The organism is Pigmentiphaga sp. GD03639 (assembly GCF_029845405.1).
Lineage (GTDB): Bacteria > Pseudomonadota > Gammaproteobacteria > Burkholderiales > Burkholderiaceae_B > Pigmentiphaga > Pigmentiphaga daeguensis.
In genome coordinates this window covers 1-47420 of record NZ_JAOCLR010000037.1, presented here as the reverse complement: position 1 = coordinate 47420, position 47420 = coordinate 1, and the positions used below count along the sequence as shown (strand labels likewise).

The window sequence follows — 47420 nt, the reverse complement described above, 5'->3', positions numbered from 1 at the left end:
TGCACCGCTGGACACGCAGATCCATGGGCGGATCAAGAACCCATTCCTGCAAGTAATCACACTCATCGCATCCTTAGCCATCATGGATGCCATGAATGTCGATTCCCCCTAGTCCATCTGCACGTGCAGCCTGGAGAACACGTCCGACCAGAACCGCTGTTCCTGGTCGGTGTAGGCCTTGATCTGCGCGAGATCCATGTCCACGGTCTCGGCTCCCATTTCCCGTAGCCGTTCGGTGGTCTTGGGCTGGGCGATGGCCTTTCTGATCGACACGTTCAGTTTCTCCAGGATGGGCCTGGGCGTGCTGGCGGGCGCGAAGATCGCCGCCCACGAGTACAGCCCGAAGCCGATACCCGACTCGCGCAAGGTGGGCAAGCCGGGCATCAGGTCAGTGCGTTCCGGGCTGGTAACGGCCAGCGCCCTGACCAGTCCCTGGTCGATGAAGGGCTTGGCCGAAGCCAGCACCGCGAACATCATCTGCACCTGCCCACCCACCAGGTCGTTCAAGGCCGGCGCTTCCCCGCGGTAGGGCACGTGGACGATGTCCACGCCGGCGGCGTTCTTGAATATCTCGCCGTTCAGGTGCAGGCTGGATCCGCGCCCGCCCGAAGCGAAGTTCAGCTTGCCCGGGTGCGCCTTGGCGTACTGCACCAGTTCCTGGGCCGTGCGTATCGGCAGGGACTTGTTGACGATCAGCACGCCCGGGTTGCGGGCGATCATGGCGACGGGAACCAGGTCCTTGAAGAAATCGTAGCTCTGGTTGCGGTAAAGGAAGGAGTTGGTGACGCCCGAGAGTCCGCTGACGCCCAGCGTATAGCCGTCGGGCGGGGACTTGGCGACGAAGCCCGTGCCGATGTTGCCGTTGGCGCCCGGACGGTTGTCGACGATGGCGCCTTGGCCCAGGAAGGGCTCCAGATCGGCCAGTGCCGCGCGTGCGAGGGAATCGCTGCTGCCGCCCGGCGCATAGTTGACGACCACGCGTATCGGCCGCTCCGGGTAGTTCGATGCATCGGCCGCGGCGCAGGGGATGGTGGCCATCGTACCCGCGAGCAAGCCGGCGATTGCGAGGAGTTTCGTGCTGTCCATGCGACCGACCTCAGTGGATGTGTTGGCTGCCTGCCCTCGATACCTGGAACGGATGCTTCATTCGATCAACACGTCCGCCTCGTCGATCAAGGATGCGGGAAGCTGGAGTCCGAGCAGGCCGGCGTTCTTCAGGTTGAGCGTGGTGGGGCCGCGCATGCTGCGGTCGATGGGGATTTCCGCGGGATCCGCCCCATGCAGTATCTGGTCGACGACTTGGGCCATCATCGGCCAGCCCTTCTTCTTGCCCGGGCTGATGGTCGCCAGGCCCCCCGCGCGGGTGATGGACAATTGGTTGCCCACGGCAGGCAGCCGCGCGTCCAGGAAGAGCCTGCCCAGCATTTCGCCGTTCATGTTGAACAAGGCATGGGGCCCCACCAGGACGGCCTGGCAGCCATCGCGCTTCATGGCGTGGACACTGGACTCGAAGTCCTCGATCCGCAGCGTTTCATAGATCGGCATCTCGCAACCCATGGTCCGTGCGGCTTCGCCGAATTCCCGCATCACGGCGGGCGCGGGCGAATAGGTCGGGTTGTACAGGTGGCCGATGCGGGTCAGGCCGGGAACCGCCATCTTCAGCAGCCTGACCTTGGCCCAGTTGTTGTAGGGAATGTAGGAGAAGCCGGTGAAGTTCATGCCCGGCCGCCGGTAGCTTTCCGCAAGCCCCGCCTCGATGTGATTGGTGGCCCAGCAGACGACGGGAATCCTGACGTCCCGCGTGGCTTCCTTGAGCGCTATGTTGGCATTGGTCAGGAAGGAAACGATCACATCCGCGGGCCAGGCCACGAGGGCGTTGGCATGGGCCTGGATGAGATCGGGATCGCGGTTGCCGTACAGCTCCTGGTAGACCACGTCGACGTTTTCCCGATAGCCGATGGTCTCCATGCCCCGCTTGAAATCGACGATGTCCTGCGTGTCGATGACAGGATCGCCTTTCGCCACGACGTGGATCAGGCCGACCCGGTACGGCCTGGCCGGCCCCTTGTGTTCCCCTGGCATGAATGTCTCCCTTCCCTGCTTTGGTCGCGGGTTGTTCTGAAATAGAGAACGGCGTATCGAAATACGAACCTATCATAAGCACCGGCGCGCAAGGCCGTCAATCGGTGAATGCCTGCGCGGGGCAAGGCCGGGCGGCCTCGGTGTCTGACGACGACGCGAGGCGCTCAGGCGGAAACGAAGTGGGATGGGGTCAGGCGGAGGAGCCGAGTTTTTCCGAGACCCGGCGGGCGGCCTCGCACACCCGCTGCGCATGGTCGCGCATCAGCTTGGGCGTGAGGCGGTCGGTCGGCCCCGAAATGCCGATGGCGGCAATGGCCTTGCCATAGCGGTTGAAGACGGGAGCGGCCAGCCCGCCTATGCGTTCCCGCCATTCGCCGCGGTTGATCGCATAGCCGAGCTTGCGTATGCCGGCCAGTTCCTTGCGCAGGGCTGCGTCGTTGGCCAGGGACAGGCCCGTGTGGGGGGCGAGTGCCGCGGCCGCGGCCGCGATGATGGCATCGTCCTGGTAGGCCAGCATCGCCTTGCCCGTCGCGACGGCGCTGGCGGGCGCCCGGCCGCCGACCTCGGTGTACGCCCGGATGGGTTGCGGGCTGTCGATCTTTTCGAGATAGATGACCTCGGTCTTGTCGAGTATCGACAAATGCACCGTTTCACGCGTTTCGAGCGCGAGGCTTTCCATCTCCGGCAAGGCCACGGTGCGCACCGCCAGGCGTCCCACGATCTTCTCGCCCAGGCTCCAGATCTTGGGCGTGGCGAAATACTTGCCTTCGACGGAATCGACATAACCGAGCGCGGCCAGCGTCTGCAACAGGCGGTGCGCGTTGCTCTTGGACAGTTCGAGTTCGCTCGCAATGTTGGTTACCCCGCGCGGCGTATCGCTGTCTGCCAAAGCCTCGAGCAGTTTCAGGCCCTTCGAGAGGGTCTTGTCGATCATAGGAAGAAGAGGATTCGTTGCGGATCACGGGCGAGTTTATCTCGCGCGGATTCGCTTGTCCCGTGGCCTACCGCAAGCGCCGGCCCGGCCCCGCCAGGCTGCGTTCGATCCGCTTCCTTCTTTCTTCCAGTGCCTTGACCAGCGCCGGCACCCGCTCGGGCCGTATGCGGTCCTGTACCGCGCTCAGGCTCAGCGCCGCGGTGGGGGCGCCGCGCGCGTCCGATACCAGCACCGCCAGGCCGCGCACGCCGGTCATGACCAATCCGTCGCTCAAGGCGTAGCCGTCCCGGCGCGCCCGTGAGACCGCCTCGCGCAGCGACGGTTCCGACACGTTGGGGTAGGCCCGCAGCGGTTCGCGTATCGATTCGAACACCAGTTCCGCCTCGTCCTCGGGCAGCGCCGCGATCATGATGATGCCGCCCGCCCCCACGCCCAGCGGCCGGCGCGTGCCGACGTCGACGGTGAAGGCCTTGATGGGATAGGGTCCCATCTTGCGTTCGATGCAGACGGTGTCGTAGCCCGAGCGCACCGCCAGGAAGGCGGTGTCGCCGGTTTCGTCGGCCAGCGCCTGCATCTCGGGCCCGCACAGCTGGCGCAGGTCGGCGCGGCCGCTGGAGACGGACCAGCCCAGCACCGCCATTTCCATGCCCAGGCGGTAGCGCCGGGTGTCCTCGTCCTGTTCCACCAGGCCGTGTTGCAGCAGGGAAGTCAGCAGCCGGTGGACGGTGGGCTTGGACAGGCCCGAGGCATGCTGGAGATCGATCAGGCGCAGGCCGGATTCGCCGGCCGACGCCAGGAGCCGCAGCACCGCGACGGCCCGGTCCACGGTCTGCGCGCCGCTGGTGTCGGGACGGTTCATGGCGCGCATCGTAGCATGCGGGTTGGCCGTCACTCGCCGTCGAGCTTGATGCCGGTCTTGCTGACGATGCCGCTGTACAGGTCGATCTGCTGCTTCCAGAAGGCGGCCAGTTCCGCGGGCGTGGAACCGACGGCGTCGGACCCGGCATCCTTGAACCGCTGGCGCGACTGCGGGTCTTTCGCGGCGGCCGAGACGGCCGCGGCCAGGCGGTCCAGGACGGGCTGGGGCGTGCCGGCGGGCGCGTAGATCGCGACCCAGAACGGGAACGCGTAGCCGGGTACCGCCTCGGCCACGGTGGGCACGTCGGGCAGCATGGCCGAGCGCTCGGTGGTGGTCACTCCCAACGCGCGCACCCGTCCTTCATGGATGTTGCCTATCTGCGGCGGCACGCCGTCCAGCATCATGTGGATGCGCCCGCCCAGCAGGTCCTGCATGGCCGCCGCCGTGCCCTTGTAGGGCACGTGCTGCATGTTGACGCCGGCCAGGGTCTTGAACAGCTCCGAGGCCAGGTGGATGGCGGTGCCGTTGCCGGAAGACCCGTAGTTGTACTTGTCGGGATTCTTCCTGAGCAGTTCGACGAATTCCTTCATGTTCCGCGCCGGCACCTTGGGATTGACGACCATGACCAGCGGGAACTGGGCGACCAGGGACACGGGCGCGAAGTCCTTGACCGGGTCGAAGCCCAGCCGCTCCTTGCCCAGCAGGCCGGTGGCGACGGCGGACGAGGAATTGAAGATCAGGGTGTAGCCGTCCGGCGCCGCGTTGGCCACGGTCTTGGCGGCGATGGCGCCGCCGGCGCCGGCCATGTTTTCCACGACGACCTGCTGCTTGAGGTCCTCGGCCATCTTCACCGCCGCGATACGGGCCAACTGGTCGATGCCTCCCCCCGGGGAGAACGGTACCAGCAGCCGTACGGGGCGGGTGGGGAAGTCGGCCGCGCGGGCCGGCAGGGAGGCGGTGGCGGCCAGCGCGAAGGCGGCCGCCCAGTGGATAAGGGGCTTGAACATGTGTGTCTCCATTGTGCGGGCCTGTCGCGGCCCGTGTCGTGGCGCGTCAGGGTTGGCCGGACAGGTCGAGGCCGCGCGCGTCGTCGATGAGATGGGCCAGGCGTTCGCGGAAGAAGGGCGCCGGCTTGAGGATGCGGCACTCCTGCGCCAGCATCAGCGGCCTGGCCTGGACCAGGAAGGCCTTCCAGTCCGGGTCGGCGAACAGCGCCTCGCGGCAGTCCATGCGCTGCTGCAGGCTGCGGTAGCCCCATTGCGTGACGGTCTGGTTCAGGGCGCCGATCTCGCTCACGTAGTAGCCCAGCAGCGCGGGCAGGTGGCGCATCTGCGCGGCCATCCCTTCCTTCCTATAGAGCGCGACGAAGGCGTCGAGGTTGCCCGGGTGGAAGGTATAGAGGCGTTGTTCGACGATCATGTCGCCTCCCGCTGGTCCTGGCTGAACTTGTAGACGTGGGTGCGCCTGGCCAGTTCGGGAATGGGCATGCCGGCCTGGATATCGTGGTAGCGGCGGGCCTCGCCTTCGCCGATTTCCTGGGCGCGCTTGAGTACCGTCTCGACGGCCTCGCGCGGGATGAAGCAGATGGCGCCTTCGTCGGCCACCACCAGGTCGCCGGGCCGCACCTGCACGCCGCGTATGTGCACGATGCCGTTGATGGCGACGGTCTCCAGCCGCCACTTGCCCGTGATGGAGCTGACGCCGCGCGACCAGATCGGGAAGTCCTGCGAGCGCGACTGCTCGACGTCGCGGATGGCGCCGTCGATGACGGCGCCCGCCTCGCCCTGGCGCTTGGCGATGGCGGCCGACAGCCCGCCCATGTTGGAGATGCCGGGCACGCCTTCGATGACGAGCACGTCGCCGGGTTCGGCCAGGTTGTGGGCCTCGATCTCGGCCATCTTCGAGATGCGGTCCTTGGCGCCCTTGTAGGCGTCATCGCGCTGTTCGACGTTGCGCAGGGTCAGCGCCGGGCCGGCCATGCGCCGCCCGGGCAGGGTGGGAGGCAGGTCGCAGCCCGGGACCACGCCGCACAGGCCCAGTTCGTCCATGGCGTCGGAGACGGTGCCGGTCAGGTCCTCCAGCGCCAGGAAGGCGTCGATGACGGCCTGCGGATAGCGGGGGATGTCGAGGTCGCCGAAGACGGCGGCGGGCAGCTTGCCCAGGGGAGTCTTGCTGGTCATGGGATGTCCTTGTGGTCAGGCGGCGGGCGTGCCCGCCATCACGATGCGGAAGAGCCGCAGGAAGTTGTCGCGGGCGATGGCGTCGATGTCGCGGCGCGCCAGGCCGATGTCCGCCAGGCCGGCCAGCATGTCCTGCTGGGCCTGCAGGTCGTTGATGGGATAGCGCCATGGCCAGGTCCCGTAGACCTCGGGTTTGCGCATGAATTCCTGGTAGCGCTCGGCCGGCTGGTCGGTGATGAAATCCGAGCCTATGCCCACGTGCGCCACGCCGATGCGGTCGACGGCATAGCGGATGTGCGCCACCACGTCCTGCGCGCCCGGGGTTTCGCCCGGCATGCGCACCAGCGGCGGCAGGTAGGTGATGCCCAGCACGCCGCCGTTGGCCTTGAGCGCGTCCAGCAATGCGTCGCTCTTGTTGCGGGCGTTGGGGCACAGGGCGTAGGCATTGGCATGCGTCACCGCCACCGGATGGCGCGAGAGGGCCAGCACGTCCAGGCCGCTGCGGTCGCCCACGTGCGACAGGTCGATGACGATGCCCAGGTCGTTCAGCACGCCCACCAGTTCGCGCCCCAGCGAGGACAGTCCGGCGTCGGCCGGTTCTGCGCAGCCGTCGCCGTACAGGTTGCGGATGTTGTGCGCGACCTGGATCACGCGCACGCCCAGCGCGTGGAAAAGCTCCATCAGCTTCAGGTCACGCGCCACGCCCGGCACGTTCTGGTAGCCCAGCACGATGCCCAGCTTGCCCGCCTGCCTGGCTCGCTCGAAGCCGTCGCCGTCCTCGACCACCTGGACCAGGTCCGACAGGGTGGCGAGGTGCGCGCGGTAGTCCGCCAGCTGGTTCAGCGAATGGCGCAGGTCGGGGATGGGGTTGATGCCGCGAAAATTGTTCAGCGTGATGTGGACGGCTTCCACGCCGTGGGCCAGGCAGGCCTCGGCGTAGGCGGCGGTCATGCGCGCGCCGTTCAGCAAGTCGAATACCTTGATCATGCTCGGTAGTTTTCCTGGTGATTGCTGGTCCGTAATATGGACCGGCGAGAGCAGGATTTTCTGTTTATAGAAATAATGTGTCGATATAGGTAGTCCGATATATGGACCAAAAGGGCAAAACGGGCGGCGCCGGTCCCCATGCCCGGGCCGGGGCCGGGAACGGCAGTTGCTGCGGCGCCGGGGCTTCCGGAGATCGCCATGTGCCCTGCCCCCGCCTCGCAACCCGCCATGTTCCTGTCCACGAAAGTGGGCCTGACCGTCAACGGGGTGCGCCACGAGTTGCGCCTGGACCCTCGCACCACCCTGCTCGATTGCCTGCGCGAACACCTCGCCCTGACCGGGACCAAGAAGGGCTGCGACCATGGGCAGTGCGGCGCCTGTACCGTCCACCTGGATGGCCGGCGGGTCAATGCCTGCCTGGTGCTGGCGGCCACGCTGGACGGCCGCGAGGTGACCACCGTGGAAGGACTGGCCCGGGACGGCGGATTGCATCCGGTGCAGGCGGCCTTCCTGGAGCAGGATGCCTACCAGTGCGGCTACTGCACCGCGGGCCAGATCATGTCGGCGGCGGCGCTGCTGTCCGAACCCTGCGGCGAGACGGATGCCGATATCCGCGAGGCCATGAGCGGCAACCTCTGCCGCTGCGGCGCATACAAGAACATCCTGGCGGCCGTGCGGCAGGCGCGCCGCGGCACCGCGTAGCGGGGCGGCCATGGAAATATTCCAGCTCTGGCGAGCCGAAGACGTCGCCCAGGCGGTGGGTGCCGCCGCCTATGCCGAAGACCGCCAAGGCTCGACGGTCCGGTTCCTGGCGGGCGGCACGACGCTGATCGACCTGATGAAGCTGGACGTGGAACGGCCGGCCATGGTGATCGATATCAGCCATCTGCCGCTCGACCGCATCGAGGCCACGCCCGGCGGCGGCGTGCGCATAGGCGCGATGGTGCGCAATTCGGACCTGGCCCATGATCCGTTGATCCGCGAACGCTATCCGGTGCTGTCGCAGGCGCTGCTGTCCGGAGCCTCGGCGCAGTTGCGCAACATGGCGACGACCGGCGGCAACCTGTTGCAGCGGACCCGCTGCGTGTATTTCCGCGACGTGGCCATGCCCTGCAACAAACGCGAGCCTGGTTCGGGCTGTCCCGCCATCGGCGGCTACAACCGCAACCTGGCGGTGCTGGGGACCAGCGAGGCATGCATCGCCAGCAATCCGTCGGACATGAACGTCGCACTGATGGCGCTGGGCGCCACGATAGACATCCAGGGGCCCGGAGGCGCGCGCACGGTGGCCATCGACGATTTCTTCGTGCTGCCGGGCGATACGCCGCAGCGCGAGACGGTGCTGGAGGAAGGCGAGCTGATCACGCACGTGACGCTGCCCGCGCTGCCAGCCGGCACCCGCTCCCATTACCTGAAGCTGCGGGATCGCGCGTCCTATGAGTTCGCCCTGGCCTCGGCCGCGGTGGTCGTGACCATGGCCAACGGCAGCATCCAGGCCGCGCGGGTCGCCATGGGCGGCGTGGGCACGCGGCCCTGGCGCTCGCCGCCGGCCGAAGTCCTGCTGGCGGGCGGCGCGCCCTCGGCGGCGGTATTCGATGCCGCGGCGCGGGAATTGCTGCGCGAGGCGCGGCCGCAAAGCCAGAACGCGTTCAAGATCGAGCTGGCGCGGCGCTGCCTGGTCCACGCCCTGGATACCGTGACGGCGGCCGGCTGACGGAGAGCGAAATGACCCAGCACACCGAATCCTCCATCGGCGCCGGCCATATCCGCGTGGAAGGGCCGCTCAAGGTGACGGGCCGCGCGCGCTACGCGGCGGACCACGGCTTGCCCGGCATGCTGCACGCCGTACCGGTATGCGCCACCGTGGGAAAGGGGCGCATCCTGGGCATCGAGACGGGCGTCGCCCGCGGCATGCCCGGGGTGCGCAAGGTCTACACCCGCGAGAACATCGGCCGTTTTCCGCGCGTGGACGAGAGCGCGGCCAAGCTGGACGAATACCGTCCGCCGATGGAGGACGACGAGATCCGCTACTACGGCCAGTATGTCGCGCTGGTGGTGGCCGACACGCTGGAGCAGGCGATGGCCGCGGCGGCGGCGGTGGCCGTGCAATACGACGCGCAGACGCCGGACGTATCCATGGATCTGGCGCCCGATGACGAACCGCGGGTGGATACCGAGCGCGGCGATGCGCCGGGCGCATACGCCCAAGCCGGGATCCGCATCGACCATACCTACACCACGCCGCCCGAGACCAACAATCCCCTGGAGATGCACGCCACCGTGGCGGTCTACGACGGCCGCGCGTTCACGCTGTACGAAAGCTCGCAGGGCATCGTGAACCATCGCGTGGCGATGGCGCGCATGCTGGACGTGCCGGAAGATAGCGTCCGCGTCGTTACCGAACACGTAGGGTCGGGTTTCGGCAGCAAGCTCTGGCCCTGGGGACACTCGCTGCTGGCGGCGGCCGCGGCGCGCGACCTGGGAAGTCCGGTCAAGCTGGTGCTGAGCCGCCGGATGATGTTCCACAACGTCGGGCATCGCTCCAACACGAGCCAGCGCGTACGCCTGTCCGCGACCAGGGATGGCCGGCTGACCTCGCTGCGGCACGATTACCTGTTCCATGTGGCGATGGATGAATACCACAAGGAAAACTGCGGCGAGGCGACCGGCTTCCTGTACAGCACACCCAACCTGCGCGCCGCCTACGGATCCGCGCGCCGGAACATCGCGCCCACTACGTCCATGCGCGGGCCGGGCGCCGTTCCCGGCCTGTACGCGATCGAATCGGCCATGGACGAGCTGGCCATCGAGCTGGGCATGGACCCCGTCGAACTGCGGCTGCGCAACGAACCCGAGCAGGACGAAGCGGCCGGCCTGCCCTTCTCGTCCCGCCACCTGCGCGAGTGCCTGCTGCAAGGCGCGGAGCGCTTCGGCTGGGCACGGCGCGATCCGCGCGTCGGATCCATGCGGCGTGACGGCCTGGTCCTGGGATGGGGCATGGCGGCCTGTTCATGGATGGCGGTCAGGCTGAAGGCACAGGCCAGCGTGGCGCTGCGGGCCGACGGTACCGCGCGCGTGGCCAGCGCCACGCAGGACATCGGCACCGGTACCTACACCGTGATGGCGCAGATGGCGGGCTCGGTGCTGGGCCTGCCGCCCGACCGCATCGAGGTGGCGCTGGGAGACACGGCGCTGCCGCCGGGACCCACCTCCGGCGGCTCGATGGCCACCGGTTCGCTCGTGCCCGCGGTGCTGGCGGCCGCCCGCGACGCGGTCCGCCAGCTGGCCGCCTGCGCCGCGCGCGCCGGCCTGCCGCAACTGGCCGGCGTGGCCGCCGACGACTTGCGGTTGACCGGCGGCCGGCTGCATGGCGCGGGGCGCCCGCCATCGTCCGGGGTGCCTTTCCAGGACGTGCTGCGCGCGGCGGGCATCGAGCGGATCGAGGGCCACGGCCAGTCCGAGGGCAGCGACGCCGACCCCCGGGCCAAGCGCCATTCCATGCATTCCTTCGGCGCTCATTTCGTCGAGGTGACCTGGGAGCCGGCCATCGCCCGGCTGCGCGTGGCCCGCGTCGTGACGGTGATCGATGCCGGGCGCATCATCAATCCGCGCACCGGCCGCAACCAGATCGAGGGGGCCGTCGTGATGGGGGTGGGCATGGCGCTGCTGGAAGAAACTTCCTACGATTCGCGCCAGGGCGCACCCGTCAACAACAACCTCGCGGACTACATGGTCGCCACCCATGCCGACGCGCCGGACATCGACGTGCATTTCGTCGAGCATCCGGACACCGTGCTGAACGAACTGGGCGCGCGGGGCATCGGCGAGATCGGCCTGGCCGGGGTGGCGGCTGCCATCACCTCGGCTGTCCACCATGCCACCGGCGTGCGCGTGCGGGACCTGCCGGTGAAGGTCGAGACGCTGCTGCAGGCGCGGTCAGCGGATTGACCCACCCCGTGTCCTGGCCTTCGTCCGGGCCGGATGCGGCCCGCCATGGAACAACTCCACGATCGCCTGCCGCAGCCAGGTGTTGCCCGGTTCCTGGTCATGGCGCTTGTGCCAGTACACCATCACGTCGTAGCCCGGCATCTGCACCGGCGGAGCGAAGTGGCACAGGCCCCAGCGCCGGGCCACCGACAGCGCCAGGTTGCGCGGCATGATGGCCACCACGTCGGTGTCCGACACCAGTTCGGCGATGGCCAGGAAGTGCGTCACCCGCGCCACCACCCTGTCGCTCATGCCGTTGGCCACCAGCATGCGGTCGATCAGTATCGAATGGTTGGTACCCGCCACGTTCGGCACCACGTGTCGCGCCCGCTTGAACTCGGCCAGGCTGAGCGTGCCGCGCGGCACCGTGGATGGCCGCGCCACGCAGGCATAGACGTCCGAGAACAGGATCCGGCTGCGCACGCCGGCGATGTCGGGGTTGATGGCGCCCAGCGCCAGGTCGATGGTCCCCTTCGAGAGTTCCTGGGCCAGCTCCTCCGGGCTCGCGCTGGTGGCGATGGTCTCCACGCACAGCTGCGGCGCATGGTGCTGGAGATGGCGGATCAGCCGGGGCAGGAAGGTGTGCTCGCCGATGTCGGTCATCGCCAGGCGGAACACGCGTCGCGCGGTCGCGGGTACGAACGAACCCTTCTCCAGCGTCTGGGCCAGGATCTGCAAGGCCTGGGACACCGGGCCCACCAGTTCGTCGGCGAAGGGAGTGGGCTCGACGCCCTTGGCCAGCCGCACGAACAGCGGATCGCCATACATGTCGCGCAGGCGGGCCAGCGCGTGGCTCATCGCGGGCTGGTCGGTGGGACTCGCACCCCCGAAGGCACCATCATGCACGGCACCTATGAGGCGCTGGTCCGCGCGGTGCCGAACGCGAGCTTCGTCGAGGCAGGCGAACTGATGCAGGACGTGCGCGAGGTCAAGAGCCAGGAAGAGATCGACGTCCTGCAATGCTCCATCGACCTGGTCGAGCGCGCGCTGGAGGCGCAACTGGCCGCGGCGCAGCCTGGGGTGCCGGACTATGTCGTCTGGGCCGAGACCATGCACGCCATGTTTCGGCGCGGCTCGGAACTGTCGGTTCATTTCAACTGGATCAGCGGCGATAATCCCGGCCGCACGCTCACGCGGCCCACCGCCCGGCCGCTGCGCGAGGGCGACCTGATCCTGGGCGAGATCGAGGCCTCGGTCATCGGCTACCGCGCCCAGCGCCTGCCCGTGGTGGCGGTGAACCGCTGTCCACCCGTCATCCGCGACCTGTCGGTCATCCATGGCGACATGTACGCCGAACTGCTCGAGGTGCTGCGCGCCGGTGCCACCGTACGCGAGGCGATCGCCGCGACGGTGGACATCACGCGCCGCATCGCGCCGCGCAGCGGCCCGCTGGCCGGGCTGAAGGCCTCGCTTATCCTGCACGGACGGGGATTGGGCGACGACCGGCCGCTGGTGCTGACCAAGCTCGGCGGCGATCCCTTCTACGGCGCGACCGAACGCGCCATGGAGGCGGTGTTCCCCGAGGACGGCGTCTATATCTGCAAGCCGGCGATCTCGACCGCCGACGGCGTGTTCCAGTTCGCCTGGGGCGACACCGTGCGTGTCACGGCGCGCGGCGCGCGGCGCATGGGCAGGATGCCCCACGGCGTACAGGTCTCGGAACCCGGGTCGTTCACCGACTGGCCCACCGACGTCACGGTGCTGGGCGGGGGGGCGTAGGCGGGCCCGCCATGCTCCGGAGGGAATGCGCTACGATGGGCGCGGCCAAAAAGACATCCCCCACCGGAGCGGGCATGGACAACGACACGCCGATCGACCCCTACCGCAAGATCAGCGCGCGCATCATTCCGCTGATGATGCTGCTGTACCTGATGGCCTTCCTGGACCGGGTGAACATCAGCTTCGCCGCGCTGACCATGAACCAGGACCTGGGTTTCACGCCGACCATCTTCGGCTGGGGCGCAGGCATCTTCTTCATCGGCTACTTCCTGTTCGAGATTCCCAGCAACGTCATCCTGGAGAAGGTTGGCGCGCGGCTGTGGATCGCGCGGATCATGGTGACCTGGGGCCTGATCTCGGCGGCCATGGCCTTCGTGTCCGGCACCGCGAGCTTCCTTACATTGCGCTTCCTGCTCGGCGTCGCCGAGGCGGGCTTCCTGCCCGGCATGCTGCTCTACCTGACCTACTGGTTCCCGGCCCGTCACCGGGCGAAGTTCATCGCCCTGTTCATGGCGGCGGTGCCGCTGGCCAGCGCGATCGGCTCGCCCATCTCGGGCCTGCTGGTCGGCATGGACGACGTGATGGGGCTCAAGGGCTGGCAATGGCTGTTCATCCTGGAAGGACTGCCCTCGTGCGTGCTCGGCATCGTGGTCCTGTTCGCGCTGCCGGACAGGCCGGCCACCGCCAGGTGGCTGTCGCCGCGCGAGCGCGAGATCGTCGAGGCAGACCTGGCGCGGGACCGGCTGGCCGGTTCGGGGCGCAGCCACCACGCCATGTGGCCGGCCCTGGTGGATCGCCGCGTGCTGGTCCTGTGCGGCGTGTACTTCGGCATCGTCATCGGGCTGTACGGCATCGGCCTGTGGCTGCCGCAGATCGCCAAGGCGATGGGTTACTCGAATGCCGCGGTCGGCTTCATCGTGGCCGCGCCCTATGCCGTCAGCGCGGTGGCCATGCTGGCCTGGGGCCGCCGCAGCGACAAGCGCGGAGAACGCGCCGGCCACGTCGCGGCCGCGGCCCTTCTCAGCGTGGCCGGCCTGCTCGCCAGTCTGTACTTCGGCACGCCGTGGATCGCGTTGTGCTGCCTGGGCCTGGCCTCGGTCGGCATCTATGCCTGCCTGGGGCCGTTCTGGGCAATGCCGCCGCTGTTCCTGCAAGGCACGGCGGCGGCGGGCGGCATCGCGCTGATCAACTCGGTGGGCAACCTGGGCGGCTTTGCCGGCCCCTACCTGATGGGCTGGATCAAGGAAAGCACCGGCAGCTTCTCGCTGGGCATGGCAGCCCTGGCCGGCTGCCTGGGCGCGGCCGCGATATTGGCGCTGTCGCTGGGCCGGGAGATGCGGGCGATGCGCGATGCGCGGCCGGATCATGCGTAGCCGCCCTTGCATGCTTCCAGGGCGGCCGGCCGGACCGGCCGTTCAAGCCGATGCCGAGACCAGCAGCATCATCGGCCGCTCGCGCTCCTCCGCCAGTTCGGGCATGGCCCGCACCTGTTCTTCCGTGGGGCCCCATTCGACCAGGCGCGTCACGGTGAATCCGGCCTCGACCAGGAGCCGGAACAGTGTGCCCAGGGTGCGGTGCTGCTTGACCACGCCCTCGGCCAGCCAGTTCGTGACGCGCGGGCCTTCGAGCTGGTAGTTGTCCACTGGCCAGGTCTTGCGGCCGTCGACACCTGGCAACCATCCCGGATGGCGCGAGGCCATGTAGATCGGATGCTCGATGGAGAAAACCAGGCGGCCTTCCGGCTTCAGCGCGGCGTGGATGGCCGCGAGCAGTTCCGGCAGGCGCTGGATGTAGTGAAAGGTCAGCGAGCTGTACGCGAGATCGAATGCCCGGGCTGGCAGCGCGGGCTGTTCGAGGTCTGCCCGCCGATAGTCTATGCCGCCTTCGGGAGTCAGCTCCCGCGCCCGAGCGAGCATCCGCTCGGAAACGTCGAGCGCCAGCACGCCAGCGGCACCATGCTCCCGCGCCCATCGGCTGAACCAGCCATATCCGCAGCCCAGGTCCACGATGGCCTGGTCCCGGACGTCGCCCACCATGTCCCGCAACGCCGGCCACTCGGGCGCGCCCGCCAGGCCGTGGATGGACCGGCCGAGGCGGCCGTAGCCTTCGAAGAAGGCGGGGTTGTCGTAGATGTTCTGGCTCATGGCGCCGATGCCACCCGATCCACCCGCACCAGGCAGTATGCGGCGGTGTCGTAGGGAACGGTCACGACGTCGCGGCCGCGCAGTTCGGGCTGGGCGTCGATCAAGGTCCGCAGCCGTTCATCCACCCCGGCCCGCTGTTCCGGCGGCAGCGCCGAGATGAAGCTGGTGGAGCGCACCCGGTTCAGGATGACGTCTTCCGGGGATCCGGTGTGGCCGTTGGCATAGTGCCGCTCGTCCATGGGGCCGAAGCCCGGATGGGGAAAGGCCTGGCGCCAGGCACCGGTGTAGTAGCGCGGCGCGTCGCCCTCGAACTCGTTGACGATGCGGTCGATCGCGGCCACCCAGGGCACGCGCGCGTCGCGCATGTTCCAGACCAGTCCCAGCCGGCCGCCGGGCTTGAGCACGCGATGGATCTCGTCCAGGGCCTCGGCCGTGGCGAACCAGTGGAAGGCCTGCGCACACACGACCACATCGACACTGGCATCGGGTAGCGGGATGGCGTCGGCCGTGCCGACCAGCGGGCGGACCTCGGGATGGGACGCGGCCAGCTTGTCCAGCATCGCGGCCACCGGCTCCACGGCGATCACGCTGGCGCCCGTGGCAAGCAGGCGGGGCGTGAACTTGCCGGTGCCCGCGCCCAGGTCCAGCACGGTGGCGCCGGCATGCAGGCCCAGCGTATCGCGCAGCCATCCGGCGATTTCCGGCGGATAGTCGGGACGTCCGCGGACGTAGGTGTCCGCCCCTTTGGTATAGCCGTCGACGGCCGAGTGATGGATGGAGCTCGTGCTGTCCATGTGTTCTCTCCGGTGAAGCGCGGGGGCGATCTGTTTTACCATGCGCGTCTATCGGGGCCAGGAGGTCGCATGCAGGCAATCAATCGCCCGCCGCCTGGCCCTTGCGCCGCGCAAGCCATTCCTCGCGCGTGATCTCCCAGATTTCGCTGGGCAGCCTGCCCGATACGTAGCCGCGCTCCTCGGTGGCGACCATGCGCATGCCGCCGCGCGCCGAGATCCGGCTGGACGCGATGTTGGCCGCGGCCTTGGGCACGCGCAGCCTGGGTTTGCCCAGCACGTCGAACCAGTAGGCGGTGACCGCTTCGGCGGCTTCCGTCATCAGGCCCTGGCCTTGCCATTCCGGCACGATCCAGAAGCCCCGGTTGTTGTCCGGGTCGTCCATCAGGCTCACCACGCCGATCAGCCGGCCGGGCTCCTGCCTGGGCCGCAGGCTCCAGTGCCACTCCCGGCCTTGCGCCATGGCCGGCAGCGCCGCATCGCGCAGGAACACGAGCGCGCCGTCCTCGGGATACGGCCAGGGAACGCGGTCGGCCAGGAAGCGCACGATTTCCCAGCGCGCGAAGGCATGCTGGATGGCCGGGGCATCGGCCAGCGTCAGGGGAGGCAGCAGCAGGCGCGGCGTGGAAAGCGCGGGAATGGGCATGGCCTATTCCGCCGCTGGCTTCCAGCCGATGGAGCGCGATACGCCCTGGGTTTCCTCGACCAGCGCCGCGGCGATCTCGGCGGCGCTGGGCACGATCGCCTGGCCGGGCGGTTCGCGGAAGATCAGCGTGATGACGGTGGACAGCGCGCCCTGGTAGTCGAGGATGGGCGCGGCCAGGGCCGACAGGTTGTTGACGTAGTGGCCGTGGTTCTCGGCATAGCCGCGTGCGCGCACGGCCTGCCTCGTCTGGTCCAGGTCGGCGGCGGCCATGCGTTCGCCCCGCGCCTTGGCGCGCGCGACTTCCTTCTGGATGAAGGGTTTGGTGATGGCCGGCGGGAGGTGGGCCATGAAGACGATGCCCGAGGCCGAGGTCAGGACCGGGAACACCGATCCCAGGCCGAGGTCGGTGCCGATCAGGAAAGTGCTGCGCTTGAGCCGTATGCAGGTCGGCCCCGATTCGCCCCACACGCACAGCAGGCCCGTCAGGTCGAAGCGCGTACAGATGCGGTCCAGCGCCTGCGAGGCCAGTGTGAAGACGTCGGTCTTGGTCATGGCCGATACGCCCCAGCGCAGCGCCTGCGGCCCCAGGCCGTAGTGGCCGGTGGCCGGATCCTGCACGACCAGCCCCGACTTGGCGAAGCTGGTCAGGTAGCGGTGCGCCTGGCTGGCCGAGATGCCGGCGTCCCTGCCGATGTCGCGCAGCGGCAGCGAGCCGGTGGCGGCTGCCAGTGCGTCGATGACCCGCACGCCCACTTCGACGGACTGGATGCCTTTCTTTTCGCGCACGGCGGGCGTTGCGGCACGCTTGGGCTGTTTCGATGCGGGCATGCGGGGCAGCCTGTCAGATGGTGGACGGGATCACGGCGGTCCTCCCAGCGCCCGCTCGACCGCGGCCTCGGCATGCAGCCGGGTGGTGTCGTAGCAGGCGAGAGGCGGCGCGGCGCCGTCCAGCAGCAGCGGCAGTTCGGTGCATCCGACGACGACCGCCTGCAGGCCGGCGAGCCGCATTCCGTCAATGATCGCCAGCACCCGTCGGCGCGAGCCGGGATCGATGCGGCCGCGCGTCAGCTCGTCGACGATGATGGCGTCCAGCGCCGCGCAGTCCTCGGAAGCCGGCGGAACCAGTTCGATGCCGTGGTGGTCGCGGTACCAGTCCCTGTAGAAGGGCGACATGGTGACGTGGCGGGTGCCGATCAGGCCGGCGCGATCCAGGCCGGCGGCTCGCAGCGCGGTGGCCGTGGGAGTGCCGATGTGCAGCAGGGGCAGGCCGACGCCGCGTTCGACCTCGTCGGCGAAGCGGTGGGCGGTGTTGGCGGTCAGCAGGAAGAAGCCGGCGCCGGCACGCGCCAGCCGCTGGCCCGCATGGACGAGCGATGCGCCCACATCGCCCCAGCGGCCGTCGGCGCCGGCCTGCAGCAGCGGCTCGAAGTCCAGCGTGACGAGGATGCTCTCGGCGTTGTGGTGGCCGCCGGCGCGGCGCTGCATGGCCTCGTTGATCAGCCGGTAGTACAGGGCCGACGATTCCCAGCTCATGCCGCCTATGAGGCCGATCAGCTGTGTTTGTGGCATGGGTCGAATTCCTCCGGCATGGCTGGGCGCCCGAAATTCGAGGAATTGTACTATGAACAATATATTGGCTATTGTGCAATAGCGGCCGGGGTTCCGGCCGATGCCCGTGCGCCCGCGCCAGCCGGGCGCCGCACGCAGGGCGTCGGGCCCGTATCCGCCCGATTTCCATGCGCGCCTGGAGGCGAGCCGGCACCGGTCAGCCCGTTGCCGCGCCCGGTGCCGCCGCCAGTTCCCTGAGCCTGGCCTTCGATATCTTGCCCACGCCGATGCGGGGGAAATCCTCGACGAACACGACCTCGCGCGGCACCTTGTACTTGGCCAGTTCCCGCCGGCATGCCTCGACGATGGCGTCGGCCAGCCCCGTGACGCCGCCGTCCGCCGGCAGCCGCACGAAGGCGACGGGAACTTCGCCGTAGGCGGCATCGGGCCGGCCGACCACGGCCACTTCGCTCACCCGGGGCACCGTCCGGATGACCCGCTCTATCTCGGCCGCGGAGACCCCTTCGCCGCCGACCTTGAGCAGGTCCTTGGCGCGGTCGCCGAACTGGATCGAGCCGTCTTCATGCAACAGCACGCTGTCGCCCGTCCTGAAGTAGCCATCATCGTCGAAGGCGTCCCGCGTCGCTTGGGCATTGCCGAAGTACTCGGCAAACAGGGTGATCCCCCGTATGCCACGGACCAGAAGATTGCCGCGTTCGCCGGGCAGGCAGTCGCGGCCCCGGTCGTCGACGATGCGTACGCCGTAGCCGGCGGATGGGCGGCCGATGGCGCCGGGCCGGGGAGGCGACCACGGATCGGTGACGATGCCTTGCGCGACCATTTCGGTCATGCCCCACGCTCCCATCATCCTGATGCCGAAATGGGCCTCGTGCTCGGGCAGCCAAAGCGCATTGCACCATTGCCGGAAGGCGTGGCCGCGGGGAACGGGCATGCCCGCCAGCACGTTGGCACTGAAGATGACGTGAGATCCCACGGTGCTGCGATGCTCGAGCGCGACCGGCCAATAGCGGCTGGCCGAGAAGCGGGGCTGCAGGACGATGCTGGCGCCGGCCCAGAGCGCGGGAAAGACCGACCAGGACAGGCCGACCACGTGGAACAGCGGCAGGAACACCTGGAACACGTCGTCGCCGCGCAGGCCTTGCTGCATGGCGCCGAGTCTGCCGGCCCACAAGGCGTTGGCATGCGTCCATGCCACGCCCTTGGGACGCGAGGTCGTGCCACTCGTGAACAGCACGGACAGCGGCGCCGCCGCGTCGGGCGGGCGTTGCGGCGCGGGCGCGGCCAGCAGCGCGGCGTGGCGTTCGTCGGGCCGTGGCGCGGTGGCGGCGTCGGCGGGCTGCCCGGCATCGTCGTCGGTGATCGCCAGCCATTTCAGGCCGGGGCAATGGCCGCGGATCTTCGCCGCGAATTTCGGATGCGTGACGGCCCCGCAGGCCTCCGTCAGTTCGGCGAAATAGGCCAGTTCCGGTCCGGCGGCCATGGCATTGGTGGGAACACAGACGGCGCCCAGATGCGCGCAGGCGAAATACGTCAGCAGGAATTCCGGACAGTTCTCCAGGTGCATCAGGACGCGGTCGCCGACGCGCACGCCGCGCCTTTGCAGGCCGCCCGCCAGCGAGGCGACCTGTCCGGCGAACTCGGCGTAGGTCCAGGTGCGCGATACGCCGGGCTCCGGCGCCCAGGTCAGGAACGGGTGTCCGGGCCGCTCGGCCGCCTTCCTGCGGAGCAATGTGGCCAGATCGTGGCCGGTGAATTGAAGCAGCGCGTCCTGGTGTGTCATGGCGCGGGATCCCACGAACTGTGCTCGAGCCAATGTTCGAGCATCCATAGGCGGTCCACCCCCCAGAGGGGTTGGCCGTCGACGATGAAGAAAGGCACGCCGAACACCCCCTGGGCGACCGCGTGATCCACCTCTTCCTTGAGCGCGGCCTTGATGCCGGGCGATTCCATGCCTTGGCCCAGCGCCGCGGTGTCCACGCCCAGCAATGCCGCTTCCTCCAGGACCGCTTCCGCGGTGGAGATGTCTTCCCCCTTGGCCCACAGCCTGGCGCAGATGGCGCGCGCAAAGCGCGCGGCCTGCGCGGAATCGTGCCGCTTCAACCAGAGGAAGGCGCGCAGCGCGCGGATGGGGGACACGTCCGGGTGGCGCAGCTCGCATATCGGCACGCCCAGCAGACGCGCCATGCGGTGCTTGTCCTGCCGGGAGTAATCGGCCTTGAGCGGCGTCGCCGGAACCGGCTTCAATCCCATCACCTGCAGTACCGTGACGCTCAGGAGCACCGGCCGCCAGTCCACCTGCCTGCCATGGCGCGCCGCCAGTGTCTCGATTTGGGTCGAAGCCAGGTAGCCATAGGGAGAGATCGGATCGAAGTAGAAGGCGATGGGGGAAGGCTGGTCCATGCCTACAACTTCTCGATGCCGGCCGCCTTCACGATGCCGCTCCATCGCGTCAGCTCGCTGGCGATGAGACGCGAGAACTCGGCGGCCGTGCTGGTTTCCGGATCCAGCCCCATGGCGGCATACCGTTGTTGGACTTCCGGTAGCGCGATTACGCGATGTACCTCGCGCTGGAGACGGTCGACGATGGCCGGCGGCGTGCCGGCGGGGGCCAGCAATCCTTGCCACAGCTGCACGTCCAGGCCCTTGAGTCCCAGGCTGGTGAAGGTCGGCACGCCCGGAAACGAGGGGTGTTCGGCACGCGAGGTGATCGCTATGGCCTTGAGCTTGCCCGTCTTCAAGCCGGCGCCGATGGAAATCGAGTCGGAAATGGTCGCCAGCACGTCGTTGGCGATGGCGGCATTGACCGCGTCGGTACTGCCCTTGTAAAGGATTTCCTGGAACCGGGAACCCGCCTGCAGGTTGAGCTGTTCGCCGATCAGGCGAAACGGCGCGGCCGCGGACGAATAATTGGCTTTTTCGGGATGCGCCTTCGCATAGGCCAGCAGCTCGGGCAAGCTCTGGGCGGGCCCGCTCTTGTTGACGGCCATCAGCACCGGCAGCGACGCGACCAGCGAAATCGGAGCGAAATCCCTGGCGGCGTCGTACTTCACTTCCTTGTACAGCGCGGGGTTGATCGCGAGCGCGCCACTGGCGCCCAGCAGGATGGTGTAGCCGTCGGGCGCCGCGCGGGCCACGTACTCCGTCGCGATCATCGAGGCCGCGCCTGGGCGGTTCTCGACCACCACTTGCACCCCCAGCCCTTCGGACATTTTCTGCGCGAGCACGCGCGCCAGGATGTCGCTGCCGCCGCCGGCGGTATAGCCCACTACCAGGCGTACCGGCCGCGTGGGGTAGTCGTTCGCGAAGGCGGGGGCGTGTACGAACGCGGCGAGCACGACGGCCCCCGCCGACAGGCGTTTGCAAGGCATGGTGTCTCCTGAGTCATTGGCCGCTTCTGCTCGGCTGGCCGATCGCTGGCAGGGACAATATAAGGCTTCCTTACAATATGCGTAACGAGGGGGAACCCTAGCTCGGCGCGCTACATCTTCAAGGCCCGGCCCTGCAGCTTGTCGACCACGCGGAACAGCGTCGCGCGTTCCTGCGCCGACAGGCCCGACAGCAGGTCTTCCTGGAATTCCAGGGCCACGGGAACGATGGCCCAGTAGACCTCCTGGCCGGCATCGGTCAGGTCCAGGAAGGCTTCGCGCCTGTCGTTCTCGTTGGGCCGCCGCCGGATCAGTCCCGCCGCCTCGAGATCGGTGATCGCGCGCGAGACCATGACCTTGGTCATGCGGGTCTTGGCGCAGATATCGCGTGCGGTCATCGCGGCGTGTTCCCCTTCCGCGCCGCGCCGCTCACCCAGGAAGGAAATCACGCGCCAGCGCGGGCCGTCGATGCCGAAGCGTTCGGAATACGCCGCATAACTGCGCGCGAAGCGGTCGGCGACCAGGCTCGACAGCATGTTCAGCCGGTAGGGCAGGAAGGCGTCGAGCTGCAGGGAAGGGTGTTCGCCTGCCGGGCGGGAGGAAGCGGGCGTCGATCGCTTGATGGCCATGGGGACGAAGCAGGGTCTGGTGCCAAAGGGCGAATTCTAGTCCTCTTGCCGCGGCGGACGCAGGCCTGGGTGGCGCAGGCACCCGGGTTTTGCCTAGTCGCCGAACCTTCGGAAATCGCTTGACTTGGTTTCATAGGAAACCAATACTGTTCGGAAATTAGTTTCGTAGGAAACTAATTGCGGCGCATGGACCGCATATCGATTCTTGATGGAGTGTCCGGCATGGCATCGACCGAAGGCATATCGGGCAGTGGCGCGCGATATGACTCCCTTTACTTCGACTATGTGCACCATCCTTTCGAGCTTCCCCCGGAAATGCGCGGGGACGCGCCGGTGCACCAGGTGGTCGTCGCCGGCGCCGGGCCCGTCGGCCTGACCGTGGCGCTGGAGCTTGCCCGGCGCGGCATCGAGGTGGTGGTGCTGGAGGAAGACGACACCGTCAACCGGGGCAGCCGGGCGGTGGGCACCGCGCGGCGCAGCCTGGAGATCTTCGAGCGCATCGGCGCGGGCACGCGTTTCGTCGAGACCGGCGTGTCGTGGAAGGGCGGCCGCAGCTATTACCGGGACAAGCTGGTGCTGGATTTCCAGGTGCAGCAGGATCCGCGGCTCAAGCATCCACCCATGGTGTCGCTGGCGCAGTGCCACGTCGAGCAGTACCTGTACGAGGCGCTGCGCGCCTACCCCAACGTTTCCCTGCGCTGGTCGTCGCGGCTGGAGCATGTCGAACAGGACGGCGAACGGGTGACCGCCCGGGTCCATACGCCGTCCGGGTCCTACGCGTTGCATGCGCAGTGGCTGGTGGCGTGCGACGGCGGCCGTAGCGCGGTGCGCCGCTCGCTGGGCAAGGAGCTGCGGGGCAGCGTGTACGAAGGCCGCTACCTGATCGTCGACATCCAGATGCGCAGCAAGGAACCGCCCGGCCGGCGCGTCTGGTTCGACCCGCCGGCGTTTCCGGGGGCGACCATCATCATGCACAAGCAGCCCTTCGACATCTGGCGCATCGACTACCAGCTGTTGCCCGAAGAGGACCTGGAACGGGAGATCCAGCCCAAGCGGGTGCGCGAGCGGGTGACCGAATTCCTGGCGTCGATAGGCGAGACGGCGGATTGGCAGATCGACTGGATCAGCCCGTACCGCGCACACAGCCTGACGCTGGACGACTACCGCGATGGCCGCGTGCTGTTCGCCGGCGACGCCGCGCACCTGGTCCCCATCTTCGGCGCGCGGGGCATGAACGGCGGCGTGGACGACGCTCACAACCTGGGCTGGAAGCTGGCCTGGGTGGCGGCGGGACAGGCTCCGCCGGCCCTGCTGGATACCTATTCGATCGAACGCGTGGATGCGGCCAGGCAGAACATGGCACTGGCGGAGAAGAGCACGCGTTTCATGACGCCGCCCACGCGCGGGCACGCCGTCATGCAGGAAGCGGTGCTGTCGCTGGCGGTAAGCGAGCCCTTCGTGCGCGAGCTGATCAATCCTCGCCAGGTGACGGAACTGCGCATGACCGGTTCGTCGCTGCGTCTTGCCGACGATGGTTCGTTCGGCCACGGCCCCGCGCCCGGCGCCGTCTGCCCGAACCTGCCATGCGGCGCATCGGCCGGCGGGACGGTGTTCCTGCACGACAGGCTGGGTCGCGATTTCACGCTGCTGGCGTTCGGCGACGCTGGACTGGGCGACAAGTCGCGGCGCCTGGACGCGCTGCGCGCGTCGATGGGCGTGCCGTTCGGCATCGATGCCGTCGCGCTCGACGATGCCGGGATCGCCGGGGCGTTCGACGCCAGGCCGGGTACGGCCTACCTTGTGCGGCCCGACGGCCACGTGATGGCGCGGTGGCGTGCCTGGGAACCCGAAACGGTGTTGCCGTGCCTGGTGCGCGCGGTGCGCGGTAAAGAGGAGTTGGACCATGCTGGTTGAACAGACATTGCCCGCGGGGCTGCTGGAACGCAATTGGGAGGCGCTGGCCGTCGCGATGAACGCGGCCGGGCCGGACAAGGAGGCGGTCTTCCTGGCCAAGGTCGCCTTGATGTTGTCGTCCATGCTGGCCGATCCGGGCCGGCTGGCGCAGGTCATCGAGGTCGCACTGCGCGACCTGCGGCATGGGGAGCAGGCATGAGCACGGGCGACAAACGCATCGCCATCGCCGGCGCCGGCATAGGCGGCCTGGCCGCGGGGCTGGCCCTGCTCAAGCAGGGCTTCGACGTCGACATCTACGAACAGGCGGCCGAGCTGGGCGAGGTGGGTGCCGGCGTGCAGATCAGCCCCAACGGTACGCGGCTGCTCCAGGCATGGGGGCTGGGCGACGCCATGTTCGAACTGGGCACCCAGACCAGGGGCAAGGAGATCCGCGTCTGGAACACGGCGGACGCCAATCGCTACCTGGAGCTGGGCGCCGCGTCGGTATCGAAGTACGGCGCGCCCTACCTGACGTTCCATCGCGCGGACCTGCATGCGCTGCTGCTGGAAGCCGTGCGGCGGGAGAAACGCGACGCCATTCACCTGAACGCCGCCTTCGCGTCCCTGGGCACGGCTGACGGGGGCGCCGAGATGCGCCTGGCCTCGGGCCGGACCGTCCGGGCCGATGCGCTGATCGGCGCCGACGGCGTCCATTCCAAGGTGCGCCAGGCCTTGTTCGGTGCGGACCGGCCCCGGTTCACCGGCTGCATGGCCTGGCGTGGCCTGATCGACGCGAGCCGCCTGCCGGCATCGATCAACCGCACGGGCGGCGTGTCCTGGCTGGGGCCGACCGCGCACGTGCTGACCTATCCCATCCGCAAGGGACGGATGCTGAACTTCATCGGCATGGTGGACCGGGCGGACTGGACGGTCGAGTCATGGAACGCGCGCGGCACGATAGCGGAATGCCTGGCGGATTTCGAAGGCTGGCACGAGGACGTGATCGCCATGATCGAGCGCATCGAGGTGCCCTACAAATGGGCACTGATCGTGCGCGATACCCTGCCCGTCTGGGTGCGGGGGCACGTCGCCCTGCTGGGCGATGCCTGCCACAGCACGCTGCCCTTCATGGCCCAGGGCGCCAACATGGCGCTGGAAGACGCCATGGTGCTGGGCCGCTGCCTGCGCCGCACACCCGACGACATTCCGGCCGCGCTGGCCTCGTATGAACGCATGCGGGTCGAGCGGACCACGCGGATCGTGAACGAGTCGGCGGCCCAGATCACGCGCGTCCATGCGCCCGTGCTGGCCGAGGCCGGCGCCGCGCGGGAACACATCCGGCGCGAGTGGGAGCCGCACCGTGTCGAGGACCGCTACGACTGGGTCTATGGCTATGACGCCATCGAACAGCCTTTCGCCTAGGAGCGCCGCCATGTCTTCTTCCGCCGCCGACGATCTCGCCATACGGAACCTGCGGCAGCGATGGGCCTTCCATCGCGACCAGGGCGATTTCGCCGGCATGGCCGGCTGCTTCCACCCCGAGGCGACCGCCAGCATCTCGTGGTTCAACGGCAAGGTCGCGGACCTGGTGCCGCTGCTGGCGGCCAGCGACGCGGCGCGCAAGCCCGGCGAACACGGCAAGCACTGGGTCGGGAACTGCCGCGTGGACCAGCGTGGCGACCGGGCCCTGCTGGAGTCCGACATGGCCATCCTGATCCGCGAGCACATCGACGGACAACTGTTCGACTACACCGGCTACTGCCGTTTCCTCGACCAGGTGGAACGCCGCGCCGGCAGGTGGGGCATCCTGCACTGGACGGCGATCTTCGACAAGGACCGCCTCGATCCCGCGCAGGGCGAGGCGCCCCCATGGCTGCGCGAGGTGGATCTGGCGGCCCCGGATGCCGGGCTGGCCTTCATGCGCCTGCGGCAACGCAAGAAGGGCCGCGACGTGCCCGCCTCGACGGTGGTGGGCGGCGGCCAGGCCGAGCAGCAATTGCGGCGCGCGGCCTGGGCATGGCTGGAGCGGCGCGATGGCCAGTGAACATTCCCCCTTGAACGATGAGTCCCGCGTGATGAATCCCTCCACTCTCTGGTACACCCGCTGCCCGGTGCCGACGGCGTTCGGCGTCGCCGTCGAGCGGGGCTTTCTCGATGCCGAACTGGCGCGCGACGGCATCGTGGCGCGTTCGCTCGCATCCAGCACCGACAACCAGGTCAGGCAGTCGCATTTCCACCATTCCCAGCCCAACTCGTTCCGCCACGGCGGCAACGGCCCTCCGCTGGTGACCCGCTCGCGCGGCGGCCGGGTCAGGCTGATCGGCCTGTCGTGGAACGACAGCATCAAGCCCATGCTGGTCATGCCGGACAGCGGCATCGCCTCGGTGCGCGAACTGGCCGGCAGGAAGGTCTCGCTGCCGATACGCGCCGGCGATTCCATCGATTTCTGGAAGGCCTCGTCGCTGCGGGGCACCGAACTCGCGCTGGCGCGCGAGGGCATGACCATGGATGACGTGGCGATGACGCCGGTCTCGACCAACCGGACGTTCATGGACGGAGCGACGGCCTCCACCGCCCGGACGGCCACGCTGTGGGGCGCGCAGTGCATGCTGGGCCACCAGCGCGAGGAAGCCTTCGCGCTGGTCCGGGGCGAGGTGGACGCGCTCTACAGCCAGGGCGCGATTGCCGCCGTGGTCATGGGGTTCACCGGCGCGGTGGCCATCGCCGACGCGGCCTCCAGTCCCGACCTGGCCGGTCGCGTGAACAACGATGCACCGCTGGCCCTGACCGTGAGCGAGGACCTGCTGGCCGAGCAGCCGGAACTGGTGGCGCGCTGCCTGGCCGCGGTCCTGCGCGCGGCCGCCTGGGCGGCGGCCAACGAGCGCGAGGCCAAGCGTGTCATCGCTGCCGACACCGGCCTGCCCGAGGAACTCGTGGACGCGGCCTTTCCGCAGGAGGTCCACCGCCAGCTCGAGGTCGACCTGCGTCCGGAGTGGGTGGAGGCGCTGCGGGTGCAACACGACCACTTGCTGCGGCATGGCTTCCTGGCCGCGCCCATCGACTTCGACCGTTTCGTCGACCATGGCCCGCTGCGGCGCGCCCGGGAAATCCTGGCCGGCGAAGCGGCCGTGTCCCAGTGAACAAAGACAAGGAGACCGCCATGCCCGAGGAATTCACCCGCTTCCTGACCCTGTTCGACCGGCTGGTCCGCTACTCCGACGACTGGGTGGCGCGCATGGACGCCGGCAAGATGGACTGGGCCCCGATCGAGAACGCCAGCACGCGCTTCGGCACGCGGGTGTCGCGCATCACCGTGCGCAGCCTGCTGATCCATACGGTGCTGGCCGAGCGCAACTGGGTGCGCGCCATCCCGGCCTGCGAGCCCGGTGGTGTCATTCCCCTGCCGAGCGATCCCGCCGCCGCGGCCCGTTTCGAACAGGGGGACCTGCGCGCGACGGCGCTTGCCCTGCACGACGAGAACCTCGAGGCGCTGGGCCGCTATACGCCAGCCGAGCTCGGCAAGAAGGTGCACTTCGTCGGCCGGGAATGGTCCGGCATGGGGCTGTTGTGGGGCATGTACGCCCACCGCGCCTTCCACGTCGGCAACATCGACATCTATCTGCGGCAGAGCGACGTGGTCGGGCCCGAGTTCTTCGAGTTCAACCCGGCCATCATGGCCTGATGCCGGTCCCTTTCCCTCTCTTGCGATCCTGACCCATGACCACTTCCCCCCTACGCATCGCGGGCCTGTGCGGCAGCCTGCGCAAAGCCTCCTACAACCGGCTGGCCCTGGAGGCCGCCGGCAGTCTCATGCCGGCCGGCATGGAGCTGTCGGTGCTCGACATCCGGGGCTTTCCCATGTTCGACGCCGACGTCCTGGCCGAAGGAATGCCCACTGCCGTCCGGAAAGTGCGGGAGGCCGTGCGCGGCGCGGATGCCGTGCTGATCGCCAGCCCGGAATACAACTTCTCGGTGTCCGGCGTCCTGAAGAATGCGATCGACTGGATTTCCCGCGGCGACGACCAGCCCTTCGCCGGCAAGCCGGTCGCCATCCTCAGCGCCACCCAGGGGCCGCTGGGCGGTGCGCGGTCACAGTACGACCTGCGCAAGATCATGGTCTTCCTGGACGCCCTGGTGCTGAACAAGCCCGAGGTCTTCATCGGCATGGCGCCGGGCAAGTTCGATGCGGCCGGCGTGCTGGCCGACGCCCCGACCCGGGAGATCCTGGGCCGGCAGATGGCCGCCCTGCAGGCGTTCGTGCAGTTCGTGCGGCGCGGGCGGACCCAGCCCTGACGGGCGGACGGCCGTCCTGCGTCCATATCGTTCCAACCGGAGAATGGCGATGTTCGGATTGATGAAGCGGTTGCTGCGGATCGGGGGCATGGCGATGGTGGGCCTGGCTACCGCGGGTGTCCATGCGCAGGGCTTTCCCGCCAAGCCCTTGCGGTGGATCGTCGGCTATCCGGCCGGCGGGGGCAGCGACAACGCGGTGCGGATACTGGCGGCCAGGCTGGCCGAGAAGCTGGGGCAGCCCGTCATCGTCGAGAATCATCCGGGCGCGGCCACCATCGTCGCGGCGGAAACGGCGGCCAAGTCCGCGCCGGACGGCTACACGCTGTTCTCGGTCGACAACGGCACGGTCGTCTTCAACCCCCTGCTCTACAAGAAACTGCCCTATGACCCATCGCGCGACTTCGCGCCGGTGGCCCTGTACGGCAAGTTTCCGTTGTTGCTGGTGGTGAATCCGCAGGTGGTGCCGGCCGACTCGGTCGCATCGCTGGTGCGCCTGGCCAAGGCGGCGGGCGGATCCATGGGGTATGCCTCGCCCGGCCTGGGCAGTCCGCAGCACCTGGCCGGCGAGCTGTTCAAGGAGATGACCGGCGCGCCGCTGCTGCACGTCCCCTACAAGGGCACCGCGCCGCTGACCCAGGATCTGCTGGGCGGCCATATCGGCGTCTCTTTCATAGGCGTGCCCACCGGCATGCGGCAGGTCCAGGCGGGCAAGCTGCGCGCGCTGGGCGTGGCCGAGGCGTCCCGTCTGCCCTCGCTGCCCGAGATCCCGACCCTGGCCGAGGCCGGGGCGGGCGACATCGTGGCCTATGCCTGGCAGGGCGTGGTCGTGCCGGCGGGGACGCCTGCCGCTACCGTCGACCGGTTGTCGGCGGCCTTGCAGGCGATCGTCAAGAGCCCAGACGTCCAGGCACGCCTGCGCGAGATAGGCGTCGAGCCGATGGAGGGTGGCAAGGCCGACATGGCGGCCCTGACGGCCGGCGACCTGAAGCGCTGGGGGGACGTGATCCGCAAGCGGGGAATCACGCTGGAGCAATAGTGAGGGGATGTGCAAACCTGTATACAGATTTTCCACAGAAAAAGGCGATGATCAGAGATAAGGGGCAAAAATCCTAGGGTTTTCCCGCTATTTCCCTTGTTTTGATTCGGGAGCAAAATCAACCTGTATACAGATTTGATGATGCTCCGTTCCTCGCATGCGCCTAGCCGCTGCCACGGGCCGGGCTCCTGGAGGAAGACCATGTTTCTGAAGAACACCTGGTACGTCGCCTGTACCCCCGATGAAATCGCCGAAAAACCGCTGGGCCGCCAGATCTGCGGCGAACGCATGGTCTTCTACCGGGGCCAGGACGGCAAGGTGTCCGCGCTGGAAGACTTCTGCCCCCATCGCGGCGCGCCGCTGTCGCTGGGTTTCATCGACAAGGGCGAACTGGTCTGCGGCTACCACGGCCTGCGCATGAACCCGGACGGCACCTGCGCCGGCATGGTCGGGCAGCGCGTGCGCGCCTTCCCCAGCATCCGCAGCTACCCCGCCGTGGAACGCTACGGCTTCATCTGGGTGTGGCCGGGCGACGCCGAGCTGGCCGATCCCGCCAAGATCCACCACCTGGAATGGGCCGAGAGCCCCGACTGGGCCTACGGTGGCGGCCTGTACCACATCCATTGCGACTATCGCCTCATGATCGACAACCTCATGGACCTCACCCATGAGACCTACGTCCACGCCAGCAGCATCGGCCAGGCCGAGATCGAGGAATCGGCCCCGTCCACCAAGACCATCGGCGACGAGGTCGTGACCAGCCGCCACATGGAAAACATCAAGCCGCCCCCGTTCTGGGCCGCGGCGCTGCGCGGCAACGGGTTGGCCGACGACGTCCTGTGCGACCGCTGGCAGATCTGCCGCTTCACGCCGCCCAGCCACGTGCTGATCGAAGTGGGCGTGGCGCATGCCGGCAAGGGCGGCTACAACGCGCCGGCCGAGTTCAAGGCCTCGAGCATCGTGGTCGATTTCATCACCCCCGAGACCGAGACCTCGATCTGGTACTTCTGGGGCATGGCGCGCAACTTCAAGCCCAACGACGAACAGCTCACGGCCACTATCCGGGAAGGCCAGGGCAAGATCTTCGGCGAGGACCTGGACATGCTGGAAGCGCAGCAGCGCAACCTGACCGAGAACCCGGGCCGCAAGATCCTGAAGCTCAATATCGATGCCGGCGGCGTGCAGTCGCGCGTCGTGCTGGATCGCCTGCTGGCCGCGGAAGCCGCCGAACGGGCCAGCCGCATCGCGGCGTCCGCCGAAGCGGCAACGGCGCAGGCGGCCGCGGCGGGTTGAAGGGTAGTGTATTGAATCACGACCCGGCATAGACATGCCGGGTTTTTTTGCGCCTATCTATGGCGGCTGGCGCCTCGCCAGGATCTCCCCTGCGCGAGGTATAGTTCGAGCCACTACTCTACTCTAATAAGAGAGACCGATTACTCGACGCAGGGAGGGGGAATGAAAGATAGCGGGAGATGGGTGGCAACTGGCGCCATCGCGATGCTGTTGTCAGGATGTGCGACGACTTCTGTTTTGATACCGGAGGGGTATGGCGGTCCGATTGCCACAATCAAGGACAACGCCGTTTCGGAAACAAAGAATCGAGGCCAGTTTTTTTATGTGGCCGAAATCGACGGAAAGCGGGTGGATAATGCGCTTCAAACCACTCGGGTGGCGAACAGTGGCGCTGGCTTTGCGCTGAGCCCCGTTCCCTTTGCCAGAGAGGTCCCGGTTCGCCCGATGACTCTCAAGCTGCAGGCACGGGTCGCCTACGGCGCACCCCTTCAAGCCATGGCCAATGCGACTACGCTGTACACGGCGGAATCCGTTCTTACCTTCACTCCGGAGCCGAACAAGAATTATCTGGTGACAGGAGCGCTCAATGAGAGTCAGCAGCTTGTCTGGCTTCAGGATGAGCAGGGAAACAAGCTGGCAGCAGATGCTTCGGCATCCAAGTGACGGAGCCGCCCGTGAATACTGTGAATAGAGTTTTCCCGCTGCCGTTTCCTGGTTTCAAGTCGATCGCCTGCACGGCGTTCGCGATCATGGCGGCAGGTTGTACCTCTCATCCATTGGTACAGGATTACGCCCCGCCGGTCTCGAGTTGCTGCGCCCGGGCTCAGGAGATCGCCTATTCGGAGTTGCCATTCGGTGGGAAGGTGGATATCGCTTTTGCTCCGTCATCGCCTACGTATGTGATCGAAGGTAAGCCGCGTCATGTTGGCGGCGTTCGTATTCCGTCAGCAGTCGACCCCTCTTCCTTGATTGTCACTACATATGGTTCTACGACTTATTTGCCGATGGCGACGGCCGTGGTGCCCGATTTCATTTTCCTAGATGAAGCCTTCCAGATCGTCGGTCGCGCTGTCGCGGATTATTCAGATTATCGGGGGCCGCTTGCCTCGGGCTCTTTCGGGCTCCAGACCCGGGTGCTGGTACCGGCAAAGACCCGCTATGTCATTGTTACGCCCGGACAGCCTACCCAAACCAAGCCCATAGGCTATGGAGGTGTGGGCCAGCGTTACTCCATGCCGCCCGCCGCGCTTGGCGAGATCTCATTGCAGTTGTACGGTCATTCGTGAAGCGAACGACGGGGTGCTTCTCCAGAAGCGCCCCGTTCCCCGTTATTGCTCCCTCCCCTGCAACGCCAGCGGATACTCGCCCCGGATCCGCCTGACCGCATCCTGCACGCCATTCCAGGCCGGCTGGCCGGTGAAGGACTCGCGCATGAACTGCACCACCGCCGCGACCTGCGCATCGTTCAGTGCATACGCATAGCCCGGCATGTGGCCGCCCCGCGGGTTGCCCGCATCGTGCTGGGTGCCGTTCAGGACGTAGCGGATCACGTTGTCGGGCTGGTCCAGGTTCAGCGAGGTGGCCAGCCACAGCGGCGGCTGGGCGCCGAACAGGTCGGGTCCGCCGGGACCGGGATGGTGGCAGGCCGCGCACGCGTTGGCGTAGATGCGGGCGCCCAGCGTGTCGGTGGTGGCCACGGCGGCCTGCGCCGCCGCCTCGCGCTGCGGCGGCGTGGGGCCGGTCTTGCCCTGGCCGGCCCCGGCCATCTGGCTGGCGATGTAGGTGGCCAGCGCACGGGTGTCGGACTCGGCGATCTGCGAGGTGCCGACGCGTACCACCGGGGTCATGGATGCGCCGGCCGCGCCATGCTGGTCCGAGTAGCCGGCGCGCAGGTAGTCGAACAGGGCCTGTTCGGTCCACGGTATCGGCGCCTTGGAGGACCCATTGAGCGCCGGGGCGATCCAGCCTTCGGCTTGGCCGCCGCCCAGGTGGTCCTTTCCGCTTTTTTCGGCGCCCAGCGCGTTGCGGGGCGTATGGCAGGCGCTGCAGTGGCCCAGCGCGACCGCCAGGTACTGGCCGCGGTTCCAGGCTTCCGATTCCGAGGCCACCTTGGCGACCGGATCGCGGTCCAGGAACAGCAGGTTCCACCCGGCCATCAGCATGCGCTGGTTGAAGGGGAACGGCAGATGGGTTTCCTGCGGCTGGTTGCGGACCGGCGGCTGGCTCATCATGTAGGCGTACAAGTCATGCATGTCCTCGTCGCTCATCTTGGTGAACGAGGTGTACGGGAAGGCCGGGTAGAGGTGCGTGCCGTCGCGGGCGATGCCGCGTCGCATGGCCCGCTCGAAGGCCTCGAACGACCATCCGCCTATGCCGGTCTCGGTATCGGGCGTGATGTTGGTCGAGACGATGACGCCGAAGGGCGTCTCCATGTGGAACCCGCCGGCGTTGGCCTGCCCGCCCGGCGCGGTATGGCAGACGACGCACATGCCGGCGGCTGCGACTTCCTGGCCGCGCCGGACTTGTTCTTCGGGGAATTGCCTGGTATCCACCGTCGCGGTGGGGATCTCCGGCTCATGCGCGATCAGCGCTGCGCCGGCCGCGACGACGACCAGCAGGATCACGATGGTCAGCAACCACTTGGCGGCGCGGCTCATTATTTGGTCTCCTTGTTGGCGGCGGCAAGGGCGGCCCGCACGCGTTCGGGCGTGAAGGGCGCTTCACGCAGGCGCAGGCCGGTGGCGTCGAAGATCGCGTTGGCGATGGCGGCGGGACCGGGAACGGACGCCGATTCGCCGGAGCCCAACGGCGGATTGCCGTTGGGCGGCATCAGTACCACGTCGACCTCGGGCAGCTCGGTGAACTTGAGGATGGGATAGGCGCCCCATTCCAGGCTGGAGACGCCGTTCTGGTCGAAGCTCACGCTTTCCTTCAGCGTGCGGCTGACGGTCTGGATGACGTTGCCTTGCACCTGGTGGCGCACGCCGTCGGGATTGATCATCAGGCCACAGTCCTGGCCCGCCACGACGCGGGTCACCCGTACCTTGCCGGTGTCCAGGTCGACCTCGACGTCGGCCACCCAGGCGCACCACGAGGCGCCCACGCCGGGGAAGGTGCCGTGCACGTACTGGTGCTGGGAGACGCCGCGGCCCTTGACGACGCCTTTGGTCGGGCGCTCGGCCGGCGCCTTGCGCGGCTGCCAGCCGGCCTTCTCGGCCACGGCCTTGAGCAGCGCGATGGGGCGCGGGTCCTCCATGAAGCGCAGGCGGAACTCGACCGGGTCGGCGCTCTCCTTGGCCGCGAGCTCGTCCATGAAGGATTCGTGGGCGAAAACGTTGGGCAGCGCGGCCACGCCGCGCATCCACGACGCGCGCACGATAGGCGCCATGTCCAGCGCCACGATGTCCAGGTCCGAGGCGCGGTACTGCGGGATGGCGGTGCGGTCGCCCATCTCGAACACCGTGGCCTCGGCCTTCTCTTTGCCCATCAGCAGCGAAGCCAGCAGCGGCGCGCCGTTGGAGGGATAGCGGGTGCCGAAGCGGTAGACCAGCGAATCGGAGCCGGCGACGCCGCCGTGCACGTCCATGGTCTGGGCCGTACCCTTGGGCTCCCAGGCGTGCTCTTCCTCGCGCATGTATTGCACGCGCACCGGCTGGCCCAGCTCGCGCGCCAGCACCGCGGCATCGGCCGAAGCGTCGTCGGCGCAGTTGCGGCCGTAGCAGCCCGAGGCCTCCATCCGCACGACGCGGATGCGGTCTTCCGGGATGTCGAGCATCTTGGCGATGTCGCTGTGCAGGTTATGGGGGTTCTGGCTGCCGCTCCAGACAGTCAGCTTCTGGTCCTTCCAGTCGGCCACGCCGCAGGACGGGCCGATGGAGCCGTGCATCTGGTAGGGCCACACGTAGGTCGCCTTCACCGTGTTCCTGGCCGATGCCAGAGCCTTGTCCGGGTCGCCCTTCCTGGCCAGGGGGCGCTGCTTGGAAGGCTGGGAGGCGAGCGCGTCGGTGAGCGAGGCCATGGAGCCCAGCGCCGGCGGCGCCTTCCATTTCACCTTCAGCAGGCGCGAGGCCAGGATGGCGTCTTCCTCGCGGCGCGCGACGACAGCCACGAAGTCCTTGATGACGACGACTTTCACCAGGGACTTCACCTTGGCCACCGAGGACTCGTCCACCGATTCCAGGCTGGTAGCCACCATGCCGCCCGAGTCGCGGCCCAGGTAGGGCGGCCGCACGATGCGCGCGTGCAGCATGCCCGGCAGGCGCACGTCGTGGACGTAGGTCAGCTTGCCGGCGACCTTGGCGGGAATGTCGACGCGCGGCACGGGGCTGCCGACGATGGTGTATTCCGAGACCGGCTTGAGCGGAACGTCGGCCGCCAGCGGCACCGACAGTGTCTTGTTCTCGATCAGTTCGCCGTAGGAGGCCAGGCGCTCGCCGCTGGCGCGCAGTACCTGGCCGTTGCGGGTGACGAGCGAGGAGACCGGCACGTCGTGGCGGCGCGCCGCCTCTTCCAGCAGGAATTGCCGGATCTGCGCCGCGGCCTTGCGCATGGGCACGGCCGACGCCTGTACCGAGTTGCTGGCGATGGTGGGACCCTGGTTGGGCGTCGCGTCGGTGTCGCCCAGCACCATGGTGACCTGGCTCATGCCGACGTCCAGTTCTTCGGCCACGATCTGCATGAACGCCGTGCGGATGCCGGTGCCCAGGTCGACGTGGCCGTTGCAGGCGCGGACGGTGCCGTCGGCCATCAGTTGCACATAGGCCGAGACGAGGGTCTTGTCCACCAGTTGCGAGCCGGCATCGGTGGCCGGGCCGGCGGCGGCCATGCCGCGCTTGACCAGGGCGGGGAACGTGAAAGTGACCGCGAGGCTGCCGGTGGCGGCCAGGAACTGGCGGCGCGAGAGGCGCGGGGCGTGCGAAGTCGTCTTCATTGCGCGCCCTCCGCCATGGCGGCCGTCATGGGCGCGGCCTTGCCTTGCAGTTCGGCGGCCCGCTGCACCGCCTTGATGATCTCGATGTGGGTGCCGCAGCGGCACAGGTTGTAGGCCAGCGCCTGCTTGATCTCGTCCACCGTGGGGCGCGGATTGCGGTCCAGCAGCGCCCGCGCGGCCATGATCATGCCGTTGATGCAGTAGCCGCACTGGGCGGCGTTTTCTTCGATGAACGCCTGCTGCACGGGATCGAGGGCGTCGCCCTTGGCCAGGCCCTCCAGGGTGACGATGGGGTTGCCCTGCACGCTGCCAGCGGGGATCAGGCATGAGCGCGCGGCCTTGCCGTCGATCAGCACCGTACAGGCGCCGCATTCGCCCAGTCCACAGCCGAATTTCGGTCCGTTCAAGGCCAGATCATTGCGCAGGATGTAGAGCAGCGGGGTGTCCTTGTCGGCTTCGACGGAATGCTCTCCGCCGTTCACCTGGAGTTTTAACGATGCCATGTTCGTTTCCTGTGTTGGTGGCGTTCAACCGGCCGGCTCGCGACGCGATGCGGAGCCACCATTACCCTAGCTGGACCATGGGCTGGCGAGGACACATAGGTGTGTCGACTTGTTGCCGGAGGGCCGTCTCGCGCGGACGGCGTCGCTGGAAAAGACCTAGGGTTTACACTGATCGTGACGTAAATGCAAACCGAGTGGCCGGTAATTAATGGCCGCAAGGAGCGGCACCGCGCCTTGACCGCCCGGCTCGCGGCGGCCTCAGCGCGTCATCGATTGCGTGACGTGGCGCCGGAAGTCCGCCAGCTTGGCCTTGAGCGCGCGCCGGTTGTCCGGGCCCATGCGCAGCAGGATCTTCTGCCCCGAGGTAAGCGATTCCAGGGCGGGGTCGGAGTATTCGTAACTTACCCACGGACGCTGGAGTTCCTTGGGGCCTTTCACCTCGGGCAGGTTCACGGCCACGGGCTCGGCCGGATCGGGCGTGGCCAGCAGCGTGTCGATCACGGCCACCAGGCGGTCGTTGAAGTAGCCGCGCGGATAGCCCAGGTCCTCGTAGGCCTTCTGGAACTGGGGATAGAGCTGCTTGTAGAGCGCGGCCGCCTTGTCGGTGCCGACGGCCGTGACGGCGGCCACGAAGGGCCGGTAGCGGTTGTAGTTGGCGGCGGCGATGCGTTCGCCGGGCGCCGCGCCCTCGACGGCGAAGCGGCCCTGCGTGGGGTTGACCGGCCAGACCCGCGGGGGCGCGTGCGGGCGGGCGAGATTGTCCACCGTGGCCACCGCGCGCTGGATGAAATGATCCAGGTTGAAGAAAGACAGCACGGCATCCCGGCCCAGGAGGCCGGTCATGGCCACGGTGATGTCGGGCGCGGCCGGCGGCTCGGCCGTCTCGGCGGCGGGGGGCGGTTCGATGGGGTGCTGGATCTCCGGCTCGGGCGGCGGCGGCGCGGGCGGTTCGGCGGATTCCGCGGCCGCCGGAGGAGACTCCGCCACGGACGCCGGCGGCTCTGGCTGTGGCCGCAGCCACAGGTAAAGGCCGGTGCCGATGGCTGCCAGGGCCAGCACCACGACGAGGGAAGACAGTCGGTTCATGGCGTGCCTATGTCGATTGAGTCCGGAAACACTGTACCAGCCGCGCGGAAGGGTTCACAGGCCGGTACGGGGTAGTTGCCGCATCGGCATCCCCGCGTGCGGAAAAGGCACGGAAGCCACGCCGCCATTTTTGTGTATTCTCGAAGATCGCAGCCTGCAACCGCCTTCCCCCCAACTCCACTGGATTCCCCATGTCTGACAGTCAAGCCCAACAGAACAAGGCGCCGGTGCGCCAAGAGCGTCACGACAACGTCGGCGTCATCGTGATCGACCGCCCCGAGCGGAAGAATGCCCTGAATGCCGAGGTCAAGGCCACGCTGGTGCGCTACCTGCGCGAGTTCGAGCAGGACCCGGCCATCGGCTGCATCGTGCTGACCGGCGCCGGCGGCTATTTCGTCGCGGGCTCGGACATCGTCGAGATGTCCACCATGCAGCCCACGGACCACGCCCTGCAGGGCGGCGACCAGGTATTCCACGTGCTGCGCGGGCTGGGCAAGCCGGTCATCGCGGCGGTCGAGGGTTTCGCGCTGGGAGGCGGATGCGAGCTGGCGCTGGCCTGCGACATCATCATCGCGGCCGAGGGCGCGAGCTTCGGCCAGCCCGAGATCAAGGTCGGTATCATTCCCGGCGGCGGCGGCACGCAGCGCCTGCTGCGCTCGGCGGGCAAGTACAAGACGCTGCTGTGGTCGCTGACGGGCGATCGCATCCCGGCCAGGACGGCCTATCACTCCAACATGGTCAGCGAACTCGTGCCCGACGGCACCGCGCTCGAACGCGCCCTGGCCATCGCGCGCCAGATCTGCGCCATGCCGCCGCTGGCGGTGCGCGCCATCCGCGATGCCGTGCGGCTGGGAGCGGACGCCAGCCTGGAAGCCGGGCTGGCCATCGAGCGCCGCGCCTTCGAGCGGCTGTTCGACAGCCAGGACCAGAAGGAAGGCATGCGCGCCTTCATCGAGAAGCGCGCCCCGGTGTTCAAGGGACGCTGATTCCCGCCGCCGCCGTGGCCGCTCGGGCCGCGGCGGCTCCGCTTTCCGCCCGGCCGATTCGCCGGCCGTCTTTTCATCCCTTCTCTTCCCTTCTCTTTCGTCCCGGCCCGTGACGACCCGCGCCGTCGTCCGCGCCGTCCCGAGCGCGTCGCCTCGGTTTCGAACATTGAATCATCATTCAAGGTTGAGTGAATTGATTCAACATTCAAGATTGAACGCCCGGATGCCAGTCCCTATCATGGCCCCGCCAACGAAACGGCCCGCTGCGTGACGCCTCTCGCCTCGCGCGGCGCGGACCACAGCGAGGAGACATGATGAAACATCCCTATCGCGCGGCGTTCGCCGCGGCGCTCATCGGTTGTTGCGCGGCCGCCGCCGCGTCCGCCCAGGACTATCCCAGCAAGCCCATACGCATCATCGTGCCGCTGCCGCCGGGCGGCTCGAACGACGTGCTGGCCCGCGTGCTGGGCGAGGAAATGTCGAAGACGCTCGGCCAGCCCTTCGTGGTGGAGAACAAGCCTGGCGCCGCCGGCAACATAGGCACCGACCAGGTGGCCAAGGCCAGGCCCGACGGCTATACGCTGGGAATCGCGCCCAACCAGACCGTGGCCGTCAACCCCGCGCTGTATCCCAAGCTGCCCTTCGACGTGCAGAAGGACCTGATGGGAATCGGCCTGATGGCCACGCTGCCCATGACGCTGGTCGTGCCCAGCCAGTCGAAGGCCGGTTCGATCGAGGAACTGATTGCCATGGCCAAGGCCGAGCCAGGCAAGCTGACCTATGCGTCGGCCGGTTCAGGCAGCCCGCAGCACATGTCGGCCGAGATCTTCCAGTCGCTGACTTCCACCCAGATGACCCACGTGCCCTACAAGGGCTCGAACCCGGCGCTGGTGGACGTGCTGGCGGGCACGGTGGACGTCATGTTCTGCCCCATCAATTCCGCGTTGCCCTACATCCAGAACGGCCGCCTCAGGGCGCTGGGCGTGACGGGTGCGCAGCGGCTGCAGACGCTGCCCGAGGTGCCCACCATTGCCGAGAAGGTGCCGAATTTCGCGAGCGACATCTGGATCGGGTTGATCGCGCCCGCCGGCACGCCGCCCGATATCGTGCAGAAGCTGAACGCCGAGCTGAACCGCGCGCTGAAGATGCCGGCGGTGCAGGCCAAGCTGGCCGAGCAGGGCATACAGGCCGCCACCAGCACGCCGGCCGAGCTGGACCGGATGATGCGCGACGACCGCAAGCGCTGGGCCGAGGTCATCAAGCGCGCCAACATCCGCGTCGATTGAATCTTCTCTCCGCCTTTTTCTTCATACACAGGAAACACCATGAAGTCCTCCACCGAATCGCTGGTGCGACGCGATGAACCCCAGCCGTGGGAACACGACGGCGTGGCATGGGGCAGCGACAGGATCGCCGACCTGCTGCGCGAGCTGGACATTCCCTATCTGATCCTGAACCCGGGGTCGAGCTATCGCGGCCTGCACGACAGCCTGGTCAACCACCTGGGCAACCGCCAGCCGCAGATGATCGTGGTGCTGCACGAAGAGCACGCGGTCGCCATCGCGCACGGCTATGCCAAGGTGACCGGCAAGCCGCTGGGCGCTGCGCTGCATGCGAACGTGGGCCTGATGCACGGGTCCATGGCCATCTACGATGCCTGGGTGGACCGCGCGCCGGTGATCATCCTGGGTGCGACCGGGCCGGTGGATGCGGCCAAGCGCCGGCCGTGGATAGACTGGATCCATACCGCGCAGGACCAGGGCGCCCTGGTGCGGCACTTCGTCAAGTGGGACGCCCAGCCCGCGTCCGTGCCCGCCGCGCTGGAAGCCCTGCTGCGCGCCCGCCAGATCGCGACCACGGCGCCGCACGGCCCGGTATACGTCTGTCTGGATGCGGCGGTGCAGGAGGCGCGCTGCGACGAGGACATCCCGCTGCCCGATCCCGCCCGCTACCTGCCGCCGCCGCCCGCCCGGCCGGCGGACGAGCAGGTGCGGCAGGCCGCGGCCTGGCTGTCGCAGGCGAAGCGCCCCGTCATCCTGGCCGGACGGGTGTCGCGCTCCGAGGAAGGCTGGGCCGCGCGCGTGCGCCTGGCCGAGACCCTGCGGGCGCAGGTGCTGACCGACCTGAAGGTGGGCGCCGCCTTCCCCACCGATCATCCGCTGCATGCAGCGCCCAGCGGCATGTTCCTGCATCCCGAGGCGCAGAAGGTGCTGCGCGAGGCCGACGTGGTGCTGAGCCTGGACTGGCTGGACCTGGCGGGTACGCTCAAGCAGGCCTGGGGCGCCGACCCGGTGGGCAGCCGCGTCATCCAGGTGTCGGTGGACCACTACAGCCACAACGGCTGGAGCATGGACCACCAGGGCCTGCCGCCGGTCGATCTCTTCCTGTTGTCCGAACCCGAACCCGCGGTCGCGCTGCTGAACGAACACGTGACGCCGCGCCGCGAGCAGGCGCCTGCGGCGGCGCCGGTGCGGCGCCCCGAAATACCCGGAGACCCGGCCGCGCCCATGACCGTGCCCACCGTGGCCGCCGTGTTGCGCAAGGTGCTGGGCGATGCGCCGACGTGCCTGACGCGCCTGCCGCTCAGCTGGAGCGGCGAGTTCTGGGACTTCCGGCATCCGCTGGATTTCGTCGGCTACGACGGCGGCGGCGGCGTGGGCTCGGGCCCCGGCATGGCGATCGGATCGGCGCTGGCGCTCAAGGGCGGCGATCGCCTGCCGGTAGCGCTGATCGGCGACGGCGACTACATGATGGGCGTGAACGCGCTGTGGACGGCCGCCCATGCCGGCATCCCCATGTTGATGATCGTCTGCAACAACCGCTCGTTCTTCAACGACGAGGTCCACCAGGAACGCGTGGCGCGCCAGCGCGGCCGGCCGGTCGAGAACCGCTGGGTAGGACAGCGGATCGACGAGCCCGCCCCCGACCTGGCGGCGATCGCGCGGGCACAGGGGCTGATCGGCATCGGGCCGGTCCGGCGCGCGGACGAGCTCGAGCGCGTCCTGGCCGAGGCCGTCGCGACGGTCAGGCAGGGCGGCATCGTGGTCGTCGATGCCATCGTCCAGCCCGGCTACAACCCCGCCATGACCGCGGGCCTGACCCGTTCCAGCCACTAGCTTCCGCTTTTTTCAAGAGAGTCTTCCATGCGTGCTCACGAGATCCCCCCGGGCATACTTCCCACCCGGCGCAGCCTGTACTACGGCGGCGCCTGGCACGAACCGGCCTCCGGCCTGTATGCCGACACCATCAATCCCGCCTATGACGAAGCCATCACCCAGGCTCCGGTGGCGGGCGCGGACGACGTGGACGCCGCCGTGCGCGCGGCCCAGGCCGCGTTTCCGGCCTGGGCCAGCCTGCCGCCCGCGCGCCGGGCCGACTACCTGCGCCGCGCCGCCGCCGTCCTGCGCGAACACGCGCTGCCGCTGGCGCAGCTCGATTCGCTGAACAACGGGAATCCCGTCTCCGCCCTGTTGAACGATGCCGGTTTCGCCGCCGACGGCCTGGAGTACTTCGCCGGCCTGGCCGCCGAGGTCAAGGGCGAGACGATACCCATGGGCGACGGCAACCTGAACTACACCGTGCGCGAGCCCATGGGCGTGATCGCCCGCATCGTCGCCTACAACCATCCGCTGATGTTCGCGGCGCTGCGCATCGCGGCGCCGCTGGCCGCGGGCAACACGGTGGTGGTCAAGGCGCCCGACCAGGCGCCGCTGTCCATCATCCGGCTGGCCGAGCTGGTGGGCGACATCTTCCCGCCGGGCGTGGTGAACTTCCTGTGCGGCGGCCGCGAATGCGGCGACGCCATGTCGCGGCATCCGCTGGTGCGCAAGGTCACGCTGATCGGCGGCGTGCCGACCGGCAAGGCGGTCATGGAGACGGCGGCCCGCGACTTGAAGCCCGTGCTGCTGGAGCTGGGCGGCAAGAACGCGCTGATCGCCTATCCGGATGCCGATCTCGACAAGCTGGTGCAGGGCATCATCGGCGGCATGAACTTCACCTGGTCGGGCCAGAGTTGCGGCTCCACCAGCAGGGTCTTCCTGCACGAGTCCATCCACGACCGCGTGCTCGAGGCCGTGGCCCGCCTGCTGCCCGAGCGCCACAAGCCCGGCATCCCCATCGACCCGGCCACCACCATGGGGGCGCTGGTCAGCCGGGCGCAATTGCAGAAGGTCGAGGGCTTCGTCGCTTCCGCCCTGGAGGAAGGGGCGCGGCTGGTGAGCGGTGGCAAGCGGCCCGCCGACCCCGCGCTGGCGCAAGGGTTCTTCTTCGAGCCGACGGTGTTCGCCGACGTGCAGCCGCACATGCGGCTGGCGCGCGAGGAAGTCTTCGGTCCCATCCTGTCGGTCTTCAAGTGGCGCGACGAGGATGCGCTGTTCGAGCAGGTGAACGGCGTCGATTTCGGGCTGACGGGATCGATCTGGACCCGCGACCTGGACACGGCACACCGGGCCGCACGGCGCATGACGACGGGCTATGTGTGGATCAACAACACCAGCCAGCATTTCCTGGGCGCGCCCTTCGGCGGCGTCAAGCAGTCGGGCATCGGCCGCGAGGAATGCTTCGCCGAATTGCTGGAGTTCACCTACACCAAGAACGTGAACGTCAAGCTGGGCTGATCATTGCTGCTCGAAGCGGGCGAACCGCCGGTCGATGAACTGGCGCTCGCTCGCCAGGTCGTCCACGCGCGCCTGGGGCGGGCCCTGGCGCATCCATTCGAGCATCTGGTCGACCTGGTCGGGCGTGCCCTGCACCAGCGCCTCGACCGAGCCGTCGTCATTGTTGCGCACCCAGCCGCCCACGCCTACCAGGTGGGCGCGCCGGACCGTGGCCAGGCGATAGCCGACGCCCTGGACCCTGCCGGTCACGCGGACGAGTACGGTTTCCAGGGGGGCGGTGCTGTCGAGTTCTTGCATGGATCGATTCGAAAATGGCTGGGGAATCGAGTCTACCAGCGGAAAACGTGCCCGCCGGCGTTGGATCAGATAAGGCTTCGTGCGGAATAATGTCGTCATGACCGCATCCGCTTCTTCCCCTTCCCTGAGTCCCGGCCTCGTCTGGCTGATGTCCATCGCCACCGGCTTGACCGTGGCGGCCAATTACTATGCCCAGCCGTTGCTGCACGTGATCGCCGGCGACCTCGGCCTGTCCGTGCCCGAGGCCGGCTCCATCGTGACGGCGGCCCAGGTCAGCTACGCGGTGGGACTGTTCCTGCTGGTCCCGCTGGGCGATCTGCTGGACCGGCGCAACCTGATCTTCGTGATGACGCTGCTGGCCGCCGGCGGGCTGTGCGCCAGCGCGCTGGCCGGCAACCTGCCGGTCCTGCTGGCCGGCACGACCGTGGCCGGGCTGTTCTCGGTGGTCGCCCAGGTGCTGGTGCCCTTCGGCGCCACGCTGGCGGCGCCGAACGAACGCGGCAGGGTGGTGGGCACGCTGATGAGCGGCCTGCTGCTGGGCATCCTGCTGGCGCGCACCTTCGCGGGACTGGTGGCGGCGCTGGGCAACTGGCGCCTGGTCTACGGGATCGCCGCGCTCCTGATGGCCGCGCTGGCCTTCATCCTGCGCCGCTCGCTGCCGCACCATCCGGCGCAGGCGGCCGGCATGCCGTATCCCCGGCTGATCGCATCGATCGCGGCGCTGTTCGCCCAGGAGCCGGTGTTGCGCACCCGTGCCCTGCTCGGCGCCCTGACCTTTTCCAGCTTCGCCATGTTCTGGACGTCGCTGGCCTTCCTGCTGTCGGCGCCGCCGTTCGGCTATTCCACCTTCACCATCGGCCTGTTCGGCCTGGCGGGCGCGGCCGGCGCGCTGGCGGCCGCCCGGGTGGGGCGGCTGGCCGACCGCGGCAGGGGCGAGACCGCCACGCGCTTCGGCCTGGCGGTGCTGCTGGTGTCGTGGCTGCCCATCGTGCTCGGCCAGTATTCCGTGGCGCTGCTGGTGGTCGGCGTGATCCTGATGGACCTGGGCGCGCAGGCCTCGCACATCAGCAACCAGAACGCCATCTATCGCATCCGCCCCGAGGCGCGCGGCCGCCTGACGGCGGCCTACATGACGAGCTACTTCATCGGCGGCTCGCTGGGCTCGCTGGCATCGGCCTGGCTATACGCGCATGCCGGCTGGCATGGCGTGTCGATCGGCGGCGCCGTGGCCGCGCTGGCCGCCGCGGCGGCCTGGACCCTGCGGCCGCGCGCATCCAGGGCCGTATCCCCGTCCGCCCGCTAGCGGCGCGTGTTGCCGCCCCTTACAGGCGCGCGCCGCGCGCCATGCTAGCCTGTGTCGGATTCTTCCCGGACGACGAACATGGCCGATTCCATCCCCCAGCAGCGCTGGGCCGTGCTGCGGGCCGCGCGGCTGATCCCCGTCCTGCGCTACCAGGACGCCGAGACCGCCCTTTACGCCGCGCAGGTGGCTTTGCGCGCCGGCTGCCGGGGCATCGAGCTGACCTGGACCATTCCCGGCGTGCTGGATGTCCTGCGATCGCTGCGGACCGAGGCCGAACGGGCCGGCCACGCGGACGTGCTGATAGGCGTGGGCACCGTGCTGGATGCCGAGCAGGCCCGCTCGGCCCTGGAAGCGGGCGCCGATTTCCTGGTCGCGCCGGGCGTCGTGCCGGCGCTGGTGGAACTGGCGGGCGCGGCGGGCGCCCTGAGCATGCTGGGCGCGTTCACGCCCACCGAGATCCTGGCGGCGAAGGCGGCCGGCGCCGACGTGGTGAAGATCTTTCCCGCCGGCACCGGCGGCCCGGGCCACCTGGCGGCGGTGAAGGCGGTCTTCCCCGACACGCTGTTCTGCCCGACCGGGGGCGTGACGCGCGAGAACATGTCCGCCTATTACCGCGCCGGCGCCGATATCGTCGGCATGGGCAGCAACCTGTTCGACAAGGCGCGGCTGGCCGCGCGCGACACCGAGGCGCTGGTGGCGTCGCTCCAGGCCACGCTCCAGGACGCCGCGGCCGCCTGACCGGATCGAATCAGGTGGCCTGCTCCGCGGCCTGGTAGGGCTTGAGCTCGTCGCCGCCCGCGGTGCTTTCCTGCTGCCGGCGCCACATGGCCGCATAGGCCCCGTCCAGCGTCAACAACTGGTGATGGCGGCCGCGCTCCACCACCCGGCCGCCGTCCAGCACGATGATCTCGTCGGCGTCGATGATGGTGGACAGGCGGTGGGCGATGGTCAGCGTGGTGCGTCCGCGGCTGACCTCGCGCAGGTTGCCCTGGATCTCGCGTTCGGTGTGCGTGTCCAGCGCGCTGGTGGCCTCGTCGAATACCAGCACCGCCGGCCGCTTCAGGATGGTGCGGGCGATCGCCACGCGCTGCTTCTCGCCGCCGGAGAGCTTCAGTCCGCGTTCGCCCACCACGGTCTGGTAGCCGTCGGGCATGGCCAGGATGAAATCGTGGATGTGGGCCAGGCGCGCGGCTTCCTCGATCTCGGTCTGGGTCGCGCCCGGGCGCCCGTAGGCGATGTTGTAGTAGATGGTGTCGTTGAACAGCACGGTGTCCTGCGGCACGATGCCGATGGCCGCGCGCAGGCTGGACTGGCTGATCTTGCGGATGTCCTGGCCGTCTATCAGGATCGCGCCGCCGCTGACGTCGTAGAAGCGGAACAGCAGCCGGCTCAGGGTGGACTTGCCCGCGCCCGACGAGCCCACCACGGCCACCGTCCTGCCCGCGGGTATGGTGAAGCTGACGTCCTTCAGGATCAGGCGCCGCGGATCATAGCCGAACACCACGTGGCGGAACTCGACGGTGGCGCCGTCCACGCGCAGGTCGGGCGCGCCGGGCTCGTCGGCGATCTCGCGGTCTTCCGACAGCAGCTCGAACATGCGGTCCATGTCGATCAGCGATTGCTTGATCTCGCGGTAGACGAAGCCGAAGAAGTTCAGCGGCTGGTAGAGCTGTAGCAGGTAGGCGTTGACCAGCACGAAGTCGCCGATGCTCAGGCGGCCGGCGACGATGCCGCGCGCCGCCATCCACATCACCACGGTCAGGCCGACCGAGATGATCGCGGCCTGGCCGATGTTCAGCAGCGACAGGCTGACCTGGCTCTTGACCGCCGCGCGCTCGTAGCGGCCCAGCGCGTGGTCGTAGCGCCGCGCCTCGTGTTCCTCGTTGCCGAAGTACTTCACGGTCTCGTAGTTGAGCAGGCTGTCGATGGCCTTGGTGTTGGCCTCGGAGTCGGTCTCGTTCATCTGGCGCCGGAACTTCGTGCGCCATTCGGTGACGAGCAGCGTGTAGGCGATGTACAGCACCACCGTGACCAGGGTCGCCAGCGCGAACCAGGCGTCGAACATGTGCCACAGGATCACGGTGACCAGCCCGATCTCGAACAGCGTGGGCAGCACGTTGAACAGCATGTAGGACAGCAGCGTGCTGATCGCCCGCGTGCCGCGCTCGATGGAACGCGTGAGCCCGCCGGTCTGGCGGGCCAGGTGGAAGCGCAGCGCCAGCCCGTGCAGGTGGCGGAACACCTGCAGGCCGACGACGCGGATGGCGTTCTGCGCCACGCGCGCGAACACCGCGTCGCGCAGTTCCGAGAACACCAGCGACAGGACGCGGGCGCCGCCGTAGGCCAGGATCATCCCCACCGGGATGGCCAGCGCGGCGGCCGCCGTGCCGCCCAGGGCGTCCACCGCCGACTTGTAGAAGATGGGGACGTAGACGTTGGCGACCTTGGCGGCGACCAGCAGTGCCAGGGCGGCCACGATGCGCAGGCGCAGCCGGGGCGCGTGGGCCGGCCACAGGTAGGGGAGCAGGGTGCGCAGGGTGGCCAGGCCGCCGCCGGGGCGGCGCGCAGGAGCAGGTGTGTTCAAAGCGTGTTTCCAGGAAGCAATGTTGGCAACGATACGCCTGTTCGGATATCCAGGCTCGTTTACCCCATGGGGATGCGCCGACGCGGGGGCGGCGACGGCAGCCGTTTGCGTTGTCTCAGCCGGCGAGAATTCCGTTTGACCGCTTCCCGCCCGGATTCCAGTATTCGCACGACAAACCACCCGGGAAAAGGGGAGACAACCATGGAATCAGACATTTCTGGCGTTCGCGCGCGCCGGCGCGCATGCCGCGTGCTGGCCTGCCTGCCGGTCCTGGCATGCGCCGCGCTGTTCGTGGGCGCGGTGCCGGCGGCGGCCGAGCCTTTCGACGGTGGCCGCGTGACCATCGTGGTGTCCGGCCGTGCCGGCAGCTCGTTCGACAACGCCGCGCGACTGGTGGCCGAACCCTTGTCCAAGGAGTGGGGCGTGCCGGTGGTCGTGGACAACCGCGCCGGCGCTTCCGGCGTCATCGGCGCCGCCCACGTGGCCAAGTCGCCGCCCGACGGCCGCACCATGCTGCTGGGCACCACACCCTACGTGCAGGCGCCGCACCTGCTGCGCTCGGCCGGCTACGACCCGGTGGCCAGCTTCGTGCCGGTGGCCCAGCTCTTCACCGCCCAGCTTTGGCTGGGCGTGAACGCCGGGCTGCCCGTCAAGACAGTCAAGGAGTTCGCCGCGTACGCGGCGCGGCCTGGCGCCCAGTTGTCGTTC

Annotated in this window: 47 protein-coding genes; 23 read left to right on the top strand and 24 right to left on the bottom strand. The window is 68.4% G+C overall.

What is annotated here, in order from left to right; all coding sequences use genetic code 11:
• Positions 1-108: 108 nt before the first annotated feature.
• The 8 genes from N5K27_RS25635 to N5K27_RS25600 form a co-directional block, all read right to left on the bottom strand.
• The gene (locus tag N5K27_RS25635; RefSeq protein ID WP_087839029.1) at positions 109-1086 is read right to left on the bottom strand and encodes a tripartite tricarboxylate transporter substrate binding protein; all 978 of its coding nucleotides are present in this window, start codon (positions 1084-1086) and stop codon (positions 109-111) included.
• 57 nt (positions 1087-1143) lie between these two features.
• On the bottom strand, positions 1144-2082 hold the full coding sequence (locus N5K27_RS25630; RefSeq protein ID WP_132980235.1) for an ABC transporter substrate-binding protein: 939 nt from the start codon (positions 2080-2082) through the stop codon (positions 1144-1146).
• A 190-nt stretch (positions 2083-2272) separates the two neighbouring features.
• The gene (locus N5K27_RS25625) at positions 2273-3016 is read right to left on the bottom strand and encodes an IclR family transcriptional regulator (RefSeq protein ID WP_087839027.1); all 744 of its coding nucleotides are present in this window, start codon (positions 3014-3016) and stop codon (positions 2273-2275) included.
• A gap of 67 nt (positions 3017-3083) precedes the next feature.
• On the bottom strand, positions 3084-3875 hold the full coding sequence (locus N5K27_RS25620; protein ID WP_165963252.1) for an IclR family transcriptional regulator: 792 nt from the start codon (positions 3873-3875) through the stop codon (positions 3084-3086).
• 29 nt (positions 3876-3904) lie between these two features.
• The gene (locus N5K27_RS25615) at positions 3905-4882 is read right to left on the bottom strand and encodes a tripartite tricarboxylate transporter substrate binding protein (RefSeq protein WP_176400742.1); all 978 of its coding nucleotides are present in this window, start codon (positions 4880-4882) and stop codon (positions 3905-3907) included.
• Positions 4883-4928: 46 nt separating this feature from the next.
• Positions 4929-5294: an NIPSNAP family protein gene (locus N5K27_RS25610; protein WP_279820146.1), complete on the bottom strand. Its 366-nt coding sequence runs from the start codon at positions 5292-5294 to the stop codon at positions 4929-4931.
• Entirely contained in the window at positions 5291-6055 is a 765-nt protein-coding gene (locus N5K27_RS25605; RefSeq protein ID WP_279820144.1) for an RraA family protein, read from the bottom strand. Before N5K27_RS25605 ends, N5K27_RS25610 begins: the two co-directional genes overlap by 4 nt.
• Before the next feature lie 15 nt (positions 6056-6070).
• Positions 6071-7042 carry a membrane dipeptidase gene (locus N5K27_RS25600; RefSeq protein ID WP_279820142.1) on the bottom strand — a complete coding sequence of 324 codons (972 nt, stop codon included), beginning with the start codon at positions 7040-7042 and terminating at the stop codon, positions 6071-6073.
• A gap of 198 nt (positions 7043-7240) precedes the next feature.
• On the opposite strand from N5K27_RS25600, the gene N5K27_RS25595 reads away from it, so the two are divergent.
• From N5K27_RS25595 to N5K27_RS25585, 3 genes are read left to right on the top strand one after another with little or no spacing between them, the layout of a single operon-like run.
• Positions 7241-7744, top strand: a complete 504-nt coding sequence (locus N5K27_RS25595) for a (2Fe-2S)-binding protein (protein WP_243724602.1) — start codon at positions 7241-7243, stop codon at positions 7742-7744.
• A 10-nt stretch (positions 7745-7754) separates the two neighbouring features.
• Complete coding sequence (locus tag N5K27_RS25590) at positions 7755-8756, top strand: xanthine dehydrogenase family protein subunit M (RefSeq protein WP_087839020.1); 1002 nt, start codon at positions 7755-7757, stop codon at positions 8754-8756.
• Between the two features lie 11 nt (positions 8757-8767).
• Complete coding sequence (locus N5K27_RS25585) at positions 8768-10990, top strand: xanthine dehydrogenase family protein molybdopterin-binding subunit (RefSeq protein WP_279820140.1); 2223 nt, start codon at positions 8768-8770, stop codon at positions 10988-10990.
• Here N5K27_RS25585 and N5K27_RS25580 read toward each other — a convergent pair.
• Positions 10979-11827 (bottom strand): LysR family transcriptional regulator, encoded by an 849-nt coding sequence (locus N5K27_RS25580; protein WP_279820138.1) that lies wholly within the window; start codon positions 11825-11827, stop codon positions 10979-10981. The genes N5K27_RS25585 and N5K27_RS25580 overlap by 12 nt on opposite strands.
• Positions 11828-11869: 42 nt before the next feature.
• Here N5K27_RS25580 and N5K27_RS25575 point away from each other — a divergent pair, with 42 nt between their 5' ends.
• Entirely contained in the window at positions 11870-12748 is an 879-nt protein-coding gene (locus N5K27_RS25575; protein ID WP_132980240.1) for a M24 family metallopeptidase, read from the top strand.
• 74 nt (positions 12749-12822) lie between these two features.
• Complete coding sequence (locus N5K27_RS25570; RefSeq protein WP_087839008.1) at positions 12823-14121, top strand: MFS transporter; 1299 nt, start codon at positions 12823-12825, stop codon at positions 14119-14121.
• Between the two features lie 42 nt (positions 14122-14163).
• Here N5K27_RS25570 and N5K27_RS25565 read toward each other — a convergent pair whose 3' ends face one another.
• The 9 genes from N5K27_RS25565 to N5K27_RS25525 all read right to left on the bottom strand — a co-directional run bounded on the left by N5K27_RS25565 (position 14164) and on the right by N5K27_RS25525 (position 21892).
• Positions 14164-14892 carry a class I SAM-dependent methyltransferase gene (locus N5K27_RS25565; protein ID WP_279820136.1) on the bottom strand — a complete coding sequence of 243 codons (729 nt, stop codon included), beginning with the start codon at positions 14890-14892 and terminating at the stop codon, positions 14164-14166.
• Complete coding sequence (locus N5K27_RS25560) at positions 14889-15686, bottom strand: class I SAM-dependent methyltransferase (protein WP_279820134.1); 798 nt, start codon at positions 15684-15686, stop codon at positions 14889-14891. The genes N5K27_RS25565 and N5K27_RS25560 overlap by 4 nt, the downstream gene beginning before the upstream one ends.
• Positions 15687-15765: 79 nt before the next feature.
• Entirely contained in the window at positions 15766-16329 is a 564-nt protein-coding gene (locus N5K27_RS25555; protein WP_279820132.1) for a GNAT family N-acetyltransferase, read from the bottom strand.
• 3 nt (positions 16330-16332) lie between these two features.
• Positions 16333-17157 carry an IclR family transcriptional regulator gene (locus N5K27_RS25550; RefSeq protein WP_279820131.1) on the bottom strand — a complete coding sequence of 275 codons (825 nt, stop codon included), beginning with the start codon at positions 17155-17157 and terminating at the stop codon, positions 16333-16335.
• A gap of 30 nt (positions 17158-17187) precedes the next feature.
• On the bottom strand, positions 17188-17898 hold the full coding sequence (locus tag N5K27_RS25545; RefSeq protein WP_087839003.1) for an amino acid racemase: 711 nt from the start codon (positions 17896-17898) through the stop codon (positions 17188-17190).
• 196 nt (positions 17899-18094) lie between these two features.
• The gene (locus N5K27_RS25540) at positions 18095-19678 is read right to left on the bottom strand and encodes an AMP-binding protein (RefSeq protein WP_087839002.1); all 1584 of its coding nucleotides are present in this window, start codon (positions 19676-19678) and stop codon (positions 18095-18097) included.
• Positions 19675-20298: a 2-hydroxychromene-2-carboxylate isomerase gene (locus tag N5K27_RS25535; RefSeq protein WP_087839001.1), complete on the bottom strand. Its 624-nt coding sequence runs from the start codon at positions 20296-20298 to the stop codon at positions 19675-19677. Before N5K27_RS25535 ends, N5K27_RS25540 begins: the two co-directional genes overlap by 4 nt.
• A gap of 2 nt (positions 20299-20300) precedes the next feature.
• The gene (locus tag N5K27_RS25530; protein WP_087839000.1) at positions 20301-21266 is read right to left on the bottom strand and encodes a tripartite tricarboxylate transporter substrate binding protein; all 966 of its coding nucleotides are present in this window, start codon (positions 21264-21266) and stop codon (positions 20301-20303) included.
• Between the two features lie 110 nt (positions 21267-21376).
• Positions 21377-21892 (bottom strand): MarR family winged helix-turn-helix transcriptional regulator, encoded by a 516-nt coding sequence (locus N5K27_RS25525; protein WP_087838999.1) that lies wholly within the window; start codon positions 21890-21892, stop codon positions 21377-21379.
• A 222-nt stretch (positions 21893-22114) separates the two neighbouring features.
• Here N5K27_RS25525 and N5K27_RS25520 point away from each other — a divergent pair, with 222 nt between their 5' ends.
• The 11 genes from N5K27_RS25520 (at position 22115) to N5K27_RS25470 (ending at position 31693) form a co-directional block, all read left to right on the top strand.
• Entirely contained in the window at positions 22115-23806 is a 1692-nt protein-coding gene (locus N5K27_RS25520; protein WP_165963254.1) for an FAD-dependent oxidoreductase, read from the top strand.
• Positions 23796-24005, top strand: coding sequence for a DUF2783 domain-containing protein (locus N5K27_RS25515; protein ID WP_087838997.1), 210 nt, complete (start codon positions 23796-23798; stop codon positions 24003-24005). Before N5K27_RS25520 ends, N5K27_RS25515 begins: the two co-directional genes overlap by 11 nt.
• Positions 24002-25207 (top strand): FAD-dependent monooxygenase, encoded by a 1206-nt coding sequence (locus tag N5K27_RS25510; RefSeq protein ID WP_087838996.1) that lies wholly within the window; start codon positions 24002-24004, stop codon positions 25205-25207. Before N5K27_RS25515 ends, N5K27_RS25510 begins: the two co-directional genes overlap by 4 nt.
• Before the next feature lie 10 nt (positions 25208-25217).
• Positions 25218-25829 carry a nuclear transport factor 2 family protein gene (locus N5K27_RS25505; RefSeq protein ID WP_279820123.1) on the top strand — a complete coding sequence of 204 codons (612 nt, stop codon included), beginning with the start codon at positions 25218-25220 and terminating at the stop codon, positions 25827-25829.
• 31 nt (positions 25830-25860) lie between these two features.
• Entirely contained in the window at positions 25861-26925 is a 1065-nt protein-coding gene (locus N5K27_RS25500) for a hypothetical protein (RefSeq protein ID WP_279820120.1), read from the top strand.
• A 20-nt stretch (positions 26926-26945) separates the two neighbouring features.
• Positions 26946-27467: a DUF664 domain-containing protein gene (locus N5K27_RS25495; protein WP_132980250.1), complete on the top strand. Its 522-nt coding sequence runs from the start codon at positions 26946-26948 to the stop codon at positions 27465-27467.
• Positions 27468-27502: 35 nt separating this feature from the next.
• The gene (locus N5K27_RS25490) at positions 27503-28078 is read left to right on the top strand and encodes an NAD(P)H-dependent oxidoreductase (protein ID WP_279820115.1); all 576 of its coding nucleotides are present in this window, start codon (positions 27503-27505) and stop codon (positions 28076-28078) included.
• A gap of 49 nt (positions 28079-28127) precedes the next feature.
• Positions 28128-29114: a tripartite tricarboxylate transporter substrate binding protein gene (locus N5K27_RS25485; RefSeq protein WP_165963257.1), complete on the top strand. Its 987-nt coding sequence runs from the start codon at positions 28128-28130 to the stop codon at positions 29112-29114.
• A gap of 201 nt (positions 29115-29315) precedes the next feature.
• Positions 29316-30407: an aromatic ring-hydroxylating dioxygenase subunit alpha gene (locus N5K27_RS25480; protein ID WP_132980252.1), complete on the top strand. Its 1092-nt coding sequence runs from the start codon at positions 29316-29318 to the stop codon at positions 30405-30407.
• A gap of 162 nt (positions 30408-30569) precedes the next feature.
• Complete coding sequence (locus N5K27_RS25475) at positions 30570-31070, top strand: hypothetical protein (protein ID WP_279820112.1); 501 nt, start codon at positions 30570-30572, stop codon at positions 31068-31070.
• Between the two features lie 11 nt (positions 31071-31081).
• Entirely contained in the window at positions 31082-31693 is a 612-nt protein-coding gene (locus N5K27_RS25470; RefSeq protein WP_279820109.1) for a hypothetical protein, read from the top strand.
• Between the two features lie 42 nt (positions 31694-31735).
• Here the strand turns inward: N5K27_RS25470 and N5K27_RS25465 are convergent, their stop codons facing one another.
• The 4 genes from N5K27_RS25465 to N5K27_RS25450 all read right to left on the bottom strand — a co-directional run bounded on the left by N5K27_RS25465 (position 31736) and on the right by N5K27_RS25450 (position 36926).
• Entirely contained in the window at positions 31736-33064 is a 1329-nt protein-coding gene (locus N5K27_RS25465) for a cytochrome c (protein WP_279820106.1), read from the bottom strand.
• Positions 33064-35337, bottom strand: a complete 2274-nt coding sequence (locus N5K27_RS25460; protein WP_165963259.1) for a molybdopterin cofactor-binding domain-containing protein — start codon at positions 35335-35337, stop codon at positions 33064-33066. Before N5K27_RS25460 ends, N5K27_RS25465 begins: the two co-directional genes overlap by 1 nt.
• Positions 35334-35840 (bottom strand): (2Fe-2S)-binding protein, encoded by a 507-nt coding sequence (locus tag N5K27_RS25455; RefSeq protein WP_087838986.1) that lies wholly within the window; start codon positions 35838-35840, stop codon positions 35334-35336. Before N5K27_RS25455 ends, N5K27_RS25460 begins: the two co-directional genes overlap by 4 nt.
• 258 nt (positions 35841-36098) lie before the next feature.
• On the bottom strand, positions 36099-36926 hold the full coding sequence (locus N5K27_RS25450) for a DUF3014 domain-containing protein (protein WP_087838985.1): 828 nt from the start codon (positions 36924-36926) through the stop codon (positions 36099-36101).
• Positions 36927-37117: 191 nt separating this feature from the next.
• Between N5K27_RS25450 and N5K27_RS25445 the strand changes: the two genes are divergently transcribed.
• The 4 genes from N5K27_RS25445 to N5K27_RS25430 all read left to right on the top strand — a co-directional run bounded on the left by N5K27_RS25445 (position 37118) and on the right by N5K27_RS25430 (position 42528).
• Complete coding sequence (locus N5K27_RS25445; RefSeq protein ID WP_087838984.1) at positions 37118-37912, top strand: enoyl-CoA hydratase-related protein; 795 nt, start codon at positions 37118-37120, stop codon at positions 37910-37912.
• A 311-nt stretch (positions 37913-38223) separates the two neighbouring features.
• Positions 38224-39198, top strand: coding sequence for a tripartite tricarboxylate transporter substrate binding protein (locus N5K27_RS25440; RefSeq protein ID WP_087838983.1), 975 nt, complete (start codon positions 38224-38226; stop codon positions 39196-39198).
• Positions 39199-39237: 39 nt separating this feature from the next.
• Complete coding sequence (locus tag N5K27_RS25435; RefSeq protein ID WP_132980256.1) at positions 39238-41028, top strand: thiamine pyrophosphate-binding protein; 1791 nt, start codon at positions 39238-39240, stop codon at positions 41026-41028.
• A 27-nt stretch (positions 41029-41055) separates the two neighbouring features.
• Positions 41056-42528, top strand: coding sequence for an aldehyde dehydrogenase family protein (locus N5K27_RS25430; protein ID WP_087838981.1), 1473 nt, complete (start codon positions 41056-41058; stop codon positions 42526-42528).
• Here the strand turns inward: N5K27_RS25430 and N5K27_RS25425 are convergent, their stop codons facing one another.
• On the bottom strand, positions 42529-42825 hold the full coding sequence (locus tag N5K27_RS25425) for an acylphosphatase (protein WP_087838980.1): 297 nt from the start codon (positions 42823-42825) through the stop codon (positions 42529-42531).
• A gap of 97 nt (positions 42826-42922) precedes the next feature.
• Between N5K27_RS25425 and N5K27_RS25420 the strand changes: the two genes are divergently transcribed.
• Positions 42923-44128, top strand: a complete 1206-nt coding sequence (locus tag N5K27_RS25420) for an MFS transporter (RefSeq protein ID WP_087838979.1) — start codon at positions 42923-42925, stop codon at positions 44126-44128.
• 78 nt (positions 44129-44206) lie between these two features.
• A complete protein-coding gene (locus N5K27_RS25415; protein ID WP_087838978.1) occupies positions 44207-44866 on the top strand; it encodes a bifunctional 4-hydroxy-2-oxoglutarate aldolase/2-dehydro-3-deoxy-phosphogluconate aldolase in 660 nt (219 codons plus the stop codon).
• Positions 44867-44876: 10 nt separating this feature from the next.
• Here N5K27_RS25415 and N5K27_RS25410 read toward each other — a convergent pair whose 3' ends face one another.
• On the bottom strand, positions 44877-46712 hold the full coding sequence (locus tag N5K27_RS25410) for an ABC transporter ATP-binding protein/permease (protein ID WP_243724604.1): 1836 nt from the start codon (positions 46710-46712) through the stop codon (positions 44877-44879).
• 201 nt (positions 46713-46913) lie between these two features.
• Between N5K27_RS25410 and N5K27_RS25405 the strand changes: the two genes are divergently transcribed.
• The coding region (locus tag N5K27_RS25405) for a tripartite tricarboxylate transporter substrate-binding protein (RefSeq protein ID WP_279820091.1) at positions 46914-47420 on the top strand (507 nt) is incomplete at its 3' end.

What these genes read in the sequence shown, in the direction of transcription:
- N5K27_RS25635 (WP_087839029.1), bottom strand. Translation starts at nt 1,086, where the DNA reads ATGGACAGCACGAAACTCCTCGCAATCGCCGGCTTGCTCGCGGGTACG.
- N5K27_RS25630 (WP_132980235.1), bottom strand. Translation starts at nt 2,082, where the DNA reads ATGCCAGGGGAACACAAGGGGCCGGCCAGGCCGTACCGGGTCGGCCTG.
- N5K27_RS25625 (WP_087839027.1), bottom strand. Translation starts at nt 3,016, where the DNA reads ATGATCGACAAGACCCTCTCGAAGGGCCTGAAACTGCTCGAGGCTTTG.
- N5K27_RS25620 (WP_165963252.1), bottom strand. Translation starts at nt 3,875, where the DNA reads ATGAACCGTCCCGACACCAGCGGCGCGCAGACCGTGGACCGGGCCGTC.
- N5K27_RS25615 (WP_176400742.1), bottom strand. Translation starts at nt 4,882, where the DNA reads ATGTTCAAGCCCCTTATCCACTGGGCGGCCGCCTTCGCGCTGGCCGCC.
- N5K27_RS25610 (WP_279820146.1), bottom strand. Translation starts at nt 5,294, where the DNA reads ATGATCGTCGAACAACGCCTCTATACCTTCCACCCGGGCAACCTCGAC.
- N5K27_RS25605 (WP_279820144.1), bottom strand. Translation starts at nt 6,055, where the DNA reads ATGACCAGCAAGACTCCCCTGGGCAAGCTGCCCGCCGCCGTCTTCGGC.
- N5K27_RS25600 (WP_279820142.1), bottom strand. Translation starts at nt 7,042, where the DNA reads ATGATCAAGGTATTCGACTTGCTGAACGGCGCGCGCATGACCGCCGCC.
- N5K27_RS25595 (WP_243724602.1), top strand. Translation starts at nt 7,241, where the DNA reads ATGTGCCCTGCCCCCGCCTCGCAACCCGCCATGTTCCTGTCCACGAAA.
- N5K27_RS25590 (WP_087839020.1), top strand. Translation starts at nt 7,755, where the DNA reads ATGGAAATATTCCAGCTCTGGCGAGCCGAAGACGTCGCCCAGGCGGTG.
- N5K27_RS25585 (WP_279820140.1), top strand. Translation starts at nt 8,768, where the DNA reads ATGACCCAGCACACCGAATCCTCCATCGGCGCCGGCCATATCCGCGTG.
- N5K27_RS25580 (WP_279820138.1), bottom strand. Translation starts at nt 11,827, where the DNA reads ATGAGCCACGCGCTGGCCCGCCTGCGCGACATGTATGGCGATCCGCTG.
- N5K27_RS25575 (WP_132980240.1), top strand. Translation starts at nt 11,870, where the DNA reads ATGCACGGCACCTATGAGGCGCTGGTCCGCGCGGTGCCGAACGCGAGC.
- N5K27_RS25570 (WP_087839008.1), top strand. Translation starts at nt 12,823, where the DNA reads ATGGACAACGACACGCCGATCGACCCCTACCGCAAGATCAGCGCGCGC.
- N5K27_RS25565 (WP_279820136.1), bottom strand. Translation starts at nt 14,892, where the DNA reads ATGAGCCAGAACATCTACGACAACCCCGCCTTCTTCGAAGGCTACGGC.
- N5K27_RS25560 (WP_279820134.1), bottom strand. Translation starts at nt 15,686, where the DNA reads ATGGACAGCACGAGCTCCATCCATCACTCGGCCGTCGACGGCTATACC.
- N5K27_RS25555 (WP_279820132.1), bottom strand. Translation starts at nt 16,329, where the DNA reads ATGCCCATTCCCGCGCTTTCCACGCCGCGCCTGCTGCTGCCTCCCCTG.
- N5K27_RS25550 (WP_279820131.1), bottom strand. Translation starts at nt 17,157, where the DNA reads ATGCCCGCATCGAAACAGCCCAAGCGTGCCGCAACGCCCGCCGTGCGC.
- N5K27_RS25545 (WP_087839003.1), bottom strand. Translation starts at nt 17,898, where the DNA reads ATGCCACAAACACAGCTGATCGGCCTCATAGGCGGCATGAGCTGGGAA.
- N5K27_RS25540 (WP_087839002.1), bottom strand. Translation starts at nt 19,678, where the DNA reads ATGACACACCAGGACGCGCTGCTTCAATTCACCGGCCACGATCTGGCC.
- N5K27_RS25535 (WP_087839001.1), bottom strand. Translation starts at nt 20,298, where the DNA reads ATGGACCAGCCTTCCCCCATCGCCTTCTACTTCGATCCGATCTCTCCC.
- N5K27_RS25530 (WP_087839000.1), bottom strand. Translation starts at nt 21,266, where the DNA reads ATGCCTTGCAAACGCCTGTCGGCGGGGGCCGTCGTGCTCGCCGCGTTC.
- N5K27_RS25525 (WP_087838999.1), bottom strand. Translation starts at nt 21,892, where the DNA reads ATGGCCATCAAGCGATCGACGCCCGCTTCCTCCCGCCCGGCAGGCGAA.
- N5K27_RS25520 (WP_165963254.1), top strand. Translation starts at nt 22,115, where the DNA reads ATGGCATCGACCGAAGGCATATCGGGCAGTGGCGCGCGATATGACTCC.
- N5K27_RS25515 (WP_087838997.1), top strand. Translation starts at nt 23,796, where the DNA reads ATGCTGGTTGAACAGACATTGCCCGCGGGGCTGCTGGAACGCAATTGG.
- N5K27_RS25510 (WP_087838996.1), top strand. Translation starts at nt 24,002, where the DNA reads ATGAGCACGGGCGACAAACGCATCGCCATCGCCGGCGCCGGCATAGGC.
- N5K27_RS25505 (WP_279820123.1), top strand. Translation starts at nt 25,218, where the DNA reads ATGTCTTCTTCCGCCGCCGACGATCTCGCCATACGGAACCTGCGGCAG.
- N5K27_RS25500 (WP_279820120.1), top strand. Translation starts at nt 25,861, where the DNA reads ATGAATCCCTCCACTCTCTGGTACACCCGCTGCCCGGTGCCGACGGCG.
- N5K27_RS25495 (WP_132980250.1), top strand. Translation starts at nt 26,946, where the DNA reads ATGCCCGAGGAATTCACCCGCTTCCTGACCCTGTTCGACCGGCTGGTC.
- N5K27_RS25490 (WP_279820115.1), top strand. Translation starts at nt 27,503, where the DNA reads ATGACCACTTCCCCCCTACGCATCGCGGGCCTGTGCGGCAGCCTGCGC.
- N5K27_RS25485 (WP_165963257.1), top strand. Translation starts at nt 28,128, where the DNA reads ATGTTCGGATTGATGAAGCGGTTGCTGCGGATCGGGGGCATGGCGATG.
- N5K27_RS25480 (WP_132980252.1), top strand. Translation starts at nt 29,316, where the DNA reads ATGTTTCTGAAGAACACCTGGTACGTCGCCTGTACCCCCGATGAAATC.
- N5K27_RS25475 (WP_279820112.1), top strand. Translation starts at nt 30,570, where the DNA reads ATGAAAGATAGCGGGAGATGGGTGGCAACTGGCGCCATCGCGATGCTG.
- N5K27_RS25465 (WP_279820106.1), bottom strand. Translation starts at nt 33,064, where the DNA reads ATGAGCCGCGCCGCCAAGTGGTTGCTGACCATCGTGATCCTGCTGGTC.
- N5K27_RS25460 (WP_165963259.1), bottom strand. Translation starts at nt 35,337, where the DNA reads ATGAAGACGACTTCGCACGCCCCGCGCCTCTCGCGCCGCCAGTTCCTG.
- N5K27_RS25455 (WP_087838986.1), bottom strand. Translation starts at nt 35,840, where the DNA reads ATGGCATCGTTAAAACTCCAGGTGAACGGCGGAGAGCATTCCGTCGAA.
- N5K27_RS25450 (WP_087838985.1), bottom strand. Translation starts at nt 36,926, where the DNA reads ATGAACCGACTGTCTTCCCTCGTCGTGGTGCTGGCCCTGGCAGCCATC.
- N5K27_RS25445 (WP_087838984.1), top strand. Translation starts at nt 37,118, where the DNA reads ATGTCTGACAGTCAAGCCCAACAGAACAAGGCGCCGGTGCGCCAAGAG.
- N5K27_RS25440 (WP_087838983.1), top strand. Translation starts at nt 38,224, where the DNA reads ATGATGAAACATCCCTATCGCGCGGCGTTCGCCGCGGCGCTCATCGGT.
- N5K27_RS25435 (WP_132980256.1), top strand. Translation starts at nt 39,238, where the DNA reads ATGAAGTCCTCCACCGAATCGCTGGTGCGACGCGATGAACCCCAGCCG.
- N5K27_RS25430 (WP_087838981.1), top strand. Translation starts at nt 41,056, where the DNA reads ATGCGTGCTCACGAGATCCCCCCGGGCATACTTCCCACCCGGCGCAGC.
- N5K27_RS25425 (WP_087838980.1), bottom strand. Translation starts at nt 42,825, where the DNA reads ATGCAAGAACTCGACAGCACCGCCCCCCTGGAAACCGTACTCGTCCGC.
- N5K27_RS25420 (WP_087838979.1), top strand. Translation starts at nt 42,923, where the DNA reads ATGACCGCATCCGCTTCTTCCCCTTCCCTGAGTCCCGGCCTCGTCTGG.
- N5K27_RS25415 (WP_087838978.1), top strand. Translation starts at nt 44,207, where the DNA reads ATGGCCGATTCCATCCCCCAGCAGCGCTGGGCCGTGCTGCGGGCCGCG.